Source organism: Lysinibacillus sp. NPDC056959, from assembly GCF_042674095.1.
Lineage (GTDB): Bacteria > Bacillota > Bacilli > Bacillales_A > Planococcaceae > Lysinibacillus > Lysinibacillus zambalensis.
Window position 1 is genome coordinate 57672 of the sequence record NZ_JBHURE010000013.1, and the last position, 57671, is coordinate 115342.

Here is a 57671-nt window from a genome sequence, read left to right on the forward strand (position 1 = left end):
TAGAATAGAGCAACGTAGAGAATAAAGGGGATGTGGCTGGTTGTCGAATTACTTACAGCATGCGATGTTTGAACATAGGTTTTGGCTAAGGATATTAAAAGACCATTCTCAATTTATTCATGATTCATTGTATCCATCGGAAACAGAGGATATAAAAAGAGCAAATTCATTTATTCAAAAATTTTCTCAGCTTCTTGCCTATGTAAATTCGATCGATGCCAATAATGCGGTTTCATTTTCACTTACTGTTGATGAAGCTGTAACGCAATTAAAGCAATTTAAATTTTATATCCTTCGAAAGCAATTATCGGGAAATATTAATATCCATTTATCACCTACCTTTATTAATCACATGGTGAATGAACTAGAGGAATATCAAAATGTACTTAGCTATCTGAAGAAGGGAGAAGTCCCACCAATATTTCATGAGCTACATCATCACTTACTCTGGCTTTTAGATGCTTCAGGACATGCAGGTATTATTCATGACGATTTGGATAGCGTAGAAAGAAGATTGAGACAAAAAAGTACTACCTTTGCCCAACATTTTGAACAGTTTTATTTAAAAGCAGTTGAGCTTACAGGATATTTACGTTCAAATATAGACTCTTTCCCTGCATTAAGTCGCTTTAATCAGGATGTAGATCTAGAAATGAAATTATTCAAAACGTTTTTACGCGAGTTAGAGGAAATGGAGTTAAGTGCAGAAGTATTAGGAACGTTTACAGCTCTAATGGCGGATCATATGCTAAGAGAGGAGCAATACTATTTATCGAAGCTTGCGCAATCTAGAGGTGAAGGTAATTTGCACTAAAAAAAGTGATGGCAATCTGAGGTTAGGTTTGATTTCAGGTTGCTTTTTTATTCCGATAAATCAGCATATTGTACCGATAAACTTGGAAAACATTCCGATAAATTTACATAATGTTCCGATAAAACTAAAAAACATTCCGATAAAATTTTAGGAATGTTTTTAGTCTGGAGGCTTTTTATGGATGAATAAAAACTCCAGTGCCAATTGGGACAATACTTGCAAGCTCTTCGACATCCTTATTATGCATACGAATACAGCCACGTGAAACAGCATGACCAATAGAGCTAGGATCATTAGTTCCATGAATACCGTAGTGCTCTTTAGATAAACTCATCCACATTGTTCCAAAAGGTCCACCGGGATTCGGAGCCTTATTAATGATTATAAAATCGCCAGTAGGTGTATCATGTAACATCCTTCCAACCGCAATTGGGTATTGCTTTTGAAGAACATTATCCTTATATAACCGTAGCCATCGATTTTCAGTAGAAATATCTATTCTATAAGGGATCGTATTTGGGTTAGGAAATCCAGGAATAACAATTTGTTGTCCTATATAAAGTACATTCGGATCTATCCCTGGATTAGCAGCAATTATGGACGATAACGGTGTACGATAATTTCTAGCTATTTGGGACAAGGTTTCTCCTACTTTAACTGTATGGATCAAAATCATCACCTCCTATAAAGTGGTTACTTTACTACAGGTTATGCCGTAGATATAGAAAATACCTTTATATTTTTTCATGAGAATAGCAATTGTAGTTAGTTGGATAGGATAAGCAGTAAACAACCATATCCAGTAATCGAGGAGTTATTATGAAAGAATTTAAAATTACTTATTTTTTTGATGAAATGCATTATGTACGGAGATTTATCCATATAGAATCACAAGAAAAAGCAGAGGCATTAGTTCGAAGTGAACGAGATCAATATATATCTTTTACCGATAGTAGAGGGATGTATCATGAGCTGCATGCAAGACATGTTCGGGTCATTCAAATATCAGAATATCATCGCATCGATAAAAGCTCGAAAACGAAAGGTACATGATTTGTTCAACACTGCACATTCTATAAGTAAAGGAGTGAGCAATGATGGACATAGAAAAAAACATACCACATGAAAAAAAGATGTTTATGAACTTAGCAAGTAAGGATAAACCAGACATGGTGGAATCTGATAATATAAGTATTTTTGATTTACACGAAGATATGCAAACGGTTGATGCTATACCGGTTAGAGAGCTCAATAAAAGAGTAGAACGAGAAGGCGATGAATTGATTGAATTGCAGCCAGATGAATTATAGAAGGTAGGGATTTTCTTGACTGATCATAACGAAGCTCAGTTTACTTCTGCTGGAACGGATATTAATGAAGTAAAAAGACAAAATGCGGAAAGTGGTTTATCTTATAATGAAGTGAAAAAACTGCTAGCTCAAAGCGGTGGAGTTGGTACGGGAAATTATAGTGATACAGATGTTGAAGAAGTAAAGCGAGAGATTCATGGGAAAAACCAATAAATTATTGTGGGGGAGTATGAAATGAAGTACTCCTCTCTTTTTTGTGCCGTAAAGCTCTCGATTGATATGAAGAAAATCCCTGATTAACGTCTCACTTTATTATAAAATATAAGCACATGTAAGGAGGTGGACGAATGAATGAAAACCGTTGTCCGTTATGTGCGCAAGAAAATCATTGTGGAATAGTAAAGGGACAAAAGGATTGCTGGTGTATGACAGAAAGTTTTCCTAAAGAAATTTTTGAAGCGGTACCTAAAGAGCAATGTATTTGTCAAAAATGCTTGGATACATATAAAAAAGATGAATCATTTAAAACTTAAAAATAACTTCAACTGCTGTTACGAAACAATAAAGCTCATTTGGTACAATTGTCTACCGCACAACAACCTATCGGACATATATTACTCTGAAAGGAGTGTGTCTAATGACTAAACCAATTGTACTTAGTAATGTAACAAAGGCATATTTAGAGGAATACGAAAGGATCCTCAATAAAATGATGCAGGGCATGACCTATGTGACAATTACCTGCAGTATTTCAGAAAATTTTATTAAGCAAATATTACCGCATCAAGTAGCTGCTATTAAAATGTCGGAAAATATTTTACGATATACCACTAATATATTTGTGCAAAATCTCGCATTAGAAATAATAGTGACAAGTACGGAAATTGTTGAATGCCTGGAAGCGATACAAAATAGATGCTGTATCGTACAAAATTCGGAATGTGAATTGTATGAATATATGTGTGCATACAAAGAAATTACCGGGGCTATGTTCCAAGCAATGAGTTTACCACCTGTATCTAATAATATTAATATAAACTTCCTTCGAGAAATGATTGTTCATCATCAGGGAGGCGTTCGACTAGCACAAAATGTTTTAAGGTTCTGTATTTGCCAGGAATTAATACCGATTCTTCACAATATGATTAAAACTATGTGCGATCGTATTTGTGAAATGGAAAAATTACTGGATGCTTTAAAGGATTGCGAAAATTGCTAGTTTTGAACGCGGAGCTAAAAAACGCTAGGGTCGAAGCCGACTTTAGCGTTTTTTGTGAGTGCTATGTATATTAGCGAAACTGCAGAGTGAGGCTTACTTTGGATAAAAATAATCAATCCTTCTCAACAGATGGAGCGCACATAAATGTTACTGTTCGTTTAGAACTATCGTAGAGACACCATTCACGGTGATCGACAACTGATCCAACATTGATGCCATACTGCTTTTCTTGTAATGAGATTGGTTCGCCAAAGCGAATACGAATACGTAACTTTTTATTGCGATGATAAAGACCTGATTCATGACTATGTCCGAAGAAAAGGAGCGATTTTTTGAATGGCGGAAATGTTGGTTGCCAAGTCACACTCCATTGAAATTGATGGCCATGCATAAGCGTACCACCATCAATCTCCATTGTTTCAGGTAGCTCTTTAAAACGTTCGATGCCAGTAACACGCGTAATTCGCTCTTCTTGATTGCCACGAATTGAGGGGAATGTTAGCAAACTTTCAAAATCATTTTCCACAATTGCAGCTTTTTGAAGCGGTAAACCCGACATTGTTTGTGCTTTTTTCTTACTTACAGTACATTCGTATAAATCACCTAATCCCAATACTTTTGCATCTTTCGCAGTGTGCTGAATATGGGATAGAACTGCCTTCGTATCTTCTATGTTAGAATGTAAATCTCCTAAAAGTGCGTACAGCATTTTAATCAGGCCTTTCTTAAAACTTTTTTCAGCGGGTGTTCAAACACCTGTACCTGTCGCTTTGCTATCGGTACATAAAACATTTGTACCTGTCGCTTTGCTATCGGTACATAAAACATTTGTAGCTGACGCTTTGCTTTCGCTACATAAAACATTTGTAGCTGACGCTTTGCTTTCGCTACATAAAACATTGCTGAAAGAAGTTAATCAATATACAAATATCATACACCTAACAGAAATTGATAGAAAAGTAAAATGTTTATGTATATTTAGTTACACATACGTCATATTTTCGTTTATCACTAAAACGTGGAGTTAAATTTAGTTCCAAATTGGGGACTTCAAGGCTTTCGCTCAGTATCTCAACTTTTTTATGGGAAGAAAAATTGCCAACCTTTTCATAGATTGATAAAATATAATTGTAATTTTCTGAATTTTTGCAGTGTTTTTTAGTTTATGGCTATTTTGTACGGTATGAGGGTAATGAATTAAAGATTTGGGGGGCTTATGATGACGATGTTAATGACAGACATATTACAAAACTATGCTATGAAACAACCAAAAAGGATTGCAACGCTATACGAGGGGACAGAGCTATCCTATAGTGAATTTTATAAAAGTGCAGAAAAATTCGCAGCGTACTTACAAGAGCAAGGCTTTGAAAAAGATGATGTAATTGCATTATATACGCTCAATTCAGATTTATTTTTAATTGCTTATATCGGTGTTCAGTTAGCGGGTTACGTTGTCATGCCCATTAATACAAAATTAGCAGCTCCAGAAGTCGAATATATTTTTAATCATTCAGAAGCTAAAGGACTTATTTATGATGAAAGGTTAGAGGATGTACTCACAACGATTGCAAATCCGTTTCAACATATTGTAGGGCTCAATGAAATGAAAGACATTATTAAAAACAATCTAGGTCAAAGAAAAGTTATCAAATTGGAGCCTCATGATACTGCTGTTGTTATGTATACTTCTGGCACGACGGGAAAACCAAAAGGCGTTATGCTAACTCATCAAAATATTGTTTCAACTGCGGATATATGGTCGTCATCAATGGACATGACCAATGAGGATCGCATGTTTATTTGTACGCCTTTATTTCATTGTGCAGGTCTTCATGTATTTGCGATACCGATGTTTTATAAAGGCGGTACGATTGTTATAGAAGAAGCTTTTTCTTCGTCAAATACATTAGAACAGCTTGCCGCTACAGCTGCGACAATTTTCTTTGGTGTTCCATCGATGTATACAATAATTTTAAACACACCTAATTTTAAGGAACATACATTTAAAAATTTACGTTTATTATGTTACGGGGCGGCACCGATGCCTTATGAGCTTGTTAAGCAAGTGAAAGAGACTTTCCCTAATGTGAAAGTACAAAACCTGTATGGACAAACTGAAAATTCGCCTGCGACCTCTTCCCTTTTAGATGCCGATGCATTGACGAAAATTGGATCAGTAGGAAAACCTTTAGCACAAACAGGCGTCCGTGTTGTTGATAGCTTTGGTGAAACTGTACCAACGGGTGAAGTAGGAGAAATATGTGTTAAAGGACCACAGGTAATGAAAGGCTATTTACGTAATCCTGAAGAAACAGCTAGAACAATTAAAGATGGCTGGCTCTATTCAGGAGACTTAGGGCGTTTTGATGAGGAAGGTTATCTCTATATTGTAGATCGTAAAAAGGATATGATCATTCGAGGTGGCGAAAATATTTATCCTATCGAGATAGAAGAGGTGTTATATCAACTGCCGGAAATTTTAGAGGCAGCTGTTGTAGGTTTACCACATGAAGTATATGGCGAAGCTCCGAAAGCGTTTGTCGTATTGAAGGAAGGGGAGCCTACTGATGAAGAGGCGATATTGACGTATTGTCGGACGCAGCTTGCAAAATATAAAGTGCCACATGAAATTGAATTTTTAACTGAACTGCCGCGCAATGCCTCTGGTAAGGTTTTGAAGCATACATTACGACCAAGCGTAAGCAGCACCATAAACTAAGCGTGTAAAGTGAAACTCAAAAGTAGCAAAGCCAATAATACCTTCATTGGGCAATAACCTCATCGGTAAAGTGTGAATGAAGATCAATGATGCCTCGGCCTAATTCCGTAACTTTCGATAGAGGTTTTAGGCCAGTGGCAGTCTTTCGCTATAACAAACACTTATAGCTGAGGCTTCGCTTTCGCTACAAAAAACATTTTATAGCTGACGCTTTGCTTTCGCTACTAAAAACATTTTGCTGAAAGAGGTTAAAATAGGAACGTCTATGAAATTAGCGTATAATAGAGTCTACGACAATTTGAAATAATAGAGTTGAAGTTATTGTCTTCAAACAAGATAGGAGCGGAATTTGTCTTGTGGACGAGGTATAAACGCCTTTTACTAATAGGTATTATGATCATCATGCTACTTTCGAGTTGCAATTCGTTTTCTCAGCAGGGAACGCAAAACAATGGATTAACTGTGTTAACGGTAGAATTTAATAGTGGTGCACCGATACCTAACCTTTATATCACTGCTACAGATGTACAGACAGGTAAGGTAATAGAGGATGCGGTTGGCTCTGAAGAGGGCGAAGCGAAATTTTCGAAACTTAAAGAGGGACAGGAATATACGATCGCTGCAACTACACTTGAAAATAGTACGAAAAACGATGGTTATACGACAATCGAACATTTTACATATGATGCGACAAAGCCGTATTATCGATTGCAAACGCATTTTTCAAGAGACGAGCAGGAGCTGGGTGTACCAGTTGTTATGCAAAATCCGGAACTACCACATGGATGTGAAATAACATCATTAACAGCTGTATTAAATTATTATGGGTTGGATGTTACTAAGCTGGAAATGGCTGATCGCTATTTACCAAAGCAAACAATAAGCAATGTCAACGGACAACGATTTGGTCCAAACCCAGATCAGGCTTTTGCAGGTAACCCTCGTGATAAAACACATGGTATGTATGTCTTTGCAGCTCCAATTGTCAAAGCAGCAGAGGCAGTAATAGCAGATAAACATGCAGACTTACGAGTGTCAAATAAGAGTGGTTCTACGCAGGACGAAATTTTACAGCTTGTTCGAGAGGGAGTCCCTGTTGTGACATGGGTTACATTGGATTTATCAAAGCCAAAGGAAAAGTCAGATAAGGGCTGGGTATATGAAGGTGAAACAGTGCCGCATAAAGCGTATATGAACTTGCATGCTGTTGTTTTAACTGGGCATTTAGGCGATAAAGTAGTGGTCATGGACCCATTACAAGGCTTTGTCACTTATAATGTGGATCAGTTTTTTAAAAGCTATAAAGAGTTAGGCAAACGAGCTGTAGCCGTTCATAAATGATTCAAAGAAGAGGTATAAGGAGTACAAGGAAAGTATGTTACACTTATAAAAAAGACTCATCACCAAGTAAGGATGACATTCGATAAAAAGTCCATTTATATAAGTTGATTGGAGTGGAGGCTGGTAGCCGGAACGGAAATCAACCCCACGTTATGGTGATAAGCCTAAAAAAAGCTAAAGTGAGTTGAGCAGAATGGTCATTGAGCACGCTTTTTTACCGGTTTTATTAGGAGATGAAATGAATGCTTATGGCATGGCAAGAGCATTTTACGAGTCCTATGGCGTTAAACCACTTGCATTAAATCATACGAATACGGAGAAAATACAGCACAGTGATTTATTAACATTTCGTGAAGTTCCAAGACTCCATATTGAAGATCGTTTTGTCGTGGCGTTAAAGGCAATTGCAGAGGAATTCTCTGGTAAAAAGTTACTTTTATTAGCATGCGATGAATTTTACGTAAAAAAAATTGTGCAACATAAAGTGGAACTAGCAGAGTATTTTGAAGTTCCTTATGTAAATGCAAACCTTGCTCAAGAGTTATTAACACGCGAGAACATGTATGAACTTTGTGCAAAGTTCGGCTTTCACTATCCGGCAATGCATGTTTGCACCGTCAATGACTATGAGGAACTTGACATCCCTTTTGAATATCCAGTAGTCATTAAACCGCTGAATATGACAAAGTATGCTGCATGTATTTTTCCAGGTAAGAAAAAAGTATATATTGCACAAGATAACGACGAAAAGGATGCTATTTTCCACGCCATTTATAAGGAATCTGCATACCGAGATGACATAATGGTACAGCAATATATTCCAGGCGAAGATGCTCATATGTGCGTCGTCAATGCTTATGTTGGGCAAGATAATAAAGTAAAGCTGCTTTCTGTAGGTAACCCGATTTTAGAAGAGCATTCTCCAGAGGGGATTGGTCGCTATGTAGCCATAATGACAGCATATGATCAAGACTTAATGAATCGTGTCAAATTGTTTCTAGAGGAGATTCGATTCCAAGGGTTTGCCACGTTTGATATGAAGTATGATGAACGCGACGGTCAATATAAGTTATTAAGTATTGAGTTACATAATGAACTTTCCAATTATTATGTGACAGCAAGTGGCTATAATTTAATGCAATATGTTGCGGATGATTTTATTCGAGGAAGTAAGCAACAGCTAACTTATGTTCAGAATAAGCATCTTTGGACGATTGTGCCAAATGGTGTACTCTTTAAATATGTACAAAATGAACAGCTAGTAATTGAAGCGAAGAGCCTTATTCGCCAAGGAATGGCTACGGATTCCATCTTTAATTATAAGGATATGAATGCGAAGCGTTGGTTGAATATAACGTTAGATAATTTAAGCTTTTATCGCCAATATAAGAAATATTTTAACAACAAAGGTCTGTCAAACTAATGAAAAAACAAACTTTAGGTATAATAGGTGGCGTAGGTCCACTAGCAACGATGTTTATCGGTGAAATGATTGTAAGACGTACGAAGGCATCGAAGGATCAGGAGCATTTACATACAATCATTGATAATGATACGAATATCCCTGATCGTACTGCCTTTATTTTAGATAATACAAAAGAAAATCCTGTACCAGTAATAGTCGCAGATGCTAAAAAGCTTGCTTCTGTTGGGGCAAATATGATTGCTATTCCTTGTAATACAGCACATACCTTTTACGATGAGATTGTTGAAGGCTCTCCAGTCCCTGTATTACATATGATAAGGGAAACAGCAAAGCGTGCCTCTGATTTAGGGGCTGAGCGAGTAGGTATTTTAGCGACAACAGGTACATTGACTTCACGGATGTATCAGGATGCGTTAGAGGAATTTGGTATAACACCAGTTGTCCCAGACGATGGGATGAAAGAAAAAGTCATGTCTATTATTTATGATTATGTAAAGGCTGGGAAAGATGTCACTCAAGAGGATTGGCAACCGATAGAAGAGGCAATGCTTGCGCTTAATTGTGATCGTATCGTATTAGGATGTACAGAATTATCTATCGTCAATCGAGATTTAAAATTAAGTGACACTTATATCGACTCATTAATTGTTTTAGCAGAGCGTGCTATAGAAGCATGCGGCTATGAAATAGTAGATTAACAATTAAATAAAACAAATAAAAATCTGCTCACTCTTCGCGGGTAAGCTGTAAACCTTCAAAGAAGCTCCAGTGTCTATGAGGGCTTGAAGGCTTACAATTCCCGTGCATGAATCGGGCAGATTTTTTTCACATTATTGTGCAAGAAGACGCCCATTTCAAAATTCGTTAGGTGAGATTATAAAATGGTTTATGTACATATGAAGTAGGAAAATGATTAGTGTGTTAAACTAGTGTCAAGTAGATAGAAGGTGGGAAATTACATGTCAGTAATAAATTTATTAAATGAAGATTTACAAGCAAAATGGAAATTTGAAGAACCGATGAAAATTCAAGAAGAAATGATTCCAGCAATGCTTGAGGGCAAGGATATTGTAGCTGAATCGCCGACAGGATCGGGGAAGACGCTAGCATATGTACTTCCTTTACTAAATAAAGTAAACGGTTCAAAAAAACAAACACAAGGACTTATCGTAGCCCCATCACAGGAGCTAGCAATGCAAATTGTAGAGGTTATCCGTGAATGGACAGCAGGTTCTGATATTTCGGTTCAGCAACTAATTGGTGGTGCAAACTCTGCACGTCAAATCGAAAAGTTAAAGAAAAAACCGACGATCGTTGTAGGAACACCAGGCCGATTAAATGAATTAGCACGTGCTGGAAAATTAAAGCTAAAAGAAATTGAAACAGTTATTTTAGATGAATGTGATCAATTACTTAGTCGTGAATATCGCGTTGTCGTAAAATCCTTTATCGAAGGTTCAGCATATGGGCGACAAATAGTTGTTGTTTCAGCAACAATTACCGAGGAAATTGAATTAGTAGCTAGTCGCATGATGTTCGAGCCAGTACGCTTCAAAATTAAACCTGAAGATATGTTAAAGGTTGGTAAAGTTGTACACTCTTTCGTGAAAGTAGAGGAGCGAGATAAAACTGATTTCCTACGTCGACTATCACATACTGAAGGATTACGTGCACTAGCTTTCGTTAACAATATAGATCAATTGCTGATGAAGGAAACGAAATTACAATACCGTGCTGCACCGATTGTGACATTACACTCTGACATGAAAAAAGAAGAACGTAAAAAGACATTAGATGCATTCCGTAAAGGAGATGCGCGTATTTTAATTGCTACAGATATTGCTGCACGTGGTTTAGATATTGCAGGTTTAACACATGTTATTCATGTCGATGTTCCAAGAACAATTGAGCAGTATTTGCATCGTTCTGGCCGTACAGGTCGTGCTGGAGCAGATGGCGAAGTATTAACGTTATTATCATATCATGATGAAAAAACATATAAAAAATGGACTAGAGAAATTCCTGGGAAACCTGTACAGAAAGTCTGGCATGAAGGCAAGATAGTGGAGGGCAATTCAAAAACAATTGGACAAAAGCGAGGTAAATAATATGACTTTTGAAGAAAAATTACAAGCATATGCAGAACTTGCGGTAAAAGTCGGTGTTAATATTCAACAAGGGCAATACTTATTAGTTAATACATCAGTAGAAGCTTTAGATTTCGTCCGTTTAGTCGTGAAAGAGGCTTATAAGGCTGGTGCAGGACGTGTTCATGTTAATTTTTCGGATGATGAAATGGATCGTGCTTATTTTGAGCATGCCTCAGATGAAGAATTTAATCGTTTCCCAGAATGGGTAGTTAAAATGCGTGATGAGGTAATCGAACGTAAAGGAGCACTATTATGGATTGATGCTGCAGACCCTGATAAATTAGCAGGAATTTCAGCAGATCGTCTAGCTACCCATCAAAAAGTATCCGGAGCTGCTCTGAAAAATTATCGCAACGCCGTAATGAAAGACTTAATAGCTTGGTCAATAGTTGCTGTCCCTTCACCAAAGTGGGCATCAAAGGTATTCCCGAATTTAGCGGCTGAGGAACAAGTACCAGCATTATGGGAAGCTATTTTTAAAACTGTTCGTATCGGTGAAGGCAATGCTGTTGAAAACTGGCATGAACACGTAGTAAATTTAGAATCTCGTGCGGCCCTACTGAACAATAAAAAATATGCGAAGCTTCACTATACATCGCCAGGTACTGATTTAACAATTGCATTAGCTCCACAACATAAATGGCTTACTGGAGGTAGTAGAACGCCAGAGGATACGATCTTTATTGCTAATATGCCGACAGAAGAGGTTTATACATTACCGATGAAACAAGGTGTTAATGGCTATGTCAGCAATACAAAACCATTAGCTTATCAAGGGAATATTATCGATGGCTTTAAACTGACATTCGAAGAAGGAAAAATTGTTCAGGCTGAAGCACAGGTAGGCAATGATTTATTACAGGAGCTTATTAATGTGGATGAAGGCTCTTGCTATTTAGGTGAGGTAGCACTTGTACCGCATGAATCACCAATTTCAGCATCGGGAATTTTATATTTTAATACATTATTTGATGAAAATGCATCCAACCACTTAGCGATTGGCGAAGCTTATCCAACTTGCTTAGAAGGTGGAAGAGATTTAGAAAAAGGTCAGCTTGAAGCATTAGGTGCAAATATTTCAGTAACACATGAGGACTTTATGATTGGCAGCGGTGAGATGGACATCGACGGTATTTTACCAGACGGAACTGTAGAGCCAATTTTCCGCAAAGGTAGCTGGGCATTTTAAGTACTTGATGGAAAGAAAGGAGTTGGGCAGATGAAACGATACCTATGCTTAATGGGTACAGTTATACTTACGATGGTATTTAGTGTTTCATCTGCTTTAGCTCAGACTGAAAACTACCTGTCAATTGGAGATTCCTTGGCGGCTGGTCAAACACCTTATCAACAGATTGATGCAGGCTACAGTGATTTAATCGCCATGAAATTAAGAATGACTGGGCAATTGAGCTTCTATACGAAGGAGCTTACTTTCCCAGGCTATACAACAGCCGACGTTTTGAAACGAGTAAAATCTGAGGAAGCAAGTGACTTATTAGCTAATGCAACACTTATTACTGTTTCGGCAGGCGCCAACGATTTACTGCGGCTAGTGCAAGCAAATCCAACTGCCGGTACATTAGCCTTTTCACAGCTACAAACCGATTATGCATTAAACATTGCCAGAAAAAATATGGAGAAGATTTTAGAAGCGTTAAAAAAGCGAGCACCTAATGCAAAGATTTATGTAATGGGCTATTATTTTGCTTATCCAAATGTTCACCCTTCGCAAAAGGAAGGAACAAATGCACAGCTCGTTAAGCTAAATACGATTTTACAGCAACAGGCAGAGTATGCTGGAGCAGCTTATGTAGACGTATATAATGCTTTTAGGTTAAACGCTAGAAACTTTTTACCCAATCTCTCTGATGTACATCCTAATTTTGAAGGCTATCGCCAAATGGCAAATGCATTTTTACATGAATATAGTGGAAGTAAAGCTCTAGCCATTTCTTCAAACGAATTGCCGAAGCCCAACCCTATTTCATTTGACCAGATTTTAGAACAACTAGTGAAGGCAGAGCAGAAACAAGAGGACAGAGAAAAAGAAAAAACAACTCCTACGGCGCGTGCCCTCCCAAGTTTTAAAGGATATGCTGCTTTTATGGAGAAGGTAAGAGCTAAAGAAATTTTTTAATGTAACAGGGCATTCGACAAGGATGCTCTTTTTTATGTTGAGATCTATCAAAATATAGGCGATGGAAAGAACCGTCGAAGCGACGGAAGGAATCGCCAGAGCGACGGAAAGAATCGCCGACACGACGGATACACCCTGACACGTCGGCTCCCAAATTATGATGGGGAGCCCTATTATAATTTTCAAACTAATAAAAGGAAAAACAAACAATCCAACAGCCATGATAAAATGAAATAGACAGGAGGCGCACAAAATGAAAATATTTCATACAGCAGATTGGCATTTAGGGAAGCTTGTACAAGGCGTCTACATGACCGAGGATCAACATTATATTTTACAGCAATTTAAGCTAGCTATAGATGAAGAGAAACCGGATGTTATCGTTATAGCCGGTGATTTATATGACCGTTCGATGCCCCCGATTGAGGCAGTGAATTTACTAAATGATATTTTGGCGGAAATTGTGCTTGATAAGAAAATTCCTGTGTTAGCAGTTGCCGGGAACCACGATAGTGCAGGTCGATTAAACTTTGGCAGTAGTTTAATGAGTGATAGTGGATTACATATTAAAGGCCAGTTTACGAAAGATCATGCACCAATCGTTTTACATGATGAATATGGTGAAGTACATTTTCATCTCGTACCTTATGCAGAGCCAGCGTCAGTACGGACGATTTTAGAGGATGATTCCATTCGTTCTCATCAAGAGGCGATGGAAAAAATTATTGAATATATTGGGCAAAGTATAGATTCTTCAAAACGTAATGTTTTTGTTGGACATGCCTTTGTGACGAAGTATGGAGAAGAAGAAGCAAATACGAGTGAATCAGAGCGACCTTTATCAATAGGAGGCTCGGATTGCATAAATGCGGCATTGTTTAAGCCTTTTCATTACACTGCACTTGGACATTTGCATAAAGCGCATTTTGTGTTGAATGAAACGATTCGATATGCGGGTTCTCCATTGAAGTATTCATTATCAGAGCACCTACATGAGAAGGGCTTTTTAATAGTTGAGCTAGATGCACAGGGAGAAACAACTGTCACAAAGCGAAAGCTTATACCGAGACGAGATTTACGAGTGGTAGAGGGGATACTGGATGATTTATTGCAATTACCACCAAGTGATGATTATATATTTGTACGTTTAACAGATACTACGCCAGTAACTTCGCCGATGGAACGTATTCGTACAGTGTTTCCTCATGCGATGCATGTTGAGCGTAAAACAATACGCCAAGAAGTAGCACAAGAAATTCAAGCGGTTGAGACAGAGAAGATAGAAGACATCGATTTATTCCGATCATTTTTTACGGATATAATAGGTATACAGCCAGATCAAGATACAGAGCGTCTATTTACAGAGATGCTGCAAGAATTATTAGATGAGGAGCGAGAGACAGTAAAATGAAGCCTTTAAAGTTAACGATTACTGCATTCGGTCCATATAAAAATACAGAGGTTATTGATTTTCAACAGCTAGGTGAACATCGTCTATTTGCGATTTCTGGAAAAACAGGTGCAGGGAAAACGACGATTTTTGATGCTATATGCTATGCACTTTACGGATCGGGTAGCGGTGAAGATCGTCAAGATACGGCAATTTTGCGAAGCGGGTTTGCTGATGATGATGTGTATACTGCTGTGGAACTTGTTTTTGAAATGCATGATAGAGTGTATCAAATATTACGTCAGCCAGGTCATATTAAAGAAAAGAACAAAAGTGTTACTGGTAAGAAAATAGAACTGGCTGAAATCAAAGGAGACACACTTGATTACAGTATTGTAGAAAAGCAGCAAACACTTGAGGTAGATAAAAAGCTACAAGAAATAATAGGCCTCACAAAGGATCAGTTTAGTCAAATTGTTATGCTGCCACAAGGTGAATTTCGCAAGTTATTAACTTCAGATTCTACGAATAAAGAAGTTATTTTGCGCAAGATTTTTAAAACAGACCGTTTTGGTGCTATGACAAAAAGACTTGATGCGAAACGCAAAGACGCAGAAAGTGATTTACTGCGCGCGAAGCAATTAAAGGAGCATCTCCTTGGCCAAATTGCGGGGGCTTTGCCACAGCGTTCGTCATCTTTATTTACTTGTATTACTAATAATACCGAGAATATGCATCAGCTAAAGAAGGCTCTGGAAGAAGAGCAGACCTACTATACTGAATGTATACAATTGGAACAGCAGCGTTATAAAGAAGCTTATGCGTATCATCAAAAAGAGCAAGAGTTTTATAGTATGGCGAAAACATTGAATGAGCAATTTGATGAGCAAACGAATCGTCAGAACCGTCTGCAAGCATTGCTACAAGAGCAAGATGTATATAGCGCAAAAGAACGTGAAATTGCATTAGCAGAGAAAGCAGAACGTCTTGTTATACTCGAGCAACAATGTGTCGATTTACGTGCCGAGCAAAATCGTAAAGAACAATCCTGTCAGCAAGCAGTGACAGAGCAACAAAACGCAGAAGCTCAGTTAAAACTAGCACAGGAAAAATTTAATGTTGAAGAGGCGAAGGAACCTGAACGCCAACATGTTCTACAACAGGAGTTGCAGCTACAAGCATTATTACCAACTTTCGAGGCGTATGAGAATAATCTTCAGCAACTGCAAATAGCTGAACAATATGTTACAACAGCCAAGCGAGCTGTAGACGATAATAGTAAAATTGTAGAAACAGGACAAATGCAAGTTCAGCATTTAGCAACAACAGTTGAACAATATGAAAAACAACTTGAGCCATATGAAGGTTTTTTAGAACAGTTACCTAAGCTAAAAGAACAAGTATCATACTTAGCGCAAGTTGAAAAATACACTCGAGCAGTTGAAGTGGCAGAGCAGGATGTAGCCACGACTAATGTCCACTATCAAGAAAGTAAGAAAGCTCTTCAAAAGTTGGAGCAACAATGGATTGCGAGTCAGGCAAGTATTTTAGCACAGCAGCTTAAGGATGGAGAGGCTTGCCCAGTGTGCGGTAGTACAACACATCTCGAAACACAACGTGAGCAATTAGAGATGATCGAATTAGCACAGGTGGAAGCTTTGCGAGTAAAGACTACTAATGATGAGCGCAAGTTTTTAGAGAAAGAAGCTTTATTGAATTCTACAAAGCATCTTCTGCAAGAGGCATTAGAACATTTAGAAACGAATGAGATTGATCAATCGAACCAAGCACAAATTGTAGCTTCCTTACAAAATATAGAGCAACAAATTACAATCTTAAAAGTAGTGAGCAATCAATTGTCTGATGTACGTATGCAACAAAAGGATCATCGTGCACGAATGGAGCAGCTACAAGAAAAGCAATTAAAGCTAGAGCAATATTTAGCTGAAAAGACGAAGGAATTGACTAAACAACAAGCAGTTGTAGAAGAACAGCAAAAATATATTCCAGAAAATCTTACGACGCTACATGCATTGAAGCAGGCAATTGCTCATATAGGTTCTCAAAAGGTTGCCTTACACACTGCGTGGACTATCAGCCAACAAAGTTTGCAAACTGCCAAGGAAGCAGCAAATAATGCTAGAATGACCGTCGAAATATCGAAACAGGCTTTTGAGGAGTTAAAGCTGAAAATGGATGAAAAGCGCGAGCAATTTTCAGTAAGTATGAAGGAAGCCGGCTTTGAAAGCTATGAAGAATTTGCTACTGGAAAGCGTAGCGTGTCGCAAATAGAAGCTTTACGGAAGGCTTGCAGTGATTATGCTATGCAAATCCACACATTACAGGTACAAATTACTGAGGGAGCGAAGCACCTTAAAGGACAAGAGAAACAAGATTTAACGGCAATGGAAGAAAAATTAGAGGTGCTTCGTGTAACCTATGAGGAAGCCTTTAAAGTATTGCAGCAGATGGAAGGATTTGCGAAAGCTTGCGCAGACTTTATCGAAAAAGTAGAGGAAGCAGAGCTGGAAATACGCTTACTTGAAAAAGAGGCGGGACGAGTAAAGGAACTTTATGCAATGTTAAATGGGCAAAATGCGAAAAAGCTGTCCTTTGAGCGTTATATTCAAATCAATTATTTAGATAAAATTACAGAGGCAGCAAATGTCCGGCTTTATCATTTATCCAACGGTCAATTTGAGCTACGACGTTCAGATCGTTTAGAAAAGCATGCTAAGCAAAGTGGACTTGGGCTAGATGTGTATGATGCCTATACAGACCAATTACGTGATGTAAAAACATTATCAGGGGGAGAAAAGTTTAATGCTTCTTTAAGTCTTGCCCTTGGGATGGCAGATGTCATTCAAAGCTTTCAAGGTAATATCCGTATTGAAACAATGTTTATTGATGAGGGCTTTGGTTCTCTTGATGAAGAGGCATTAAATAAGGCGATTGATACTCTTATTGATTTACAAGATTCTGGACGCATGATTGGCGTCATTTCACACGTTGCAGAGTTAAAAGCTACAATGCCTGCAGTGTTGCATGTTGAAAAAACAATGAACGGACATAGTCAAACATATTTTGAAGTGAAATAAAAAAGAGGCGTATTTCCGATGTGTGGAAATACGCCTTTTTATTACTTTTTAGTTACGGTAGGATTTGTTCCTTTTTTTGCAGCGATTACTTTTTTAACAATTGGAATAACGATCGGTGCTAATTTTACGGCGGTTTTGACAACTTTAGATACTTTCAAAAAATAACAGCTCCTTTTAGTACTCTCTGTTCAAGGTTGAAATGAAACTTATCGGATAACGCGAACTGCTTGAATAATATTCCAAATGACAATTCCGATTGAAGCAAGAATGTAAATCACAAATGAAACTAACCAAATGATAAGAAAAGAACTACTACCTGAATCTGGTTCAAAAGTGTTGAATGATAAAGTTGAGAAAATAAAGACTGCAAAAAATATTATTCCAAATGCGACTGGGATTAAATGTGATATTAGTGCTCGAAGAGAATGACTCTTTACGTCGTTATCTTTTGAAACAAAGTAAACGACTAATGGCACAATAAAGGGTGCAAAAAAGATACTTAGATAACTAAAGGCAGATAAAATTTTTTTGTTCTCCATAGTTGTACCTCCTTTTTAAATATTTACGCATGAAAAACAGTAAAGTTTCAAAAAAATTAATGTGGAAGAGGTTGTAATCGTTACAGTGTTTGCGTACAATGAGGTTGTTAAACTAAATTAAGATGTAACGACCACAAGGGGAGCTGATGATGTCAGCTGAGACTGGGCACGTAATGCCTTAACTCTTTGAACCTGTAAGTTAACGCTTGCGTAGGGATGTGGATAGAAACCGACACTTTTACGATGTGAGGCTCTGTCCTGGCATCGTTTTTTTATCTTTATTGATGCTAGATAGGGACATATTTGCCAACTGATTTCTATTCCTGCTCTTGTATCCTACATCGGAACAAAGGAGAGAATAATTATGGACAATAAAAAACTATTAATGCTTGTGGAAATTGCGATATTCGCAGCGATTGGCCTTGTGCTCGATCAGGTTTCCTTTAAAGTATGGGCACAAGGAGGCTCTGTTAGTCTCGTAATGGTGCCAATAATGTTAATAGCATTTCGCTGGGGTCTTATTCCAGGCATGGTAACGGGTTTACTTATTGGTATTATGCAAACAATGTTTGGCGCCTATATTATACATTGGCTTCAAGGAACACTTGATTATGGTGTTGCCTTTACAGTAGTTGGCTTAGCGGCCGTTGTACGTGGACCAGTGCTTGAGGCTGCAAAAGATTTAAACAAAAAGAAAATGGCTCTTTATATTATTTTAGGAACGGTATTAGCGGGCTTTTTACGTTATGCAGCGCATACCATTGGGGGCGCTGTATTTTTCGCAGAGTATGCTGGCGATCAAAATGCATGGGTTTATTCAATCATCTATAATGGAACATATATGCTACCAGCAACGATTTTAACAGCGATTGTCGGTGTTCTGTTATTTACGGCAGCACCTCAATTAATGCAACGAAAATCATAATTATTATGCCCTTCACATGAGTGAAGGGTTTTATTTTTAGACTGTTAAAGATTGTTGCTATTAAAACATAAAGGCAGATTAAATCAAGAAACTGTGCAGTAATTAAATTTCCCTTCCTAAGCAATTTCTACACAGCTTTCAATTATTCCAAAAATTACTTTATTGAATAATCAATGGTAAAAATAGTTGGAGGATGGTATATTATATAAATCTTTTGCCGATTTTACGAAAGGGAGTGCGTTAATGGATAAAACACTTGAAAATTTACAAAAAGAAATTATATTTGAAGCAAAAAAAGATACCCCATTTTGCTTTCTGGCGCCGTTGTCTTTTTAATTTTCACCCTAATGCCCTTAGTTTTCCCAATAGAAGCTGTACGGTTGATTTGGATATTTGGCTTAGGTGTCATTTTTCCTATTGGGATGGTCATTAGTAAAATTCTGGGGGTTAATTTACTCTCTACTGACAACCCTTTAGGTACTTTAAGTGGGATAGTAGCAGCTCCTCAAGCTTTTTATATACCTGTATTTATAATTGTGTATATGAAAATACCTGAATACCTGCCCTTCACAATTGGCTTACTAGCAGGCTCTCATTTTCTGCCTTACATATGGATTTATAAAAGCAAAGCTTATTTATTTGTTACTTTAGGAATCTGTCTTTCTGCTCTAATTTTAGGTGGCTTCTTTGTTGGTCAAGCTTTCACCCTAGTACCTTTAGCGATGTCTATTGTTTATGGAATTGGTGTTCTTTTAATTCTTAGAGAACTCAAAGTCAGTCATGTTTAAGCGCCTATTGTCAGTTGAATAACAGTAAACCACTGAATCTTTTTAAAAAGCATCGATAAAGGTGCTTTTTGTTAATGCTTCAACTGTGAAATAGTTAGATTCAGCCTTTAGGAAAAAAGGGTGAGCGTAGTTAGAAGTGGCTTTAGTTAAAGATTCGGTTAGCGGAAAATAAAAAAGCAGAGTTAAGCGAAGCGTCAGCGGCAAATGTTTTATCTGTGCGAAAGCGTAGCGACAGCAACAATAAAGGGCCCAGCCGGAACGGAAATCAATCTCACGTTATGGAGATAAGCCTGTTTCCGGCACTTTATAATTTATGATGGCATATAATATTTAAAGCGTTTAGCGTTTTAAGCATAGAAAGTTATGTTATATTAAATAGTAGATATTAGATGAAAGGGACGTTAAAAATGATTGTAAAAACGCAAGAAGAGATTGAAGCCTTTAAAAAAATCGGCCGTATTTGTGCTGAAATTCGTGAAGCAATGAAGGCTGCTACAAAACCAGGTGTAACAACACTAGAACTAGATGAAATTGCAGGTCGTATGTTTGCTGAGGCTGGAGCAGTTTCTGGACCTAAAGGGGAGTATGATTTCCCAGGATACACATGTATTAGTGTTAATGAGGAAGTCGCACATGGTATTCCAAGTGAACGTGTGATTAAAGAGGGAGATATCGTCAATATAGATGTATCTGGTTCATTAAACGGCTATTTTGCTGATACAGGCATTTCATTTGTAGTTGGTGAAGGCTATGAGGATAAAGAAAAGTTGTGTCGCGTAGCCAAAAGTGCTTTTGATCGTGCGATGACAAAAGTAAAAGCTGGATCAAAATTAAACCAAATCGGAAAAGCTGTTGAGCGTGAAGCATATGCTAATGATTTAACAGTGATTATGAACCTAACGGGACATGGTTTAGGTCGTTCTTTACATGATGAGCCAAACCATATTTTGAACTATTATGATGCATGGGATTCTACAATTATGAAAGAAGGCATGGTTCTTGCAGTTGAGCCGTTTATCTCAGCGAAAGCAGAGCATATTGTGGAGTCTGGTGATGGCTGGACATTCGTTACGCCAGACAAATCATTAGTTGCTCAAATCGAGCATTCAATTATCGTTACAAAAGACAAACCAATTATTTTAACTTCACTTGATGAACAATAAAAAAAACTAAAATCCTGCTACCAATTTATTTTTGGTAGGCAGGATTTTTTTTAATAAATAATATACCGACAAGTAGCACTCCACATAAAAACAAGGCTGCCGTTGACACAAGTAGCTCATCAAAACCATTATGTAATACGACCCCTATATAGGACCAGATAAATACACTTGGATAGATAATATCAAAATAATGGAATCGAATATGTAGTGCTATTGCTACCCCAAGTGTCAGTAAAATAACTGCCCACAGTGGATCACTAAGTCCAAAACCATTCCATTGATAAGATGTTAGCGTGAAGCTTACATTTGTCATCAGGCTGAATGTAACCCATGCGAAGTAAATCGAGAAGGGTAAACGACCTGTAAGTGAGTTATTGCTGAGAGGGTACGTTTTGTACAACTTAGATAAATACAGTACTAAAATAAACGTACTGACGATTGACACGATAAATAATTCGTGGTGCCAAACAACTATTGCTAGCGCCTGCATGATACATATGCTACTAAAGAGAACAGTCTGTTTAATAGATGTCTTTTTTAGATTCATGACTAACCAATAACCAAGTAACATGTAAACCACAATCCAAATCACATAACTAACGTTAAAAGGTGCAAATATTACTGGAAAACGATTTGAGATCTCTAAGGAAGATTGACCGTTTATTTTCATGAAATAGGATGAAAAGGTTAGGATAAGTGAGACAACGTAAGTGATTGTCATCAAAAAAAATCGAGGCATGTTTTCCTCTCCCTTCGTGTTAAATTGTATAGGGAAAAGACAAATAAGTATAGGACTGTAACATTATATTTTCATTATAACGGAAATTTCCAACAATGTATCGTGTTGTTTCGCTAAAATTATCTACAATTTACCATTTGGATGGGCATCTATATATTTCTTTAGTACAATGGAAGTATACAAATGTAAGGAGTGAAGTTTTAATGACTCAAAATTTAAATGATCTAGATCTATCAGTTAATCTAGATAAGAAAATGTATAAAAAGAAATTAAAAGTACTCCAGTATGAAATGTTAAATGCTCAACAGTTTTTATTAAACAATAAAATAGGGTTAATTTTAGTATTTGAAGGTATGGATGCTGCTGGTAAGGGGGGCGCTATTAAGCGTCTAATTGAACGTGTTGATCCACGTGGTTATGTCGTACACCCGATTTCAGCGCCTCAGCCCCATGAACTTCGCTACAATTATTTACAACGCTTTTGGAGAAAGCTGCCACAGCATGGACAAATCGCAATTTTTGATCGCTCTTGGTATGGTCGTGTATTAGTTGAGCGTATTGAAGGATTTGCAACAAATGAAGAGTGGTCTCGTGCATACGAAGAAATGAATAATTTTGAAAAGATTTTAACGGCAGGAGATTATATTGTCATTAAGTTTTGGCTTCAAGTATCAGATGAGGAGCAACTTAAACGTTTTAAAGAACGTGAGCAGGATCCGTATAAGTCTTGGAAGCTAACAGATGAAGACTGGCGAAATCGTGAAAAAACGCCACTGTATGTAGAAGCTGCAAATGAAATGTTTGAGAAGACTGATAAGAAAAATGCTCCATGGGTTCTAATACCGGGAGACGATAAAAAGTATGCTCGTGTACAGGTACTGCAAGAAACACTAGCACATATCGAACGTGAAGCAAAAAAACGTGGCCTTCATTTAACGAATGTCTTAGACAAAGCGCATTTAGAAGATGCTGAATCGTCTAGCCTTGAATTGCTAGAAGAGAAGCCTAAAAAACAAAAAGTGAAATAATGTTATTGATGCTGTAACAACAAGACGAGATGTTTTAGTTGTAGCAGCATCTTTTTTTACATACAATAAAGTAAAACTTCAATTCCGTGGGTGTTTACCCACAAATTGGTCTTATTACTAAAAGTTGAGGACGATATTTGTTGCAATTTATACCATATATAAGTTGATCTTCGTTACGAGCAGTCGGAACGGAAATCAACCACACGTTAGGGTGAAGATTTACAAATTGTTTTTTAACCATTGATAAAATGAACGCAGGCATTAAAAACGTATTGACAATTATCGGAAGGTAAGTGTGGAGAAATGGTGCTTAAAATTTGGAGACTATTGAGGAAAAAGGGTGAAAATGTGGTATCAATTCAGGGGGATAAATGCTACATTCGCACATTTTACGAAAAAGATGCACAAAGTTTAACTGATCTCGTAAGCCGCAATAAATATTTTTGGTCCACATACGAACCGTTACAACGACCTGAATATTATACAATTAATGCTCAATATAAAAAAATTCAAGAAAGCTTATACTTAATGGACTCAAAGAGGGAGTTTACTTTCGGTATTTTTGAGCCGGATACAAATAATCTAATAGGACATATTGCTCTTTATGCAGTAAAACGTTTACCGTATTCCAGTGCATTTGTTGGCTATGCGATGGATGAAATTTATGTGGGGAAAGGGATCGTAACAGAAGCGGTTAATATGGTCGTGCAATTTGCGTTCGAGCAAGTAGGCTTACATCGTGTAGAGGCTTATGTTTCAACACAAAATAATCCTTCTATCCGTGTTTTAGAAAAGTCCGGGTTTCAGCAAGAAGGCCTCTTGAGAAAGCTGCTGTACATTAATGGCCAATGGGTGGATCATTACATGTATGCACGTTTAGAGAACGAATAAAAAGAAGCGTCTAACTTTCAATTAATGAAGGATAGACGCTTCTTTTTTTACTATTGTTTGCTACCGTCTATGATTAAGTCAAGGCGACCTGTATTTGGATCAATTACTAATCCGTGAACAGGCACATCTTTCACCATTAACGGGTGATTGCGAATTGTATCTACGCTTTTCTTAACACTTGTTGATACGTCGCCAAAGCCACGTAAAAACTTTTTTAAATCAAGACCTGAATTTTCTACCGTTTTGATAGTTTCAGGGTTAATTCCTCTAGCAACCATTTTACTTAGCATAGCTTCTGGGTCAACTGCGCTCATGCCGCAGTCGTAATGTCCAATAACATACACTTCATCTGCTTGTAGTTCATAAACAGCTACAAGTAAACTACGCATAATTGCACCGAAAGGGTGACTAACTAATGCCCCAGCACTTTTAACGATTTTTACATCACCATTACGTAAATTCATAGCTTTAGGTAACAGCTCTACAAGGCGAGTATCCATACAAGATAACACAACGATGCGTTTATCAGGATACTTTGTTGTAATAAAAGGCTCATATTTTTTTTCTTGAACGAAATCTTCATTAAATTTAAGAATATCTTGTAACATTGTCATGAAAGATTGCTCCCTTCCCTACAGAAATATTTTAGAGCAAAATGATCAATATGCAAATAATAATGACAATATTCACGCAATTTTTTTACGAAAAAAAAGAAGTTTAGTAATCTTTTAGCGAAAAGAAATAATTAAAAAAATAAAAAACAGCTACGTTATGTAGCTGTTTTTTATAGATAGATTAGAATTTTTCACTTGGTTTTGGATCTACAGTTACTGAAGACTTAGTATCTAAACCAACTTGTAAGTAGTGGATGAAGAATGCCGTAGCAATTAGTAAAACAACCGAAAAACCTAGTACAGTCGTAATGAACATAATGAAAGCTCCTCTCTACTGAAATAATCTACAATAATATCTAAAGTAATTATACAATAGGTTACTAGGAAAATCTAAGGAGAATTTATGACATCCATAAGATACCTAGTCTGGACTAAGATTAGTAGGTATAAAATACTTGAAATACCTAGTTTTTATTACAAAGAACAGATTCTTTTTTACCTACCCGCAGTAATGTTATTTATACTCATTTATCTCAAAACTAATCGTAAAGTCATGTGACAAGCTTTGATTAAGCTAATTCTTCAATAGCTCTCACATTCTCTTCCTACCTTCTATACGAAAATAATAGGCAGCATTCTCAATAACGAATTGATTAGAGGCATTTTCATCAAAAATAATAAACAAGAATGCGAAATAGGTATTTCCGTGTCTATAGATAGTGAAAGAAGTTTTTTGCCCAAGTACAAAGCCGAATCCGTACGCAAATATACCGAGGTATATTTGATTAAATAGAGGAAAAAAATAAATGATTCTTTAGGAGTACTTTAATTGTGAGAGTGAAAAAAAGTATCGTATGACACATCGATAAACAGCTGTTTTACACTATTTTTCTATAAAATTTTAGTAATTATCTGAAGAAGGTTTTGATTATCGGTCAAATAGCTTATATAGTGATATTGATATTTTTAGGTATTTACTCCTTCTTTTACGACCCGTTCAGTATGTTTTGATAATTTTATGTTGAAGGATAATAACAAATTCTTAAGTAATTTCAAATAAAGACAATTTAATGTATTATTCTTAATTCAATATAATCAAATATGGTCGAAAAGTGAATAAAAAGTATTTATTACATCGAAAAAAATGTGAAATACATTTATACTATATTAAAATTATGGAAAAAAGGACGAAATAAAGTTTAATAGGAGATTTGGAGGTTCTAGAATGGATATATCGTCGATTGTAGGGTTAATACTTGCGCTAGTAGCGCTATTAACGGGAATGGTGCTAAAGGGTGTAAGTTTAAGTGCGTTTTATAACCCAGCTGCCATTCTAATTATCATCTTCGGTACAATTTCCGCAGTAACAATTGCCTTCCCAATGAAGGAGTTAAAGCGTGTACCAAAGCTATTTAAAATTCTTTTTAAAGAAACAAAATTAGCAGATGATATTGAGATTATTAAGATGTTTTCACAATGGGCTGATTTAGCTCGCCGTGAAGGTCTATTAGCGCTTGAGAGTAAAGCTTCAGAGATAGAAGACCCATTTTTGAAAAATGGACTTACATTAGCAATTGATGGTCAAAATGCCGACTATATTCGTGACGTCCTAACAGAAGAAGTCGAAGCAATGGAAGAACGTCATGCTAGTGGTTCTGCAATCTTTACACAAGCTGGTACATATGCCCCGACTTTAGGGGTACTCGGTGCGGTAGTAGGTTTAATCGCCGCGTTAGCAGATATGAATGACATAGAAAAGCTAGGACATGCTATTTCAGCTGCTTTTATGGCTACATTACTAGGTATTTTTACAGGTTATGTTTTATGGCATCCATTTGCGAATAAATTAAAACGTAAATCTGCTATCGAAGTTAAACAAAAAAGAATGATGATTGAAGGCATCCTTTCTGTCTTAGAAGGAGAGGCGCCACGTGTTATCGAACAAAAATTATCTTCTTACTTAACAATGGAAGAACGTCGTCAAATTTCTGATGAAAGCGGGGCGGGCGGCCTTGGCAAAGAAAGCTAAGAAAAAAAAGCATGATGAGCATATCGATGAGTCTTGGTTAGTTCCGTATGCAGATATTTTAACGCTGCTATTAGCCGTATTTATCATATTATTTGCATCAAGTTCAGTAGACCAAGAAAAGCTAGAGAGAATGTCAGCTGTGTTTAATCAAGTATTTGATGGTGGTACAGGGTTTTTAGAGCAGCCTGCACCGATAGAAAGTCCAAATGCAGAAAGTGACAAAACACCACAACAAGCGCAAAACTCCGCGTATTTAAAGGATCAGAAGGAGTTAGCTGAAATTAAAGATAGTGTTGATAATTTTATCGCAGTTAATGAGATGGAAGGTCAATTTGCAACAGCAATGACGGATGAGGGTTTACTTGTAACGATTCGTGATAGTATCTTGTTTGATCCAGGGAAAGCAGAGATTAAACCAGAATATAATGCGATAGCTAAAGAGCTTTCAGATGTATTAGTATCTAATCCACCACGTAGTATTGTGATTACAGGTCATACGGATAATGTTCCAGCTGGTCCTAACTTCACTTCTAACTTACAACTCTCAGGATTGCGTGCAGTGAACTTCGCAGAAATTTTAATAAACAGTAACTCGGAGTTAGATCGTCGAAACTTTAGTATACAAGGTTTCGGTGAAAACCGTGCTATTGCACCAAATGATTCTGCAGAAGGACGTTCTAAAAACCGTCGTGTAGAAGTGTTAATACAACCACTTGTCACTGAAGATGGTACTGCTGCAAAACAAGCAAAATAGAAAAAAGCTATTAGTAACAGGCTTTGATGCCATATTGCTAATAGCTTTTTATTTACAAAATCCTATTTATTTGCGTAAAGCGCCTAATTCAGCAACGATAGCCTGCATTTCGCTCGGACTAAATGTATCACGCTTCATGACCATTTCGTATAAATAAACAAGATCTTCGTAATCAGCTTCATTGAAATTTTCCGATTTCATTGCATCGACATTCACCATACGAAGCTTTTCTTTCATTTGATCAACCATATAAATAACGTTCTCTTTTGACGGTACTGATAAATCCATTATTTAAACCTACCTTTCATAATCCTCGGAAATATCATTTCATTGAATAAAAAAAATGTCAACACTGATTTGGGCATTGCTTTAAAAATAGACTGTTATTGGGTAGAATAAGGGCAGTGATAGTTTAATTATGGTTCATTACCATAACATAGGGTTGCTTTCTGTTCCGACTGGGGACGCTTCGCTTTCGCGCAGAGCAAAGTTTCATGGGGACGTCCGGTCGCCACTCCAATCAACTTGTATACAAAATCATCCCTAACTTTTGATGATGAGTCTTAATTGTTCTAAGGAATATACATTTACCAAGCAGGGGGTATTTAATATGGGACGAAGTAAATTATTAGCATCTATCGTAGTTGGTGCTGCAGTTGGTGCTGCATTAAGCATGTTGGACCGTACAACGCGTGAAAAGACAATAGCTACAACAAAACAGATGAAAGAAGCAATCACGTATTATGCAGCCAATCGAGAGGAATTACAAGTGCTAGTTGAGGAAAAAGTATTGGCCGCTAAAGTGCTATGTGAAGGTGTGTCAGAAAATGTAAATGCGATTGCTGAAAAAGTGGATGAATTTAAAGAATTACCTTCCACAATCGAAAGCATGATTAATGATACAAAAGCAGCCTTTGCTTTACCTGATAAAGAATAGTTGTTCGTACAGGAGGAAATTTGTATGAAAAAGAAAAAAGCATCAATACGTACAGCTGTTGGAGTGGTGAAGTCATTTGTCTCACCAGACGAAGACACTGTAAATGTGATGACATCAAGAGGCTTTATGCAAGATTTAATTCTCCGCTTTCAGCGAGTGGAAATATCAGCTCTTGCCGCAGAATTGGCTTATTTCTTTTTACTATCTTTTTTCCCACTATTAATTTTTTTAGTTACATTACTACCGTATTTGAATTTAGAGACGACGCAAGTGTATTCCTTTCTAGTGAATGTTATGCCGGACGAGGTATATAGGCTTATTGAAAATACATTAAATGAAATTTTAACAAGCCGTAATAGTAGTCTATTATCCATCGGGGTACTAGGAACAATTTGGTCTGCTTCTAAAGGGATTAATGCGTTGATTAGAGCCTTGAATAAGGCCTACGATACAGAAAACAGGGGAAGTATATTGGAACGAGGGTTATCCCTTGTTTTCACTATAGCGTTTGTCGTTATTTTTGCTGTTGCACTACTTTTACCGGTTTTTGGGCAACAAGTGGGGCATTTCTTATTTTCGATTGTTGGCATTGAGGAGCAATTTGAAATTATCTGGCATAGAATGCGCTGGTGGATACCCCCTCTACTTATTTTCATCGTATTAATTGGGGTCTATAGATTTATTCCGAATACGAATCCACGTTTGAAATTAATGAGTGTTTGGCCGGGTGCGTTATTTTCGACGTTGGGCTGGCTGGCAGTTACGTTTGTTTTCTCCTTTTATATTAATAATTTTGCGAATTATTCCGCTACATATGGCAGTATTGGGGGCGTTATTATTTTAATGCTTTGGCTATATTTCACGGGGATTATTGTAATTTCTGGTGGCGTTTTAAATGCGACGATGCAGAAAAAAGCATTGCAAAAAGAACTTGTGATGCAGGAGACTTTAGCAAATAGTTAGGAATATTAAAAAGGACAGCCTCGAGATCACGTTTTGTGATACGAGGCTGTTTGTTTTATACGTTTTTATTCAGCATACGTAAGCCGTTTAAAATAACTAAAATGGTGCTTCCTTCATGACCGATTACACCTAGTGGTAAATCGACGACTTGTAAAAAGTTTGAGGCAATTAATAAAACGATAACGCCGATTGAGAAGAAGATGTTTTGTTTAACGATGCGTTGCATTTTACGTGATAAGCGTACGGCATAGGCGATTTTTGATAAGTCATTTTTCATTAAAACGACATCGGCTGTTTCTAAAGCAACATCTGTTCCTTCTCCCATAGCAATTCCAGTAGTGGCAGTTGCTAATGCGGGTGCATCATTAATGCCGTCACCGACCATCCCCACAAATTTATGTTCAGAAAGAAGTCGTTTCATCTCAGTCACTTTTGTTTCGGGGAGACATTCTGCGACGTATTCTGTCACACCTGCTTCCTTGGCAATTACCTTTGCTGTCTTTTCATTGTCACCCGTTAGCATGACAACATTAATACCTAGTTCTTTTAGTAATGAAACTGCTTTTTTTGCTTCATTTCGCACGGTATCCTTTAAGGCTGCCAATGCAACGATGCCATCCTTGTCACGAATGAAAATAACTGTTTTTCCTTCTGAAGCGAGTTTTTCTGCCACGCCATTTGCAAATTTATTTGCCTCATCTGTACCAACAAAATCTGGTTTACCAACAAGGTACTCGACCTCATTAACGTAACCTTTAATACCCCAACCTGGGATATCTTTAATAGTGGTCTGAGGAAATTGTGTGATCCCTTCTTTTCTTGCGAATAAAGTAATTGCTTGAGCAAGTGGGTGGTTCGATTGAGCTTCAATACCCGCAAGGATGGCCATTGCGTTTTTGCGGTCTAATCCTTCGCGAACAATGAAATCAGTAACGGTTGGTTTACCTTGTGTTAAAGTACCTGTTTTATCTACTGCAAGTGCACGCAATGCACCTAGATGCTCTAAGTGTAAGCCTCCTTTGAATAACACACCATGTTTTGCACCATTTGAAATGGCAGCAAGTGTCGCTGGCATAATAGATGCAACAAGTGCGCACGGAGAAGCGACTACTAGGAGTACCATTGCTCGGTAGAATGTTGTCGTCCAGTCCCAACCTAGTACAAAGTGAGGTAGAAACATCATGAGGGCAACGGCAAGTAGCACGAATTTCACATACGTACCTTCGAATTTTTCTATAAACTGTTGTGATGGAGATTTTTCACTCTGAGCATTTTGTACAAGTTGGATAATTTTTTGGAATAGTGTTTCAGAATTTGGTTTTGTCATTTCCATCGTAATGGCACCATTTAAGTTCACTGTTCCTGCAAATAACTCGTCGCCTTCTTGTTTTGCTACTGGAAGTGGTTCGCCGCTAATGGCGGATTCATCGATAGAAGACTGCCCTTTAAAGATTACACCGTCTGCTGGAACACGTTCACCGGGCTTAATAAGTAGATGATCACCAATTTGTAGAGTTGATACAGCAACTTTCATTGGTTCAAAACCACCACGAACAAGCCAAGCCTCTTCAGGTTGTAAATTCATGAGTGCAGAAATTTCACGGTGACTTTTGTTCATTGCGTATGTTTCGAGAGCGCCACTCACAGCGAAGATGAAAATAAGAATAGCACCCTCCGTCCAATAACCGATAGCTGCTGAACCGATCGCGGCTAATACCATCAATAGTTCAACGTTAAGCGCCTTATTCTCAATGGTTTCTTCAATACCTTCTTTTGCTTTAGCAAATCCACCGACGCAAAATGCAATAATATATAAAAGAATAGAAGCTGTTGTTTGCCCGCTAGTATCTAAACGCCATGCAAGCAAAATAAACAAACCTGCTATAAGGGCGGCGATTAATTCAGCGTGTTCTTTTATTTTCTCAATTAAACTAATGTTTTCTCGATTAGTGTGTTTCACTTTTATCCCTCCTGATAATGAAAATCAATATCAAAGTCTATGTAAATCAATAATTATAAACTTTTTCTAATTGAAAATAGATTTCAGTTAACATCTTTCTAATTTAGAATTATTATAACAAAAGAATTTGGAAAAAGAAAGTGAGAAATTAGAAGGGATTTTAACTTCTTTCAGCAGTCCTAAGCACGAAGCCGATTTTGAACGCATTGTTTATCTGTAGCGAAAGCAAAGCGGCAGCTACAATTATGCTGAGGCATAATTGATAGAAAGTGGAATAAAAGTGGCATTAGATTGAGTTTGGGGTAATTATGAGGCTTTTTGAAATGTTTTTGAACATGTGAAAAGCACAGATATTCATAGGAATATTCTGTGCTTTTCAAATTTGTGTAGTAAAAATGGCATAACTTCAGAAAGAAATTGCTTCTTTATTAGAATACTCGTTCTGCGTGAAGAGCAAGTTTTTCTAGAGATGATTTATCTACATCTGCGTGTAGTGAGTTACCGTGAGAGTCCATTGTTACAACAGCTGTGAACTTCTCAACGTTTAAGTGCCACATCGCTTCTGGAATACCGAATTCCATTAGGTCAACACCATCAACACCTTTAATACAGTCTGCGTAGTATTGTGCAGCACCACCGATTGCATTTAAGTAAACGCCACCGTGTTCTTCTAATGCAGCAAGTGTTTTTGGTCCCATACCGCCTTTACCGATTACAGCGCGGATACCGAATTTTTTCATGATGTCACCTTGGTATGGCTCCTCACGAATAGAAGTAGTTGGACCAGCTGCTTTTACTGTCCAGTTACCTTCTTCGTCTTTTGCCATTACAGGGCCACAGTGATAAATAACTTGTCCATTAAGATCAACTGGAGCATCGTGGCTCATTAAATGATGGTGAATTGCGTCACGGCCAGTATACATACGACCAGTAATTGATACAACATCACCAACTTTTAGAGAGCGAATTTGTTCTTCAGTAATTGGTGCAGTAAGTTCTACTACATCTGTAGTAGTATCTTCTGTTGTTGCTGCAACTTCATCTTCTTTAAATGTAATTTTTTCGCCTTCTTGGTAATGCCAGTTAATGATTTCACCAGTTTCAGGATTGATGTCTACAGCCATACGACGGTATGCCCAGCAGTTATAAGCTACTGATACGTAGAATGATGCAGGGATACGGTGCATGACACCAATTTTACAGCCAAGTAATGTTGCTTCACCACCGAAGCCCATTGTACCGATTCCAAATGTATTAGCAGTTTTCACTACATACTCTTCTAATTTTGCAAGATCAGCATTTGGATTTGTATCTTCCACATGACGGAATAATTGTTCTTTCGCTAAGTCGTAACCAGAAGAGCGATCGCCACCGATACCTACACCGATGAAACCAGCTGAACAGCCTTGACCTTGAGCTTGGTATACTGAGTGAAGGATACATTTACGGATACCATCTAAATCACGACCAGCGCGGCCAAGACCTTCAATCTCACAAGGTAGGCTATACTGAATGTTTTTATTTTCACAGCCGCCACCTTTAAGGATTAATTTAATTGTAATATAGTCTTTTTCCCATTGTTCGAATTTCATAACAGGTAGACCGTCACCTAGGTTATTACCGCTGTTAGCACCTGTTAATGAATCAACCGCATTTGGACGCAATTTTGCATCTGCAGAAGTATCAACAATAGCTTTTTTAATTGCTGCCTTAATTTCTAATTGGTTTACACCAACAGGAGCATAAATTTTGAATGTTGGTAGACCAGTATCTTGACAGATTGGTGATACATTATCTTCTGCCATAATAATATTATTTGAGATTGTGTCTAAGCTCATTGCAGCGCGAGTACCTGAATTCTCAGCTTCTTTAGCTTTCTTAATAGCACGACGTACGTCTTTTGGTAGATTTGTAGACGTTTCAGTAATTAAATCATAAAGACTTTTCTCCAAAGTTTGGATATTCATTTAGTATTGCCCCCCATAAAAATTTGATTATTTCCACGTAATATTATACTCTTTTCAACTAATGAAAAAAAGAGTTCAACTCATTGTGGTAGGAATTAAAGGCCTATTCTCAAAAATAGGGAATTTATTTGTAAAATTATATTAATCAATTTATTGTTAAGGTTGTAATAAGATAATTGCAGCAGGGTAATAAATAATATCTTTAAACGAATATAGTAGGAATCGAAGACGTTTTCTAGAGAAGCATTTGATTTATGCACTTATTTGATTATACCTACCGGTGAACAGAAGTTTCTTGCCTAATTCATAAGCTGTAGTTTCATCATAATTAAGATTGTTAAAACGGAACGTTTGTTCTATAATTAATTTAAATTTACTTTAGGAGGTAATAGAATGAAGTTACTTAATTTACCTGAAGCATTTGAACAAAATAGGACTGTAATAGAGGATACGATACAGCCGACTGTATTGATTGAAACGGAAGTACGAAAAACTTCTTTATTTGAAAGTAAGTTTGCTGGTGATCCGTATTTTCCACTGTCAATGGAGTATCCGAAAAGTCCAGAAGGGCAACCATTAAAATTACTAGCTCAAATTAATTTTGCAGATGTTCCGAAGCATTTACCAAACTTCCCCAAAGAGGGAATCTTGCAGTTCTATATTGATGGCTACGATGATGTACTAGGGATGGATTTTGACAATGGTCAAAATCATGAGGGCTTCCGCGTTGTTTTCCACGAACATATTGTTAGTGATGAGTCACAGTTAGTACAAGACTTCTCGTTTGTTGAAGTGAACGAAGAAGAAATATACTTTCCTGTGGAAAAGGAAATGGCATTGTCCTTTGGAGCAGGCTATGAACCATTATCAGCAAATGACTTTAGAAGTGAAAAAACATATGCGGAAATCCTTGCTACTATAGAAGACGATGATCAATTAGTAGACTCATTTTATGAAACATTAAATAGTACAGGTCATAAAATCGGAGGATACCCATTCTTTACACAAGAAGATCCAAGAGCTTATGGTGACTATACAGATTCAACAATTTTGTTGCTTCAAATTGACAGTGTAGGTGATCATATTCTATGGGGGGATGTCGGAGTCGGCAACTTTTTCATCACAGAGGATGAGCTAAAACGTAAAGATTTTAGTAAAGTTCTATATAATTGGGATTGTTATTAATTTAAATAAAAAGCAAGTGGATGCGTTTCCACTTGCTTTTTATCTTCATTTTATTCTAGGTAGTGAGATGGATGTTGATAGGATCCTTTTTAAAACCTACTGAAATAGAAGAACTCAGAATAAGAACGCCACGTCCTGTGGCAACGATTGAGTGACCAACATCACGTTGGATTAAAGCCTCCGGCGGATGTCACGGATTTTGTAAGGAATGAATTGTGCTGTGCACAATTCAAAATCCGGACGTAATGTTTATCTGTAGCGAAAGCAAAGCGGCAGCTACAATTCAGCCAAGGAGAAATTGATTAGTATTTATTGTTCACGAGCATTAAATTGCTCCATTTTGTCCTCTAAATCATCCATCATTTGAATTAAACGATCAATATCCTCTAATTCAGTTGTTTCAGGATCAATAGCATCTAAAACTTCTAAAAACATTTCAAGACGCTCTTTTAAGTAATTCATTTGTTGTTTTTTATCAGTGATTGGATTTGACATACATACACCTCATTTCGTCCCCTCCATCTTAGCTGATTTGGGACTAAATTTCAATGTTTAGGTAAACACCTAGGACTTAGCGATTATTTTTTTAAAAAAGTAGACAGAATATTTACAATATTGAAGGTGTATGTTAAATTAATATTAAGAAAAAGCAAAGGAGCTGATTTAAAAAATCTAAAAAGACTCTAACTCGAAAAGGAGGGAGTTTAAACAAGTACTCGGCCAATATAAAAGCCGAAATTCGTGTTTATACAATTAAATGGAGATAAGTGTTAGTTAGGCCTTAGCGTAAAATCACATGTGGTGAGCGCTAAGGCTTTTTGGTATGCTGTTCTTTGGAAGAATGATTGGGTGTTGGAGGAAAAGATGACGTACTTCTCAGATTACAGCAAAAAAAGGTTTGCCATTCTAGTGTTGATTGTATCTATTTCAGGCTTTTCACAAGGGATGCTTTTACCGCTAATTTCAATTATTTTCGAACGTGATGGGGTATCCTCCGCGTTGAACGGATTGAATGCAACGGGTCTATACATAGGAACTTTATTAATCTCACCATTTATCGAGCAGCCATTACGAAAATGGGGCTATAAACCGATTATATTAATTGGCGGTGCATTTGTGTTTGTTTCACTGCTAATATTTCCTTTATGGAAAAGTGTGACTTTTTGGTTTGTACTGCGCTTACTCATTGGAGTAGGAGACCATGCATTACACTTTGCAACACAAACGTGGATTACAAGCACCACAGATCATAAAAGTTTAGGAAAGGGTATGGCCATTTACGGCCTGTCCTTTAGTACAGGCTTCGCAGTTGGACCTTTAATGGTGAAACTTATACAAGTTGCAGAAGCATTACCGTTTATTGTGTCCTCTGCTTTGTGTTTATTTGCATGGGCTTTTGTATTCCTTTTACAAAATGAAAAACCAGAACGTTTAACGGGAGACTTACATGCAAGAGGCTGGCATCGTTATAAAATAGCCATTGCATTTGGATGGATTGCATTTTTAGGGCCATTCGCTTATGGATCTTTAGAATCTGCTTTAAATGCTTTGTTCCCGGTCTATGCTTTACGTAAAGATTTTGACGTGAATATGATTCCTATTATGTTATCAGTCTTTACATTTGGCGGAATATTAACGCAGGTGCCGCTTGGTGCAGTAGCGGATAAAATAGGACGACGTTATGTCCTGATGATTGGCTCATTTGGAGGGGCTATTATTTTTGGGGTTGCCAGTTTTTTAGAGCATTCTCAAATGGCGGTAGCCGTAGCATTTTTCTTTACAGGTACATTAGTCGGTTCGATGTTTTCATTAGGTATTACCTATATGGCAGATTTAACACCAAAAGAGCTACTGCCAACAGGAAATCTGCTTTGTGGCATTGCCCTTAGTATCGGTAGCTTAACAGGGCCATTTTTAGGGGGCATTTATTTAGAATATGTAAATTACAGCTTCCTTTTATTAGTAGCGATGCTTTTGCTAGCTATAGCAATTATTTTGCTAGTATTTGGACGAAATAAAAATAAGCGACCAGTGTCGGTGTAAGGGGAATTGTCTTTTGGAAATTATCCTTGAAGACGCTCGGGGAATCAGAAGAATTACTCAGCTCGGAGACTTTTTTAGAGAAAATAAAAAGAGCGGGGCTCATCTCCCGCTCATAAAACAAAAAAACGCCCAGCAAATCCGTGCTGTTATGGCGTTCTTTGCGTGACAAGGATGTTCCATCCAAGTCACATAGGTTTGGCACCTAGAATGATATTATACAGACAAGCAAACATAAAATCAAATAAAATTTGCAGACAAGTAATATTTAGACTTTGTATTTTTATCTCTATATAATAGAAGAACACTAGCTAAGATGACTAATTATAGGGAGATTAAAACATGACTGGATATAAAAAAATATCAATTCACCGTGCATTAACAGAATTAAAGATGCTAAATCATCGCATCGAAGCAGCAACGAATGAGGTTAGTTCAGTGTTAGCTAATCGTAAAAGCAATAGCAAAATTAATGGTGTAGAGATTCAAGAATATGAAAAGCAAATGCAAGCCTCATACGATAAAGTAGTTAGCTTAATTTACTATCGCAACCGAATTAAGGCATTAGTTGTAGAGTCCAATGCTATAACAAAAGTAATAGTAGGAAAAGAAGAAATGACTGTAGCGGAAGCAATTGAACGGAAACAGTCCATTCAATATGAAAAGGAACTGTTAGAAGTCATGCAACAGCAATATCGTTCAGCGATAAATATGGTTGCTAAAGAAAATGATGCGTTGCCAGCGAAGCTAGAAACGTATTTAGTTAATATATTGGGGAATAAAGATAAACAATCTCCTGAGGAAGTTAAATTACATACGGACACATTTATGAAAAGAAACGAGTTCGAATTAATAGATCCGATGAATATTAAAAAGAAAATGGAAGCATTAAATAGTCGAATTGAAGAATTCGAATCAGAGGTCGACGCGGTATTATCGGAATCAAACGCAACGACATTTATTGAAGTGCAAGCCTAACTAAATTTGCATGGCCTAGCGAAAATGGAAAACGAAAAGTCACTCGCGCTTCAAGACATGTGTGCGAGTTAAAACCTGAAACATGTCTTACTACAAAGGATACTTTAATTAATCTGAGTTGAAAGCTCAAAGGTTAAAGGTAAAAGTCCAAAGTTTACGTGTCAAAGTTCTTTCGTATTAAAGTTAAAAACTTAAAGTATAAAAATCTTTTAAATCCTGGGTTATTGGTTAAGGTGTTGATTTTTCTGGACCGTCCATCATCCACCAGGCAGCTTGAGCTGTGCAGTACATACAAAGATAATATATAAAACAATGAGGGCGTTTCTTAAATCTAAGAGACTCCTTTTTTGCTTCTGTTTAATTTCCTTCGTAAAATATATTTTTCATCCTACCTTCATATACGGATACAAGCTCTATAACTTTATCGCCCTATACAAAATGCCTTAAGTAATATTCTGATAAGTTTATATTGAAATTTAAGAAAATAATATATTTTTATTGATAATTGATAAAAATATAGAGTCTTATCAAAAGTTGTTCAATTTTTAGAAAAAACTGATTTTTAAAATATTATAGCTAATGCTATGGTACTTATATAACCATAAAAAAGTATTAGAGGTAGTAATTATGTTAAAGAGATTAACAATGCTTTTATTAACTGTTGCAATTCTATTCTCATTTGTAATTCCTAGTTCGGCAAGCGGTAATAATTATGACGAACCATTAAAAATGATTAAAGAGCAAATCCAACAGTTTGGTAAAGTTTACAGAAAATTGGAAATATTACCGAAGAATATATTATATAAATAAAATTGATATAAAAAATGAGCACTTTGACTATTTTAATGCCAAACTATATAGAGTTAATAATACTTCCCTAAAGGCATATATCATTCCAATAAAAGGTTTCAATCAAAAATTACATGAAATTAGTAATTTAACCGTATTTTACAATAGTGAATATAATGTAGATACTTATACAGAATTACATGTAAAAGAATCCAATTTAGGTACTTTTCAAGTAAGTTACTATTCAAATGGACAAGAAATAGCTAATGAAATAACAAAAGATACATTTATAACGGCAAAAGAATACCAGGAACAGGAAGATTCAGATTCTGTATTATCTTCATATCCAATTTTTCAAACAAAGGGAGTTAATTGGGGAGGTATAGCAAAATGTTTAGGTATAAGCTGGAGTGTCGGTGCAGTATTGGCTGCTGTATGCGGAACAGCCTGTGTTCTATCAGCAGGAACGGCTTGTGTTATTTGTATAGGTGCATATTTGGGGTTTGACATTGCTTCAATAACAGGATGTATAGCAGGCAATACGGTTTAAAAAAGAGGGGTTGTATGTACTGGTATAATTTCGTCTCGATGTTTTGGTTTTTAATAGGGCTAATTCTGTTAATTAGCATTACTTTATATAATAAGCGATATAAAAAAGGTGAAAGAGGAGTAGCTGTAGCATTTTTGCTCTTTGCTAATATGTCTACCTTTGTTGCAATTGGTATTAGAAATAAAGTAGCTTTAATATTCTATTTACTATCATTTATTTTAATATGTATCGCATTAATATTGATTTAAAAAAACTATAAAATGGACAAATATGGAACATGAGAGTTATCTACTATACTAATTTCTGTATTAATGGCTCAACAATTGCAAAGGACGTCTCAAATATTAGGAGACGTCCTTTTTCATCACTATTTATTCTTCAACACAAGCTTCGCTACGCACTCCACTTGAGCTGTTTGTGCAAACATATCCACCGCCTGAATATATTCAACATCATAAAACTTCGTTAATTCGTTTAAATCCTTCGCCAAAGTTGATGGATTACACGATGTATAGACAAAGCGCTTCGGTTTTAGCTTCAATACAGTGCGGATGAATTCTGGTGCTAGACCTGTGCGTGGTGGATCAACTGTAATAACATCTGGTGTAAATCCTTCCTTGCGCCATTTTGCTAGGACACTTTCTGCTGTGCCGACTGCATATTTTGTATGCTTAAAGCCATGGTTTCGGGCGTTTTTACGTGCATCCTGAATGCTTTCTGGAATAACATCCATTCCACGAACTTCTTTTGCTTTATCAGCTAGCCATAAACCGATTGTCCCAACACCGCAGTATGCATCAACAACTGTTTCTTTGCCTGTTAATGCTGCTGCTTTTTTGATTTCATCGTAGAGATGAACGGTTTGTGTTGGATTCAGTTGGAAAAAGGCACGAGCAGATAAATCAAAGGCTAATTCACCAAGCTCCTCATGAATCGTTTCTTTACCATCGAGGACAATCGTTTCATCACCAAAGATTAACGATGTTTTCTCACGGTTAATATTTTGGGCAATCGATACGATACTTGGGTCGATTTTTTTAATACGTGCAATGAGCTCAGCTAGATGTGGAATTTCTTTACGTGTTGTTACGAGCACGACTTGCGTTTCACCAGTACGAATTCCTGTACGTACAACAATCGTACGCACTAATCCATCAAGCGTACGACCATCGTAAATAGTAATATTCAGTTTTTGCAAAATTTTACGTGCTGCCACTGTAATTTTTGATGTAATCGGATGTTGAACAAGGCAGTCATTGATGTTCAGTAACTTGTTGCTACCTTCTGCAAATAGCCCTGCATAGACACGCTTGCCTTCTTTACGTACTTGATATTGGCTTTTGTTACGATAATTCCATGGATTATCCATCCCTAGAGTTTTGCGAACTTCAACTGAAGTAGCTAATGGTTTAGCATAACGTTCTAATGCTTGAACGACGATATCACGTTTTTCAATTAGCTGTTTTTCATATGTCATATGTTGAAGCTGACAGCCGCCACATTCGTTGTAAACTGGGCATGGTGCTTCTTGGCGATGTTTTGAAGCTTTGCGAATCGTTACTATTTCTGCTTCGGCAAAATTACGCTGTGTTTTAGTCACTTGTGCTGTAATTTCTTCACCAGGAATGGCACCCTTTACAAATACGACATTACGCTTATAAAAGCCTACGCCTTCACCATTAATACCTAGTCTTTTTATTATTAGAGGAAATTTTTGTCCTACTTCCATTGTTGTTTGTTGCGTCAAGCGTTCCACGTCCCTGTTCTTTTAATATCATCTCCCCATTATAACTAAGGAGTAGACGATTGCAAAGCGACAGGGAAATCTTCGTGTTCTAAAACTAAATCGTTAAGGGATAAAAATGTATAGCCTTGTTTTTTCGCATCGGCAATAAACCTAGGAAGAGCCTCAGCGTTATCCTGCGCAACAGTATGCATTAATATTACGGCACCAGGATGAAGCTGTTCCATTAATGCATTATACGCATAATCTGCGCCACGTCGTACATCCCTTTCCCAATCTTTAAAGGCAACAGACCAGAAAATGTGACGATAGCCTTCAGCATTTCCTACTTCTAATAATTTCGCATTAAATGTACCTTCAGGTGGGCGAGCATATGTTGTACGTTCAATACCCGTCAATTCACGTAGTTTATCGTCAAGCTTTTTCCATTCTTTACGCATACCATCGGGCGTTAGTCTCGCCATATTTGGGTGGCCATATGAATGGTTGCCGATCATATGGCCCTCTTTAACCATGCGTTTTACTAAATCAGGGGCACTTTCTAAATAATGACCAGTTAAAAAGAAGGTAGCTGGTGCGTTTTCTTTCTTTAACGTATCCAAAATGCTTTCCGTAAACCCATTTTCATATCCGTTATCAAAAGTTAAATAAGCAACTTTATTATCAGGCTTCCCTTTATAAATGGCGTCATATTTCTCAACTATCTGATCAAGCTGTGCTCCAGCCTCTGCTTGTTCACCGTTCTTCGCTCGCTTAAAGCCCCAGTTGTATTCATCAGATCCAGAGGCCGAAAATGGATTAAAGCTAATTGCCGCGGCAATAATAAAAGTAGCAATTACCGATCCCACTATATGCTGTTTCCACATAAAAACGCATCCTTTCTTTTTTTTAGAATGTGTTATTTTTTAAAAAATTATCCTACTTGATTTCATTAAAAAAGTCCCTTTTAAATGGATAAATTTAATTTTTTAGCAGAAGTCTCCCGCTTCTATAGGCAGTGAGATGAATGCAGATTTAAGCTGCTTTTCCGCGGGTGTCCAAACATTCGTGGAAGAGAAATGAATACCCGCGGAAGAGGAGAGAATGCCCGCGGAAGAGGAGCGAATACCCGCGGAAGAGGAGCGAATACCCGCGGAAGAGAAGCGGATACCCGCGGAAGAGAAGAGAATACCGGCGGAAGAGAAGCGAATACCCGCGGAAGAGGAGAGAATACCCGCGGAAGAGGAGAGAATACCGGCGGAAGAGAAGCGAATACCCGCGGAAGCAAGGCGAATACCGGCGGAAGAGAAGCGAATACCCGCGGAAGAGAAGCGAATACCCGCGGAAGAGGAGAGAATACCCGCGGAAGAGAAGGGAATACCCGCGGAAGCAAGGCGAATACCGGCGGAAGAGAAGCGAATACCCGCGGAAGCAAGGCGAATACCCGCGGAAGAGGAGAGAATACCCGCGGAAGCCAAGGGAATACCCGCGGAAGCGAGGCGAATACCCGCGGAAGGAGAGAATACCCGCGGAAGAGAAGCGAATACCGGCGGAAGAGAAGGGAATACCCGCGGAAGCAAGGCGAATACCCGCGGAAGGAGGGAATACCCGCGGAAGAGGAGGGAATACCCGCGGAAGAGGAGAGAATACCCGCGGAAGAGAAGGGAATACCCGCGGAAAAGAAGTAAATCCCGCGAATCGAACGAAAACCGCAAAACGAGAAAATACCTCAAAAGCAATACTTACGAAAAATGTTATAATGGTTATAGTGAGGTGTTACGAATGCGTGTTATTACGAAGATTGCACGTCAAAAAAACAATCCAGAACGTTATAATATATATTTGAACGAAGAATATGCTTTTCCTGTAGATGAGGCAATTCTCATTCAATTTGGGTTAACAAAGGGCAAAGTGCTTGAGGAATTTGATATTCAGGAAATTGCCTATGAGGATGAGATTCGAAAAGCTTTTAATAAAGGGTTAAATTTTTTATCTTATCAAATGCGCAGTGAGCATGAGGTTAAGAAAAAGCTGCTCTCGTTAGAATTTGGGGAAGCGGTTATTTTAGAGGCTATACAAAAGCTTAAATCGTATGGCTTTTTAAATGATGAAACTTACTCCAAGGCGTTGCTTGATACGAAAAAGGCTACGATGAAAAAGGGACCCAAAGCAATTAGGCAGGACCTTATGAAAAAAGGGATTGATAAAAGCTTACAGGATGAGGTATTGGCTACATATAGTCATGGGGAGCAGGTAAAGCTTGCGACGCAATTGGCTGAAAAGGTCATTCGATCGGAAAAAAAGAAAACGCCAACTCAAATAAAAGCTAAAATTCAAGATTTTTTAATGAGAAAAGGTTATTCTTTTAGTGTTGTTGATGAGGTGCTTAGTCAAATAGAGATTGAGCAAGAGGAAGATGAATGGCAACAGCTACTTGATGTACAAGGCGAAAAAGTTTGGAAAAAGTATTCATCAAAGTATACTGGTTTTGAATTGAAAATGAAAATAAAGCAGGCGCTCTATCAAAAGGGTTTTCCTATAGAAGTTATAGATCGTTTTATAGAAGAGAAGGAGAATGAGGAATGAACGAAAAAAATTATGCTGCGATGTCAGAGCATGAACTACGTGAAGAAATAGCTAGAATAAAGGAAAAAGCACGTAAGGCGGAACAGCTAGGCATCATTAATGAATTCGCAGTATACGAGCGCAAGGCTTTAATGGCTGCAGCTTATTTAGTGGATTTAGATACAATAATTCCTGGAGAAATGTATCGTATTGACGGTTCTGAAAATGAATTTTTCCAAGTGGATTATTTAAAAGGACGTTTCGCATGGGGCCATCGCTTAGGGGGCGAAAAATACCAAGAGGCTTTACCTGTTTCAATGCTATCTCCTGTAAAGGTGGGCAAATAAATGGATGAAAAAATTGAAAAGCTAACAGCTGAGTTACTTGCAAAAAATCCGGAAATGTCAGTAGGTCGTGCACGAGTATGGATTGAGCTTTTATGGAGTGATTTCGAATCGACTTCTGCGAAAGCTGGTTACGCTTATCGTGGTACGGAATACACTGAAAATTTGGTGCGTCAATTAATTGCCAGCTATGGTGATAAACTGCATGCATTTGCGGGACGTAACCCCAAATACGCACATTTACTTGATGCTAGTGATGATATGGTACAATAACAAAACCCTGGCCAAATTATGGCCAGGGTTTACTGATGTTTAATTACTTGCGCCAACTTGTAATTTTTTCTGGAGTTTATCTTCTGTAAAAATCCAGCCTGTGTATGAAGTGATAATCTCATTGTCCTCGTTTAAATGAGCGACAGCCACGAAAGGATAGCGATTATCACTACGGTAACGCAGATCAATTAATCTTACTTCTGTTAAGCCATTTTCGAGTTCAGAAATTTCCCAACGATACAATGGTGAGAATGACACGAATGCAGCGAGATTGGGATCTTTCAATGCTATTTCAATAAGAGGCGTTTTCGGCAAAGGTTTTATTTCGAATTTATCGTAAATATTAACAGCTCGCCCATAAGCACGGCCAACATAATAATGCGTTTTGGATTTTGCTGCAATACGCCAGTGGAAGAATCGCATTGTAGGGGCTACAATAACATACTCTTCATCCTGAATCGTATTATGTACAGCTTTCTTTACAGCCTTTTGGACCGCAAATCGTAAAATATAGTAAACGATAATTATGAGATACATGATACTAAATGTCCAAACAGGATTAACCCCAAATGCCCAAAGCAAAATGCCGATGCAATGTAGTGTGAAAATAATAGGATCAAATGTATTAATGACACCAAGTGCAACCCATCTTCTAGAAAACGGTCGAAGTGCTTGTGTACCATAAGCGTTGAAAATATCAACAAAGACGTGAAGTGCTACAGCTAAAAATGTCCAAAGCCATAAATGAAACACATTTGCGTCTTGAATAATAAGTGCTAAAACCGCTGTAATTAAGATCGGCCAAATAGCTACTGCTGGAAGTGAATGTGTAATTCCACGATGATGTCGAATATAAATTGCGTTGTTGCGCAGCTTTAAAACTGTATCGACATCAGGTGCCTGTGAGCCAATAATTGTACCTGCCATTACTGCGGTAAAGGTCATTGAATGACTTGCTACAACGGGATCAGCTAATGCAAGACCACCGAGGGCTATACCCATAACGAAATGTGTACCTGAATCCAAAAATATCCACTCCTTGTATGCATCTAAATAGAGTACAATTTGCATACATGTATATTTCAATAATCCGTAATACTTGATATTTCTCTATTAAGACTGTTGTGCTAAAATCTTGAAGCTAGAAAATAATGGCGCTTTTTGTCGTTTTAGACAGATGATCTTTTCTTAATTGTATACTCTTTTTATCATAAATAAAATCGTAAAAACACTGGAGGTCACTGTGAATTATCCATATGTAACAGAATTCCGACAATCTTTAGTCGAATGGTTTAATGTTGAGAAACGTGATTTACCTTGGAGGCATACGACGGACCCTTATAAAATTTGGGTATCGGAAGTGATGCTACAGCAAACACGTGTCGACACAGTTATTCCTTATTACAATCGTTTTATGGAAAGTTTTCCAACATTAGAATTACTCGCGGAAGCTCCACAAGAATACTTATTAAAGCATTGGGAAGGCCTCGGCTATTATTCCCGTGCACGCAACTTACAAGCGGGTGTTCGCGAGGTATTAGAAAACTACGGTGGGGTAGTACCCGATAATCGCCATGAGATTTCAAAATTAAAAGGCGTAGGTCCGTATACTGCTGGAGCTATATTAAGTATTGCCTATAATAAGCCCGAACATGCAGTGGACGGCAATGTTATGCGTGTTTTAAGTCGAGTGCTTACTATTCATGATGATATCGCTATTCCAAAGACTAAAAAGATTTTTGAAGAGGCTGTTGAAGAACTAATTGATCCTGAAAATGCATCGTCCTTCAATCAAGGCTTAATGGAGCTGGGTGCACTTATTTGTACGCCAACTTCACCAAAGTGTTTATTATGTCCGGTTCGGGAATACTGTACCGCTTTTAATGAAGGCGAGCCTGAAAAATTACCTATCAAATCTAAAAAAGTGAAGATGAAGCATCTCACATACGATGTGCTTGTATGCCAAGATGACAAAGGACGAATTTTATTAGAACAGCGTCCAGCAGAGGGTTTACTAGCTAATCTATGGCAGTTCCCAATGCTTGAGCACGGTAAAGATTCAATAGATACTTTTATTAATGATTATGCTATGAATGTTCAATCGCAACAGGATTTGCTAACATTTAAACATGTTTTTTCACATTTAACATGGCATATAAATAGTTATTTTATGAAATGTAATTCAGCAGAAAAGGGCGAATGGCTGACTCCCGAACAAATAGAATTGTTACCAATGTCCGTTCCAATGCTGAAAATTTGGCAGGAAATAAAGGATTAATCTAGAAAATTATTTATATAAAATTTTTAGGCATAAAAGCATTCACCTCGGTACACAATAATGAGCGTGGAGGTGAATGAAAATGAAAAAGCAAAACAACCAGAATTTCCAACCGAATAAAAACATGCAACGTCAAAGTCAAGAATTTGGTTATGAAACAGACGTTAATGAAGTGCAAAAGCAAAATGCTAAAGCTGAGCAGAAAAAATCTCAAGCTTCAGGTAACTTCAATAAAACTAACCAAGATCTTGGTGAATAACACTTTGTAATTGCATAATTGCATTTACCTCTGAGGAGCTGTCTACAATCGAAAAGATTAAAAAGGGCAGCTCCTTTTGAATTTTTATATAGCAAGATAAGAAAATGGTTTAGGTGATAGGGAACTGCTCGGGTAGCTGATTAAACCATGCTCCGATACATGAATTTAAACAAAAAATTCCAATTGGGTTAGTGATATGATAAAATTTGCTTTTAGTTAACGAAATTTTGTACAAATTTAAAAGAGCGCAGGGAAATTTGTGGTTTTCTAACTACACCTTTCGCCTACACATTGCTATAATATACTAGAGACTGCTAGATTAAGGTAGCATAGACGAAAAGGTGGGCTTCAAAGATGGCAATACCGGTAGAAGGAGAAACGATACAAATACATAGTTATAAACACAATGGCCGTATCCACCGTGTTTGGCAAGAAACAACGGTTTTAAAAGGAACAAAAAATATCATTATCGGTGCGAATGAGCGGACACTTGTGACAGAATCCGATGGTCGAACGTGGCTAACGAGAGAGCCTTCTATTTGTTATTTCCATGCGGAGTACTGGTTTAATATCATTTGCATGCTACGTGAAGATGGTGTGTATTATTATTGTAATCTAAGCTCACCATTTGTTTTCGATAATAATGCCATTAAATATATTGACTATGATTTAGATATTAAAGTTTTCCCCGATATGTCTTATTCACTCTTAGATGAGGATGAATATGAGCTGCATCGTAAGGAAATGTCTTATCCAGATGTCATAGATAAAATTTTAAAGCGCAATGTCGATAAATTAATTAGCTGGATTCAACAAAAAAGAGGCCCCTTTGCACCTGATTTTATCGATGCCTGGACAAGTCGATATAAGTTTCAGCTCGATATGCAAGCAGATGATTATTAGTTGCACCTATTAGTTTTACTAATGGGTGTTTTTTTATGTTTTGAACAATCGGATTGTAAAATAGTTAGTGATAAAGCTAAATTAACTGTACTTAAAACAAAATATTGCTATAATACGTTTGGGCATTCAATTTGTGGATGTCTGTTTCTTTTTATGTATTACATAAGAGCGAGGCTTTTAAAATAAGGATGTGATAATAAATTGGGTAGTATAAAGCGTTATATGAGATTTGTAAAACCATATACATGGGAAATAATTTTAACGATTTTAATTGGTATAGTGAAGTTTGCGATTCCGTTATTTATTCCATTACTCATAAAAATTGTGTTAGATGATATTATTGCTGGAGATCATTTAACGGATGCAGAAAAGACAAAAGAATTGTTTTATTGGTTAGGTGGCACGATCATTGTATTCTTTATTATTCGACCACCGATTGAGTATTACCGTCAATATTTTGCTCAAAATGTCAGTAACAAAGTGCTTTTCGATATTCGAAAACAAATATATGCACATTTACAGCGACTAAGTTTAAGATATTATGCCAATACAAGAGCTGGCGATGTGATTTCAAGAGTGATTAATGATGTGGAACAAACAAAAAACTTTATTATGACAGGCTTGATGAACGTTTGGCTGGACCTTGCGACAATTGTTATTGCAATCGGTATTATGTTTGCTATGGATGTTAAGCTAACGCTAGTAGCATTGATTGCTTTCCCATTCTATGCGTTTAGCGTAAAGTTCTTCTTTGGCAAGCTTCGGTCTTTAACACGTAAACGGTCACAAGCACTAGCTGGGGTGCAAAGTTATTTACATGAACGTGTAGCTGGAATGAGTATTATTAAAAGCTTTACGCTAGAAAAACATGAGCAAAAGTTATTCGATGAAGCAAATGGAGAATTTTTAGAGAAAGCGCTGGATCATACGAGATGGAATGCTAAATCGTTTGCAGTGGTGAATACAATCACGGATGTAGCACCACTCCTAGTCATTGCTTATGCAGGCTATCAGGTTATTAATGGACCACTTTCAATTGGGACGATGGTTGCCTTTATTGCCTATATCGAACGACTTTATGGTCCACTTCGTCGCCTTGTAAGTTCATCAACAATGTTAACACAGTCCATTGCATCAATGGATCGAATGTTTGAATTAATAGATGAACCTTATGAGATAAAAAACAAGGCCAATGCGTTAGAGCTACCTCGGGTAAAAGGTGAAGTTCGTTTTGACAATGTGAACTTTCAATATGAAGAAGGGGGCTCACAAATTTTAAACAATATCAATTTTACAATTAATCCTGGAGAGACAGTTGCATTTGTAGGAATGAGTGGTGGAGGAAAATCAACTATCATTAGTTTAATTCCTCGTTTTTATGATACAACGAGTGGCACCGTATGTATTGATGATTATGATGTGCGTGATGTATCTCTACATTCTTTACGCTCACAAATTGGAATAGTCCTACAGGACAATATTCTGTTCAGTGATTCGGTAAAAGAAAATATTTTAATGGGCAAGCCAGATGCTTCTGATGAAGAGGTTATTGCTGCGGCAAAAGCAGCGAATGCACATGATTTTATTATGAGCTTACCAGATGGTTATGACACAAAGGTTGGGGAACGCGGAGTGAAGTTATCAGGTGGACAAAAGCAGCGGGTAGCGATCGCTCGTGTGTTTTTAAAAAATCCTCCTATTTTAATACTAGATGAAGCAACCTCTGCATTGGATTTAGAAAGTGAGGCACTTATTCAAGAATCATTGGATGTACTTGCACATGAACGTACGACAATAATAATTGCTCACCGACTTTCTACGATTACACATGCAGATAAAATCTTTGTTATAGATCATGGACAATTAATTGAAAGTGGTACGCACGAGCAATTAATGCAAAAAGAGGGCACCTACTTTAGTTTATTCCAGGTACAGCATTTAGATTGATGTACCATAAATAGAAAAAATCTGACTCACTATCATAGTGTGGGGTTGATTTCCGTTCCGACTGGGCGCTTTCCTGGGGGCGTCCGATGAGCCGCTTCGCTTCGCTGCAGGGTCTCATCTGTGACGCTGATCCCCAAGGAGTCACCCAGTCTCCACTCCAATCAACTTATTCACATGATATATGTTTGTAACAAAATGTCATCCCAAAATTTAATGATTAACAAAAAATATTGGAAATCCAACCACACAATAACATGGGGTTGATTTCCGTTCCGACTGCGCGCGTCCAAGAAATAAATAGCAAAGCGCCATGTCATCCTCATCTTTGGGTGATGAATAATCTATAAATAGCCTTCTATTTAACATAAATGGAAGGCTATTTTTTTGTCTTATTTATAAAATGTTATTGATTAATAAGACATTATTAATACGAAACTCGAATGATGTAGAAAATCTATGTTAATTGCAGAATAATTATGATTGAAAGAGTAATGTTTTTTGGTTAGAATTATCTGAAAATAGGGAATTTAGTGATAGTTAATGTAATTAAGTAAAAATATGGGTTGGATGGGAGATTGATCATGAGAAAAAAGCTGCTAGAAATAAAAGGCTTAAAGACAACCTTTTTTACAGATGATGGACAAATTCCTGCCGTAGATAATATTGATTTTTCTGTTCATGAGGGAGAAATATTAGGGATAGTAGGGGAATCGGGAAGTGGAAAAAGTGTTACATCCCTGTCCATTATGGGGTTAATACCGTCACCGCCTGGAAAAATAACCGGGGGAGAAATACGGTTAGATGGCAAAGACCTCATAACATTATCTGATAAACAAATGCAGAAAGTTCGTGGGAAAGATGTGGCGATGATTTTCCAAGAACCTATGACATCCTTGAATCCTTTGTTTACAATTGGGGATCAGCTAAAAGAAGCGATTTTAATCCATAATCCAAAATGGTCGAAAAAAGAAGCCTTTGCAAGGGCAGTTGAAATTATGAAGCTTGTAGGTTTACCTCGTGCTAAGGAATTATTAAAAGATTATCCACATCAGCTATCTGGGGGAATGCGACAACGGGTCATGATTGCGATGGCGCTTGTCTGTGATCCGAAGGTGCTGATTGCTGACGAGCCGACTACTGCGCTAGACGTTACGATTCAAGCTCAAATCTTGCAGCTGATGAAAGATTTAAATAAACGTTTAAATACAGCTGTTTTATTAATTACGCATGATTTAGGCGTTGTGGCAGAAACATGCGAGCGAGTGATTGTGATGTATGCAGGTCAGATAGTTGAGGAGGCGCCTATTCAGGAGATATTCGTTAATCCGAAGCACCCTTATACACAAGGACTTATTAAGTCTGTACCAGATATGCGTTATAAGAAGGACAACCTTTACTCTATACCAGGCAGTGTACCAAAACCCGGAAGTATTCAGGTAGGCTGCCGTTTTGCAGCACGTTGCGAATTTGCGATGGAACGCTGTGTACAAGAAACGCCACCTTTATATGAAGCAGGAGAGCAGCATAAATCAAGATGCTTTTTACTAGAGAAACAGGAGGTGGAGCAACATGTCGAAAACTTTATTGAAAGTTGATGGTTTAAAAAAATACTTCCCCATTCGGAAGGGGGTCCTTAATAAACAAGTTGGGGACGTAAAGGCAGTAGATGATGTTTCCTTTGAAGTTTTTGAAGGAGAAACATTAGGTATTGTAGGTGAGTCCGGGTGTGGTAAATCAACGACTGGTCGACTTTTAATGCGATTGCTTGAGCCAACTGAGGGCAAAATTGAATTCGCAGGAAAGGTGATTTCTGAATTATCGAATAATGAAATGCGCAAAGCCCGTAGAGATATTCAAATGATTTTCCAAGATCCTTATGCCTCTCTTAATCCTAGACATAATATTGGGAAGATATTGGAGGAGCCTCTTATTGTTCATGGGATGGGCAATGCAAAAGAACGGAAGAAGAAAGTGTTAGAGCTTCTCGAAATTGTTGGGTTAAATGAATATCATGTGAAACGGTATCCACACCAATTTAGTGGTGGTCAAAGGCAGCGTATCGGCATTGCCCGTGCACTGATGACGAATCCGCGCTTGATTATTGCGGACGAGCCTGTCTCTGCTCTTGATGTATCTATACAGGCTCAAGTATTGAATTTATTGCAAAACCTACAAAAGGATTTAAAGCTAACTTATATTTTTATCTCCCATGATTTAGGGGTTGTACGCCATATTAGTAATCGTGTAGGTGTGATGTATTTAGGGAAATTAGTGGAGATGACAGCAAGCGAAGATTTATATGCTGAGCCACTTCACCCGTATACACAGGCGTTGCTATCCTCGGTACCTGTTCCAGATCCTACGTTTGAACGTGAACAGGTTGTTATTTCTGGAGATATTCCGAGTGCTTCGAATCCACCAAGTGGTTGCACTTTCCATACGAGATGTCCATTTAAAAAAGAAGAATGTTCTCAAGTAGTTCCGAAAATGCAAGAGGTGAAACCGGGTCATTATGTTGCTTGTCATCTTTACGATGCAAACCAACATTCAATGATATAAAAAAACTTAGGGGGAAATCGAATGAAGAAAAAAAAGCTTTGGACTTTGGGTGTAATGCTTATCCTTGTTCTCTCGACAATCTTAGCTGCTTGTGGCGGTTCAGATTCTAAGGATACGGGTAGTAAAGATACATCAAGTGGTGGTGACTCAACTAGCAGTAGTGAACCAAAAACATTAGTATATGGTCGTGGTGGCGATTCTACTGCACTTGATCCAGCGACAGTAACAGAAGGTGAATCGTTTAAAGTTACCGTTAATATCTATGAGACTCTAATTAACTTTGGAGAGAACGATGTAACGCTGCACCCAGGGCTAGCAAAATCTTGGGAATCTTCAGAAGATGGGTTAACGTATACTATGCAACTTGAAGAAGGGGTTAAGTTCCATGACGGTACTGACTTTAATGCTGAAGCAGTCGTGAAAAATTTTGAGCGCTGGAAAGCTGGTGGTGCTGATAAATTCCCATATTACGCTTCTCAATTTACGGTAAATGAAAAGTCAGTAATTGAGTCGATCACTGCTGATGGGGATTATAAAGTTATATTTAAACTAGCTCAGCCACAAGCACCATTCTTGAAAAACTTAGCGATGTCACCATTTGCTATTGCTTCACCAACAGCATTTGAAAAGGATGATGAGGCACTTAAAGATCATCCAGTAGGTACTGGTCCATTTAAATTTGTAGAGTGGAAACGAAATGATTCTATCACTATTGAGAAAAACCCTGATTACCGTATTGCAGATTTGCCGAAATTAGATAAAGTTATTTTCCGTTCTATTCCAGATAACTCCGCACGATTCAATGCATTAACTAACGCTGAGGTTGATGTAGTTGATGGCTTAAGTCCATCTGATAAAGCTTCAATCGAATCAAATGCAGATTTACAATTAATCGAACGTCCGTCTATGAATGTTGGTTATCTTGGATTAACAGTAACTCGTCCACCGTTCGATAATGTAAAGGTTCGTCAAGCAGTAAATCATGCAATCGATAAGCAAGCATTAGTAGATGCATTTTATGAAGGCTTAGGCGAGACAGCAAAAAATCCGATGCCTTCAATAATTGCAGGCTACAACGATGAGGTTGAAGGCTATGACTATGATCCAGAAAAAGCAAAAGCATTATTAGCTGAAGCTGGCTATGATGGTAAAGAAATCGAGCTATGGGCAATGCCTGTACCACGTCCGTACATGCCTGACGGTCAAAAAATTGCAGAAGCTATTCAGAAGAATTTAGCAGATGTTGGTATGAAATCTAAGATTGTAACGTTTGAATGGGCTACGTATTTAGAAAAGGCGGAAAATGGAGAGGCAGATGCGTTCTTACTTGGTTGGACAGGTGATAACGGGGATGCAGATAACTTCCTTTACACTTTATTAGACGGAGATAATATTCATTCTAACAACTATACATTCTATGACAACAAAGAAGTTCACGAATTATTTGTTGCAGCACAAACTGAAATGGATGAGGACAAGCGTAATGACCTTTACAAGCAAGCGCAAGTGATTATCTCTAAAGATGCACCATGGGTTCCGCTTGCTCACTCTACGCCAATTTTAGCTGCTAATACTAAAGTTACAAACTATGTTGCACATCCGACAGGTTCTGACCGCTTAGATACAGTAGATGTGAAGTAGGTTTAAACGGCTATCCCAACAGGTTTTAATTTAAGAAGAGAAGAAATTTTAAAGAATCTGCTTGCTTTCTGCGGGTAAGCCGTAGAAATCTAGCGGATTCTTTTGTTGGTGAAAGCTGACCCTTTCTACAGTATGTGTAAAGACCTCAATGCTTTTCGTGCAAAAGTATATTATGAAAATAACAGAGGGGTGAAAAAAATGCTTCACTATATGGGGAAACGATTATCTCAACTAATCCCAGTTTTGCTTGGAATGACTTTCATCGTCTTCATGTTAATTCGTGCAATTCCTGGTAATCCAGCACAAGTAATTTTAGGGCAGCAGGCAACGAAAGAAGCGGTCGAAGCGTTAAACGCAAGTTTAGGATTAAATAAGCCGTGGTATACACAATATTTTAGTTATTTAGGTGGCATTTTTCAGGGGGATCTAGGAGTATCATTACGTACTAAATTACCCGTATCAGAGGAAATTTTCCCGTATTTAGCGGCAACAGCTGAGCTAGCGCTGTTTGCCATGATTATTGCAGTGATTGTTGGTGTGAATGCAGGCATTATTTCTGCGTGGTTCCAAAATTCTTGGTTCGATTATGTGGCAATGGTAGTTGCTTTAGTCGGGGTGTCTGTACCGGTTTTCTGGCTCGGTTTAATGGAACAATGGGCTTTCAGTAATCAGCTTGGCTGGTTCCCGACATCTGGGCGAGAAGATGTGCGAGATCCAATAACCGCCATTACTCATTTTTATTTACTAGATACGCTCATACAAGGCCGCTTTGATCAATTTACTGAAGTAGTAAAACGATTAGTATTACCAGGCATGGCTCTTGCGACAATTCCGATGGCAATTATTGCAAGAATGACTAGGTCGTCTATGCTTGAAGTAATGCGCTCTGACTATGTACGCACCGCTAGAGCAAAAGGGCAAAAAATGTTTATTGTTGTTTATAAGCATGCATTGAAAAATGCAGTTATCCCAGTGTTAACTGTCATAGGGTTGCAAACAGGATTGCTACTAGGTGGTGCTATTTTAACAGAGACAATTTTCAGCTGGCCTGGAATTGGTCGTTATATATATGATGCCATTGGCTTCCGTGACTATCCTGTTATTCAATCAGGTATTTTAGTAATTGCTTTTATTTTTATCATGATTAACTTAATTGTGGATTTACTGTATACAGTGATTGATCCGCGGATTAAATACAAATAGGGGGAGAAGCAATAATGACTGGAGCCATGGATGTAAAAACAGAAGCAGCACCAAGACGTGAACGAGCGGCAGGTCCTTGGAGAGAAGGCTGGCGTAGCTTTAAAAAGAGTAAAATCTCCCTGGTAGGTGCAGGTATTGTACTATTTTTTATTTTTCTTGCTATATTTGGTCCACAGATTGCTCCTGAAGGAATGAATGAACAAAACCTTTCGATGCGTTTATTAGCACCATCAAGTGAGCATTGGTTTGGAACGGATGACTTCGGACGGGATATTTTCTCTAGAGTTATTCATGGAGCCCAAATTTCTTTGAAAGTAGGCTTTTTATCGGTTATTCTTTCTGTTATTGTAGGTAGTTTCCTTGGCATTATTGCGGGGTATTATGGAAGATGGGTTGATACGATAATCTCGCGTATTTTCGATATTTTGTTAGCATTCCCTAGTATTTTACTAGCGATTGCGGTAGTAGCAGTACTTGGACCATCATTACAAAATGCACTGATTGCCATTGCTATTATTAACGTACCGAATTTTGGGCGCTTAATTCGATCGAAAGTATTGAGTGTTAAAGAAGAGGAGTATATCGTAGCAGCAAAGGCGATTGGAATGCGTGACTCGCGAATTTTGTTCTCGCATATTTTGCCAAACTCGATGACGCCAATCATCGTACAAGGAACGCTAGCGATAGCGACAGCGATAATTGAAGCGGCGGCATTAGGCTTCCTTGGATTAGGAGCTCAAGCACCAGCGCCAGAATGGGGTAAAATGCTAGCGGATTCCCGTATCTATTTATTAAAGGCGCCGTGGACGATGATTTTCCCAGGTTTAGCTATTATGTTAACGGTTCTCGGTTTTAATCTCATGGGTGATGGCCTACGTGATGCGCTTGATCCGAAAATGAAAAGCTAATAAAAAAGGGCGAAGAGATGGACATCATGCCAACTCTTCGCTTATTTTAGCTAATCAATTATGCCTCGGCATAATTGTGTCCGGAATTGACTTTGTGCTTAGGCCTGCACGAGGGCCGACACGATGTCGGTCATTTCGGTAATGCCACAGGACGTGGCGCTTTTACCGATGCAGGTCAGTTAGCCGTTATCGCATGGATGCGATGGTTCTAGGCTAACATCCCCTGAGAAATCATTTCCGATTCCGTGACATCCGCCGGAGGCTTTAACTTCTGTAGCTGACGCTTCCTTTCCCTACAAAAACACTTGTACCTGTCGCTTTGCTTTCGGTCAAAAGACATCTGCTGAAAGAAGTTAAACAAATTCCTCTTCAAATTCCACATTGATTTCATGACCATGATGAGTTTGATACGACACAATGAGCGTATCCAAATGCTCTAGGTTTTCTTCGTAATCTAAAATACGCGATAAAATATAAAGCAAGTGATAGCTCGAAAATTCTGTATCGCCTTCGTCATGCGCATAACTGATCTGCTTGATGAATATTTCCATTAACTCGTTTCGTTGAACATAATCGATGTTTTTACTCCACTCCGAATGTTCGGGCTTTAATTTCCCTGTGTATTTTAACAGTAGCTGCTCATGGTAAGTTAGCAGAAAATCAAGCCGCTCTTGAATCATTAAATGGAATTGTGTCGGGAGCTGTGCTAATTCGTTTTCATGATTATGAAGACGATGAAGAAGCTCTAAACTTTTCTTCGACGTTGTGATCATTTGACGATACACAACTAATTTACGTCCTTTTACAAATTTTTTATTTTTAAAGTAATTACGCTCTTCCTTATAAAAATCATACAGTGTATCAACACGTTGCATACGAGACTTAAATTTGCTTAATGCTTCTTTAGTAGAAGTATGCTCAGATGCTTGACGAACAGCAAGTCGCGTCCATCGAATAATATCATCTTGTAAAAAGTAAATCTTACGGAATAGCTTTACTTCATATTTGGGTGGTAGGAAGAACAAATTGACAACAAATGCTGCTAATACCCCAACTAATATGGTAAGAAAGCGAATAAGACCAAATGTAAGAAAGTCATCTCCTTGAATCTCCATAATAGCTACAACAGTAACAAGTGCTAGAGATAACGACTTTTCAAGTTTGAATTTCAACATAATACCGATAGCAACAATGACTGCAATGCCGATTGCTACTACATGGTGACTAAAAAGTAGGCCAAAAATGACCGCGATGGTAGCTCCTATAATATTGGCTTGTACTTGCTCCACAATTGTTTGATAGGAGCGATAAATAGATGGCTGAATCGCAAAGATTGCTGCAATTCCTGCAAAAACAGGTGAAGGAAGCTCTAGTAACTCAGCGATAAATAGTGCAAACACGATGGCAACACCAGTTTTAAATACACGGGCACCTAATTTCATAGAAAATGGATGTCCTTTCTGTCTAAAATTTTAACTACTTGAAGTCTCCCACCTCAATAGGTGGATAGATAAATAAAGACTTAGTTGCTTTTCAGCAGGTGTTCAAACATCTGTACCTGTCGCTACGCTTTCGGTACAAAAGACATCCGCTGAAATAGAGGGACTTAGGCTGCATAATTAATGCTTCTTTACATTATAGAAGGAAGTGCTCATAAAATACATAGATTTGTATGTCCATTTAAAGAAAAAGACGACTCGCATGGGAGTCGTCTTTAAAAGTTAGATAATCTAGATGCTATTATAAATTGCGTTACTCACTAGGCGTTTAGCCTTTACAATTACAATTGTGAAAATGCAATATCTACAGCTTTGATTGTTTCAACAATATCAGCTTCTGTATGCTCTGTTGTTAAGAACCATGCTTCATATTTTGATGGTGCTAAATTAATGCCTTGTTCAAGCATTAATTTAAAGAAGCGTCCAAAGATTTCACCGTTTGAGTTTTCAGCCTGCTCATAGTTTTCTACTTTCACATCTGTAAAGTAAATAGTAAGAGCACCTTTAAGGCGATTAACAGTAATTGTTACATCGTGTTTTTTTGCTGCAGTCAGGATACCTTCCTCTAAAATAGCTCCAAGACGATCCATTTCATCATAAATACCTGGAGTTTGTAATACTTCTAGACAGGCAATACCAGCTTGCATAGAGGCAGGGTTTCCTGCCATTGTACCCGCTTGATAGGCTGGTCCAAGTGGAGCAACTGTATCCATAATTTCTTTGCGGCCGCCGTATGCACCGATTGGTAAACCACCGCCGATTACTTTGCCTAGCGCTGTTAAGTCAGGTGTTAAGCCTAACAAGTTTTGGGCACCGCCGTAGTGGAAGCGGAAAGCAGTAATAACTTCATCGTAAATAGTTAAGGCACCTTTTTCCTTCGCTGTAGCATGCACTAATTCTAAGAAGCCAGGGTTAGGCTCTACAATACCGAAGTTCCCAACGATAGGCTCTATTAAAATGGCTGCGATTTGATCGCCCCATTTATCCATTGCTTCTGTAAATGCTTCAGGATTGTTAAATGGTACTGTAATTACTTCTTCGGCTGTTGAAGTTGTAACACCTGCTGAGTCTGGAGTACCTAATGTCGCAGGACCAGAACCAGCAGCTACTAATACTAAGT

General features: G+C 37.6%; 58 protein-coding genes and 1 riboswitch (1 of these 59 only partly in view). Of the genes, 42 read left to right on the forward strand and 16 right to left on the reverse strand.

All coding sequences use genetic code 11. The features are described from left to right. The first annotated feature begins 40 nt into the window (after window positions 1-40). The gene (locus ACFTQ7_RS15280) at window positions 41-814 is read left to right on the forward strand and encodes a DUF2935 domain-containing protein (protein ID WP_386829809.1); all 774 of its coding nucleotides are present in this window, start codon (window positions 41-43) and stop codon (window positions 812-814) included. A gap of 175 nt (window positions 815-989) precedes the next feature. Here the strand turns inward: ACFTQ7_RS15280 and ACFTQ7_RS15285 are convergent, their stop codons facing one another. Further along, window positions 990-1484: a L,D-transpeptidase family protein gene (locus ACFTQ7_RS15285; RefSeq protein ID WP_079562688.1), complete on the reverse strand. Its 495-nt coding sequence runs from the start codon at window positions 1482-1484 to the stop codon at window positions 990-992. A 149-nt stretch (window positions 1485-1633) separates the two neighbouring features. Between ACFTQ7_RS15285 and ACFTQ7_RS15290 the strand changes: the two genes are divergently transcribed. From ACFTQ7_RS15290 to ACFTQ7_RS15310, 5 genes are all read left to right on the forward strand, one after another. After that, complete coding sequence (locus ACFTQ7_RS15290; protein ID WP_349661061.1) at window positions 1634-1867, forward strand: hypothetical protein; 234 nt, start codon at window positions 1634-1636, stop codon at window positions 1865-1867. 44 nt (window positions 1868-1911) lie between these two features. Further along, complete coding sequence (locus ACFTQ7_RS15295) at window positions 1912-2124, forward strand: hypothetical protein (protein ID WP_197143618.1); 213 nt, start codon at window positions 1912-1914, stop codon at window positions 2122-2124. A gap of 15 nt (window positions 2125-2139) precedes the next feature. Further along, window positions 2140-2337 carry a gamma-type small acid-soluble spore protein gene (locus ACFTQ7_RS15300; protein WP_349661062.1) on the forward strand — a complete coding sequence of 66 codons (198 nt, stop codon included), beginning with the start codon at window positions 2140-2142 and terminating at the stop codon, window positions 2335-2337. 134 nt (window positions 2338-2471) lie between these two features. Continuing rightward, window positions 2472-2657, forward strand: coding sequence for a cysteine-rich CWC family protein (locus ACFTQ7_RS15305; protein WP_349661063.1), 186 nt, complete (start codon window positions 2472-2474; stop codon window positions 2655-2657). A 104-nt stretch (window positions 2658-2761) separates the two neighbouring features. Then, the gene (locus ACFTQ7_RS15310; RefSeq protein WP_386829813.1) at window positions 2762-3343 is read left to right on the forward strand and encodes a DUF305 domain-containing protein; all 582 of its coding nucleotides are present in this window, start codon (window positions 2762-2764) and stop codon (window positions 3341-3343) included. 112 nt (window positions 3344-3455) lie between these two features. Here ACFTQ7_RS15310 and ACFTQ7_RS15315 read toward each other — a convergent pair whose 3' ends face one another. Continuing rightward, window positions 3456-4052: a metallophosphoesterase family protein gene (locus ACFTQ7_RS15315; RefSeq protein ID WP_349661065.1), complete on the reverse strand. Its 597-nt coding sequence runs from the start codon at window positions 4050-4052 to the stop codon at window positions 3456-3458. A 510-nt stretch (window positions 4053-4562) separates the two neighbouring features. On the opposite strand from ACFTQ7_RS15315, the gene ACFTQ7_RS15320 reads away from it, so the two are divergent. The 9 genes from ACFTQ7_RS15320 (at window position 4563) to ACFTQ7_RS15360 (ending at window position 17610) form a co-directional block, all read left to right on the forward strand. Next, complete coding sequence (locus ACFTQ7_RS15320; RefSeq protein WP_386829848.1) at window positions 4563-6065, forward strand: class I adenylate-forming enzyme family protein; 1503 nt, start codon at window positions 4563-4565, stop codon at window positions 6063-6065. A gap of 354 nt (window positions 6066-6419) precedes the next feature. Further along, window positions 6420-7406 carry a C39 family peptidase gene (locus ACFTQ7_RS15325; RefSeq protein WP_386829814.1) on the forward strand — a complete coding sequence of 329 codons (987 nt, stop codon included), beginning with the start codon at window positions 6420-6422 and terminating at the stop codon, window positions 7404-7406. A 193-nt stretch (window positions 7407-7599) separates the two neighbouring features. Continuing rightward, the gene (locus ACFTQ7_RS15330; protein WP_386829815.1) at window positions 7600-8829 is read left to right on the forward strand and encodes a carboxylate--amine ligase; all 1230 of its coding nucleotides are present in this window, start codon (window positions 7600-7602) and stop codon (window positions 8827-8829) included. Beyond that, window positions 8829-9530 carry a cysteate racemase gene (gene cuyB, locus ACFTQ7_RS15335; RefSeq protein ID WP_349661068.1) on the forward strand — a complete coding sequence of 234 codons (702 nt, stop codon included), beginning with the start codon at window positions 8829-8831 and terminating at the stop codon, window positions 9528-9530. Before ACFTQ7_RS15330 ends, cuyB begins: the two co-directional genes overlap by 1 nt. A 261-nt stretch (window positions 9531-9791) precedes the next feature. Further along, a complete protein-coding gene (locus ACFTQ7_RS15340; RefSeq protein WP_386829816.1) occupies window positions 9792-10940 on the forward strand; it encodes a DEAD/DEAH box helicase in 1149 nt (382 codons plus the stop codon). 1 nt (window position 10941) lies between these two features. Next, window positions 10942-12171, forward strand: a complete 1230-nt coding sequence (locus ACFTQ7_RS15345; RefSeq protein WP_386829817.1) for an aminopeptidase — start codon at window positions 10942-10944, stop codon at window positions 12169-12171. A gap of 30 nt (window positions 12172-12201) precedes the next feature. Beyond that, window positions 12202-13122 carry an SGNH/GDSL hydrolase family protein gene (locus tag ACFTQ7_RS15350; RefSeq protein ID WP_386829818.1) on the forward strand — a complete coding sequence of 307 codons (921 nt, stop codon included), beginning with the start codon at window positions 12202-12204 and terminating at the stop codon, window positions 13120-13122. A gap of 253 nt (window positions 13123-13375) precedes the next feature. Then, on the forward strand, window positions 13376-14533 hold the full coding sequence (locus tag ACFTQ7_RS15355; RefSeq protein ID WP_386829819.1) for an exonuclease SbcCD subunit D: 1158 nt from the start codon (window positions 13376-13378) through the stop codon (window positions 14531-14533). Then, window positions 14530-17610: an AAA family ATPase gene (locus tag ACFTQ7_RS15360; protein WP_386829820.1), complete on the forward strand. Its 3081-nt coding sequence runs from the start codon at window positions 14530-14532 to the stop codon at window positions 17608-17610. Before ACFTQ7_RS15355 ends, ACFTQ7_RS15360 begins: the two co-directional genes overlap by 4 nt. A gap of 206 nt (window positions 17611-17816) precedes the next feature. Here ACFTQ7_RS15360 and ACFTQ7_RS15365 read toward each other — a convergent pair whose 3' ends face one another. After that, window positions 17817-18149 (reverse strand): magnetosome magnetite crystal formation protein family, encoded by a 333-nt coding sequence (locus tag ACFTQ7_RS15365; protein WP_386829821.1) that lies wholly within the window; start codon window positions 18147-18149, stop codon window positions 17817-17819. 126 nt (window positions 18150-18275) lie between these two features. Next, window positions 18276-18383, forward strand: a riboswitch (TPP riboswitch). 130 nt (window positions 18384-18513) lie between these two features. Here ACFTQ7_RS15365 and thiT point away from each other — a divergent pair. The 3 genes from thiT (at window position 18514) to map (ending at window position 21025) form a co-directional block, all read left to right on the forward strand. Then, window positions 18514-19074, forward strand: coding sequence for an energy-coupled thiamine transporter ThiT (gene thiT, locus ACFTQ7_RS15370; RefSeq protein ID WP_349661076.1), 561 nt, complete (start codon window positions 18514-18516; stop codon window positions 19072-19074). Window positions 19075-19421: 347 nt separating this feature from the next. After that, window positions 19422-19862: a DUF7010 family protein gene (locus ACFTQ7_RS15375; RefSeq protein ID WP_386829849.1), complete on the forward strand. Its 441-nt coding sequence runs from the start codon at window positions 19422-19424 to the stop codon at window positions 19860-19862. A gap of 407 nt (window positions 19863-20269) precedes the next feature. After that, on the forward strand, window positions 20270-21025 hold the full coding sequence (gene map / locus ACFTQ7_RS15380) for a type I methionyl aminopeptidase (protein WP_386829822.1): 756 nt from the start codon (window positions 20270-20272) through the stop codon (window positions 21023-21025). 25 nt (window positions 21026-21050) lie between these two features. Here the strand turns inward: map and ACFTQ7_RS15385 are convergent, their stop codons facing one another. Further along, window positions 21051-21764: a hypothetical protein gene (locus ACFTQ7_RS15385; protein WP_349661078.1), complete on the reverse strand. Its 714-nt coding sequence runs from the start codon at window positions 21762-21764 to the stop codon at window positions 21051-21053. Between the two features lie 203 nt (window positions 21765-21967). On the opposite strand from ACFTQ7_RS15385, the gene ACFTQ7_RS15390 reads away from it, so the two are divergent. Both ACFTQ7_RS15390 and ACFTQ7_RS15395 read left to right on the forward strand, forming a co-directional pair. After that, window positions 21968-22792 carry a polyphosphate kinase 2 family protein gene (locus tag ACFTQ7_RS15390; protein ID WP_349661079.1) on the forward strand — a complete coding sequence of 275 codons (825 nt, stop codon included), beginning with the start codon at window positions 21968-21970 and terminating at the stop codon, window positions 22790-22792. Window positions 22793-23095: 303 nt separating this feature from the next. Next, window positions 23096-23683 carry a GNAT family N-acetyltransferase gene (locus ACFTQ7_RS15395; RefSeq protein WP_386829823.1) on the forward strand — a complete coding sequence of 196 codons (588 nt, stop codon included), beginning with the start codon at window positions 23096-23098 and terminating at the stop codon, window positions 23681-23683. Window positions 23684-23733: 50 nt separating this feature from the next. On the opposite strand, the gene ACFTQ7_RS15400 is transcribed toward ACFTQ7_RS15395, so the two are convergent. After that, on the reverse strand, window positions 23734-24297 hold the full coding sequence (locus ACFTQ7_RS15400) for a beta-class carbonic anhydrase (protein ID WP_349661081.1): 564 nt from the start codon (window positions 24295-24297) through the stop codon (window positions 23734-23736). A gap of 181 nt (window positions 24298-24478) precedes the next feature. After that, window positions 24479-24613 carry a hypothetical protein gene (locus ACFTQ7_RS15405; protein WP_276569504.1) on the reverse strand — a complete coding sequence of 45 codons (135 nt, stop codon included), beginning with the start codon at window positions 24611-24613 and terminating at the stop codon, window positions 24479-24481. 909 nt (window positions 24614-25522) lie between these two features. Between ACFTQ7_RS15405 and motA the strand changes: the two genes are divergently transcribed. Next, window positions 25523-26326 (forward strand): flagellar motor stator protein MotA, encoded by an 804-nt coding sequence (gene motA, locus ACFTQ7_RS15410; protein WP_079562711.1) that lies wholly within the window; start codon window positions 25523-25525, stop codon window positions 26324-26326. Beyond that, entirely contained in the window at window positions 26310-27080 is a 771-nt protein-coding gene (motB, locus tag ACFTQ7_RS15415; RefSeq protein WP_386829824.1) for a flagellar motor protein MotB, read from the forward strand. The genes motA and motB overlap by 17 nt, the downstream gene beginning before the upstream one ends. Before the next feature lie 66 nt (window positions 27081-27146). On the opposite strand, the gene ACFTQ7_RS15420 is transcribed toward motB, so the two are convergent. Further along, window positions 27147-27368 (reverse strand): DUF1128 domain-containing protein, encoded by a 222-nt coding sequence (locus ACFTQ7_RS15420; RefSeq protein ID WP_079562713.1) that lies wholly within the window; start codon window positions 27366-27368, stop codon window positions 27147-27149. A gap of 322 nt (window positions 27369-27690) precedes the next feature. On the opposite strand from ACFTQ7_RS15420, the gene ACFTQ7_RS15425 reads away from it, so the two are divergent. Next, complete coding sequence (locus ACFTQ7_RS15425) at window positions 27691-28017, forward strand: YtxH domain-containing protein (protein WP_197143553.1); 327 nt, start codon at window positions 27691-27693, stop codon at window positions 28015-28017. 24 nt (window positions 28018-28041) lie between these two features. Beyond that, window positions 28042-28980: a YihY/virulence factor BrkB family protein gene (locus ACFTQ7_RS15430; protein ID WP_386829825.1), complete on the forward strand. Its 939-nt coding sequence runs from the start codon at window positions 28042-28044 to the stop codon at window positions 28978-28980. A 55-nt stretch (window positions 28981-29035) separates the two neighbouring features. Here ACFTQ7_RS15430 and ACFTQ7_RS15435 read toward each other — a convergent pair whose 3' ends face one another. Then, complete coding sequence (locus ACFTQ7_RS15435; RefSeq protein WP_386829826.1) at window positions 29036-30940, reverse strand: heavy metal translocating P-type ATPase; 1905 nt, start codon at window positions 30938-30940, stop codon at window positions 29036-29038. A 428-nt stretch (window positions 30941-31368) separates the two neighbouring features. Then, window positions 31369-32907 (reverse strand): fumarate hydratase, encoded by a 1539-nt coding sequence (locus ACFTQ7_RS15440; RefSeq protein ID WP_386829827.1) that lies wholly within the window; start codon window positions 32905-32907, stop codon window positions 31369-31371. 393 nt (window positions 32908-33300) lie between these two features. Between ACFTQ7_RS15440 and ACFTQ7_RS15445 the strand changes: the two genes are divergently transcribed. Beyond that, complete coding sequence (locus ACFTQ7_RS15445) at window positions 33301-34092, forward strand: YwqG family protein (protein WP_386829828.1); 792 nt, start codon at window positions 33301-33303, stop codon at window positions 34090-34092. Between the two features lie 309 nt (window positions 34093-34401). Here ACFTQ7_RS15445 and ACFTQ7_RS15450 read toward each other — a convergent pair whose 3' ends face one another. Continuing rightward, window positions 34402-34587 (reverse strand): SE1561 family protein, encoded by a 186-nt coding sequence (locus ACFTQ7_RS15450; RefSeq protein WP_049668848.1) that lies wholly within the window; start codon window positions 34585-34587, stop codon window positions 34402-34404. Window positions 34588-34956: 369 nt separating this feature from the next. On the opposite strand from ACFTQ7_RS15450, the gene ACFTQ7_RS15455 reads away from it, so the two are divergent. The 5 genes from ACFTQ7_RS15455 (at window position 34957) to ACFTQ7_RS15475 (ending at window position 38697) form a co-directional block, all read left to right on the forward strand. Further along, on the forward strand, window positions 34957-36135 hold the full coding sequence (locus ACFTQ7_RS15455; RefSeq protein WP_386829829.1) for an MFS transporter: 1179 nt from the start codon (window positions 34957-34959) through the stop codon (window positions 36133-36135). 13 nt (window positions 36136-36148) lie between these two features. Beyond that, on the forward strand, window positions 36149-36301 hold the full coding sequence (locus ACFTQ7_RS15460) for a hypothetical protein (RefSeq protein WP_386829830.1): 153 nt from the start codon (window positions 36149-36151) through the stop codon (window positions 36299-36301). A gap of 173 nt (window positions 36302-36474) precedes the next feature. Beyond that, window positions 36475-37110: a hypothetical protein gene (locus tag ACFTQ7_RS15465; protein WP_386829831.1), complete on the forward strand. Its 636-nt coding sequence runs from the start codon at window positions 36475-36477 to the stop codon at window positions 37108-37110. Window positions 37111-37864: 754 nt separating this feature from the next. Continuing rightward, window positions 37865-38449, forward strand: a complete 585-nt coding sequence (locus tag ACFTQ7_RS15470) for a hypothetical protein (RefSeq protein ID WP_386829832.1) — start codon at window positions 37865-37867, stop codon at window positions 38447-38449. A 14-nt stretch (window positions 38450-38463) separates the two neighbouring features. Continuing rightward, window positions 38464-38697 (forward strand): hypothetical protein, encoded by a 234-nt coding sequence (locus ACFTQ7_RS15475; protein ID WP_386829833.1) that lies wholly within the window; start codon window positions 38464-38466, stop codon window positions 38695-38697. A 119-nt stretch (window positions 38698-38816) separates the two neighbouring features. Here ACFTQ7_RS15475 and rlmD read toward each other — a convergent pair whose 3' ends face one another. The 3 genes from rlmD to ACFTQ7_RS15490 form a co-directional block, all read right to left on the reverse strand. Then, complete coding sequence (rlmD, locus tag ACFTQ7_RS15480; RefSeq protein WP_386829834.1) at window positions 38817-40196, reverse strand: 23S rRNA (uracil(1939)-C(5))-methyltransferase RlmD; 1380 nt, start codon at window positions 40194-40196, stop codon at window positions 38817-38819. 44 nt (window positions 40197-40240) lie between these two features. Then, window positions 40241-41059: a delta-lactam-biosynthetic de-N-acetylase gene (locus tag ACFTQ7_RS15485; protein ID WP_386829835.1), complete on the reverse strand. Its 819-nt coding sequence runs from the start codon at window positions 41057-41059 to the stop codon at window positions 40241-40243. Between the two features lie 102 nt (window positions 41060-41161). Then, window positions 41162-41752, reverse strand: coding sequence for a hypothetical protein (locus ACFTQ7_RS15490; protein ID WP_386829836.1), 591 nt, complete (start codon window positions 41750-41752; stop codon window positions 41162-41164). Between the two features lie 202 nt (window positions 41753-41954). Here ACFTQ7_RS15490 and recX point away from each other — a divergent pair, with 202 nt between their 5' ends. Genes recX through ACFTQ7_RS15505 form a run of 3 tightly spaced genes read left to right on the forward strand, consistent with a single transcriptional unit; the run spans window position 41955 to window position 43354 of the window. Next, complete coding sequence (gene recX, locus ACFTQ7_RS15495; RefSeq protein WP_349661092.1) at window positions 41955-42758, forward strand: recombination regulator RecX; 804 nt, start codon at window positions 41955-41957, stop codon at window positions 42756-42758. Further along, window positions 42755-43084, forward strand: a complete 330-nt coding sequence (locus tag ACFTQ7_RS15500; RefSeq protein WP_079562722.1) for a YfhH family protein — start codon at window positions 42755-42757, stop codon at window positions 43082-43084. Before recX ends, ACFTQ7_RS15500 begins: the two co-directional genes overlap by 4 nt. Further along, entirely contained in the window at window positions 43085-43354 is a 270-nt protein-coding gene (locus ACFTQ7_RS15505) for a YfhJ family protein (RefSeq protein WP_079562723.1), read from the forward strand. A gap of 39 nt (window positions 43355-43393) precedes the next feature. Here the strand turns inward: ACFTQ7_RS15505 and ACFTQ7_RS15510 are convergent, their stop codons facing one another. Continuing rightward, window positions 43394-44380, reverse strand: a complete 987-nt coding sequence (locus ACFTQ7_RS15510; RefSeq protein WP_349661094.1) for a metal-dependent hydrolase — start codon at window positions 44378-44380, stop codon at window positions 43394-43396. Window positions 44381-44597: 217 nt separating this feature from the next. On the opposite strand from ACFTQ7_RS15510, the gene mutY reads away from it, so the two are divergent. The 9 genes from mutY (at window position 44598) to nikC (ending at window position 55052) form a co-directional block, all read left to right on the forward strand. Further along, window positions 44598-45632 (forward strand): A/G-specific adenine glycosylase, encoded by a 1035-nt coding sequence (gene mutY, locus ACFTQ7_RS15515; protein ID WP_386829837.1) that lies wholly within the window; start codon window positions 44598-44600, stop codon window positions 45630-45632. A gap of 82 nt (window positions 45633-45714) precedes the next feature. Continuing rightward, window positions 45715-45891, forward strand: coding sequence for a gamma-type small acid-soluble spore protein (locus ACFTQ7_RS15520; protein ID WP_349661096.1), 177 nt, complete (start codon window positions 45715-45717; stop codon window positions 45889-45891). 354 nt (window positions 45892-46245) lie between these two features. Further along, the gene (gene ntdP / locus ACFTQ7_RS15525) at window positions 46246-46794 is read left to right on the forward strand and encodes a nucleoside tri-diphosphate phosphatase (protein WP_349661097.1); all 549 of its coding nucleotides are present in this window, start codon (window positions 46246-46248) and stop codon (window positions 46792-46794) included. A gap of 201 nt (window positions 46795-46995) precedes the next feature. Next, window positions 46996-48741 (forward strand): ABC transporter ATP-binding protein, encoded by a 1746-nt coding sequence (locus ACFTQ7_RS15530; protein WP_386829838.1) that lies wholly within the window; start codon window positions 46996-46998, stop codon window positions 48739-48741. A gap of 581 nt (window positions 48742-49322) precedes the next feature. Continuing rightward, on the forward strand, window positions 49323-50336 hold the full coding sequence (locus tag ACFTQ7_RS15535) for an ABC transporter ATP-binding protein (protein ID WP_386829839.1): 1014 nt from the start codon (window positions 49323-49325) through the stop codon (window positions 50334-50336). Continuing rightward, entirely contained in the window at window positions 50311-51300 is a 990-nt protein-coding gene (locus tag ACFTQ7_RS15540) for an ABC transporter ATP-binding protein (RefSeq protein ID WP_349661100.1), read from the forward strand. Before ACFTQ7_RS15535 ends, ACFTQ7_RS15540 begins: the two co-directional genes overlap by 26 nt. A gap of 21 nt (window positions 51301-51321) precedes the next feature. Further along, complete coding sequence (locus ACFTQ7_RS15545) at window positions 51322-52941, forward strand: ABC transporter substrate-binding protein (protein ID WP_386829840.1); 1620 nt, start codon at window positions 51322-51324, stop codon at window positions 52939-52941. 198 nt (window positions 52942-53139) lie between these two features. Further along, a complete protein-coding gene (locus ACFTQ7_RS15550; RefSeq protein WP_349661102.1) occupies window positions 53140-54144 on the forward strand; it encodes an ABC transporter permease in 1005 nt (334 codons plus the stop codon). 14 nt (window positions 54145-54158) lie between these two features. Then, complete coding sequence (nikC, locus tag ACFTQ7_RS15555) at window positions 54159-55052, forward strand: nickel transporter permease (protein WP_386829841.1); 894 nt, start codon at window positions 54159-54161, stop codon at window positions 55050-55052. Between the two features lie 353 nt (window positions 55053-55405). Here nikC and ACFTQ7_RS15560 read toward each other — a convergent pair whose 3' ends face one another. Together ACFTQ7_RS15560 and ACFTQ7_RS15565 are read right to left on the reverse strand one after the other, a co-directional pair. Further along, window positions 55406-56494, reverse strand: a complete 1089-nt coding sequence (locus ACFTQ7_RS15560; RefSeq protein WP_197143532.1) for an FUSC family protein — start codon at window positions 56492-56494, stop codon at window positions 55406-55408. A 338-nt stretch (window positions 56495-56832) separates the two neighbouring features. Next, window positions 56833-57671: the 3' portion of a glutamate-1-semialdehyde 2,1-aminomutase gene (locus ACFTQ7_RS15565; protein WP_386829842.1), read on the reverse strand. Its footprint extends 448 nt past the window's final position; only the last 839 of its 1287 coding nucleotides appear in the window; its start codon lies off the right edge, out of view — the gene reads right to left on this strand; it ends in the stop codon at window positions 56833-56835.

Bases quoted from the DNA above. Each gene is read 5' to 3' on its own strand.
- ACFTQ7_RS15290 (WP_349661061.1), top strand. From the start codon at position 1,634: ATGAAAGAATTTAAAATTACTTATTTTTTTGATGAAATGCATTATGTA.
- ACFTQ7_RS15295 (WP_197143618.1), top strand. From the start codon at position 1,912: ATGGACATAGAAAAAAACATACCACATGAAAAAAAGATGTTTATGAAC.
- ACFTQ7_RS15305 (WP_349661063.1), top strand. From the start codon at position 2,472: ATGAATGAAAACCGTTGTCCGTTATGTGCGCAAGAAAATCATTGTGGA.
- ACFTQ7_RS15310 (WP_386829813.1), top strand. From the start codon at position 2,762: ATGACTAAACCAATTGTACTTAGTAATGTAACAAAGGCATATTTAGAG.
- ACFTQ7_RS15315 (WP_349661065.1), bottom strand. From the start codon at position 4,052: ATGCTGTACGCACTTTTAGGAGATTTACATTCTAACATAGAAGATACG.
- ACFTQ7_RS15320 (WP_386829848.1), top strand. From the start codon at position 4,563: ATGACGATGTTAATGACAGACATATTACAAAACTATGCTATGAAACAA.
- ACFTQ7_RS15330 (WP_386829815.1), top strand. From the start codon at position 7,600: ATGGTCATTGAGCACGCTTTTTTACCGGTTTTATTAGGAGATGAAATG.
- cuyB (WP_349661068.1), top strand. From the start codon at position 8,829: ATGAAAAAACAAACTTTAGGTATAATAGGTGGCGTAGGTCCACTAGCA.
- ACFTQ7_RS15340 (WP_386829816.1), top strand. From the start codon at position 9,792: ATGTCAGTAATAAATTTATTAAATGAAGATTTACAAGCAAAATGGAAA.
- ACFTQ7_RS15345 (WP_386829817.1), top strand. From the start codon at position 10,942: ATGACTTTTGAAGAAAAATTACAAGCATATGCAGAACTTGCGGTAAAA.
- ACFTQ7_RS15350 (WP_386829818.1), top strand. From the start codon at position 12,202: ATGAAACGATACCTATGCTTAATGGGTACAGTTATACTTACGATGGTA.
- ACFTQ7_RS15355 (WP_386829819.1), top strand. From the start codon at position 13,376: ATGAAAATATTTCATACAGCAGATTGGCATTTAGGGAAGCTTGTACAA.
- ACFTQ7_RS15360 (WP_386829820.1), top strand. From the start codon at position 14,530: ATGAAGCCTTTAAAGTTAACGATTACTGCATTCGGTCCATATAAAAAT.
- ACFTQ7_RS15365 (WP_386829821.1), bottom strand. From the start codon at position 18,149: ATGGAGAACAAAAAAATTTTATCTGCCTTTAGTTATCTAAGTATCTTT.
- thiT (WP_349661076.1), top strand. From the start codon at position 18,514: ATGGACAATAAAAAACTATTAATGCTTGTGGAAATTGCGATATTCGCA.
- ACFTQ7_RS15375 (WP_386829849.1), top strand. From the start codon at position 19,422: ATGCCCTTAGTTTTCCCAATAGAAGCTGTACGGTTGATTTGGATATTT.
- map (WP_386829822.1), top strand. From the start codon at position 20,270: ATGATTGTAAAAACGCAAGAAGAGATTGAAGCCTTTAAAAAAATCGGC.
- ACFTQ7_RS15385 (WP_349661078.1), bottom strand. From the start codon at position 21,764: ATGCCTCGATTTTTTTTGATGACAATCACTTACGTTGTCTCACTTATC.
- ACFTQ7_RS15390 (WP_349661079.1), top strand. From the start codon at position 21,968: ATGACTCAAAATTTAAATGATCTAGATCTATCAGTTAATCTAGATAAG.
- ACFTQ7_RS15395 (WP_386829823.1), top strand. From the start codon at position 23,096: ATGGTGCTTAAAATTTGGAGACTATTGAGGAAAAAGGGTGAAAATGTG.
- ACFTQ7_RS15400 (WP_349661081.1), bottom strand. From the start codon at position 24,297: ATGACAATGTTACAAGATATTCTTAAATTTAATGAAGATTTCGTTCAA.
- ACFTQ7_RS15405 (WP_276569504.1), bottom strand. From the start codon at position 24,613: ATGTTCATTACGACTGTACTAGGTTTTTCGGTTGTTTTACTAATTGCT.
- motA (WP_079562711.1), top strand. From the start codon at position 25,523: ATGGATATATCGTCGATTGTAGGGTTAATACTTGCGCTAGTAGCGCTA.
- ACFTQ7_RS15420 (WP_079562713.1), bottom strand. From the start codon at position 27,368: ATGGATTTATCAGTACCGTCAAAAGAGAACGTTATTTATATGGTTGAT.
- ACFTQ7_RS15425 (WP_197143553.1), top strand. From the start codon at position 27,691: ATGGGACGAAGTAAATTATTAGCATCTATCGTAGTTGGTGCTGCAGTT.
- ACFTQ7_RS15430 (WP_386829825.1), top strand. From the start codon at position 28,042: ATGAAAAAGAAAAAAGCATCAATACGTACAGCTGTTGGAGTGGTGAAG.
- ACFTQ7_RS15440 (WP_386829827.1), bottom strand. From the start codon at position 32,907: ATGAATATCCAAACTTTGGAGAAAAGTCTTTATGATTTAATTACTGAA.
- ACFTQ7_RS15445 (WP_386829828.1), top strand. From the start codon at position 33,301: ATGAAGTTACTTAATTTACCTGAAGCATTTGAACAAAATAGGACTGTA.
- ACFTQ7_RS15450 (WP_049668848.1), bottom strand. From the start codon at position 34,587: ATGTCAAATCCAATCACTGATAAAAAACAACAAATGAATTACTTAAAA.
- ACFTQ7_RS15455 (WP_386829829.1), top strand. From the start codon at position 34,957: ATGACGTACTTCTCAGATTACAGCAAAAAAAGGTTTGCCATTCTAGTG.
- ACFTQ7_RS15465 (WP_386829831.1), top strand. From the start codon at position 36,475: ATGACTGGATATAAAAAAATATCAATTCACCGTGCATTAACAGAATTA.
- ACFTQ7_RS15475 (WP_386829833.1), top strand. From the start codon at position 38,464: ATGTACTGGTATAATTTCGTCTCGATGTTTTGGTTTTTAATAGGGCTA.
- ACFTQ7_RS15485 (WP_386829835.1), bottom strand. From the start codon at position 41,059: ATGTGGAAACAGCATATAGTGGGATCGGTAATTGCTACTTTTATTATT.
- recX (WP_349661092.1), top strand. From the start codon at position 41,955: ATGCGTGTTATTACGAAGATTGCACGTCAAAAAAACAATCCAGAACGT.
- ACFTQ7_RS15500 (WP_079562722.1), top strand. From the start codon at position 42,755: ATGAACGAAAAAAATTATGCTGCGATGTCAGAGCATGAACTACGTGAA.
- ACFTQ7_RS15505 (WP_079562723.1), top strand. From the start codon at position 43,085: ATGGATGAAAAAATTGAAAAGCTAACAGCTGAGTTACTTGCAAAAAAT.
- ACFTQ7_RS15520 (WP_349661096.1), top strand. From the start codon at position 45,715: ATGAAAAAGCAAAACAACCAGAATTTCCAACCGAATAAAAACATGCAA.
- ntdP (WP_349661097.1), top strand. From the start codon at position 46,246: ATGGCAATACCGGTAGAAGGAGAAACGATACAAATACATAGTTATAAA.
- ACFTQ7_RS15535 (WP_386829839.1), top strand. From the start codon at position 49,323: ATGAGAAAAAAGCTGCTAGAAATAAAAGGCTTAAAGACAACCTTTTTT.
- ACFTQ7_RS15540 (WP_349661100.1), top strand. From the start codon at position 50,311: ATGTCGAAAACTTTATTGAAAGTTGATGGTTTAAAAAAATACTTCCCC.
- ACFTQ7_RS15545 (WP_386829840.1), top strand. From the start codon at position 51,322: ATGAAGAAAAAAAAGCTTTGGACTTTGGGTGTAATGCTTATCCTTGTT.
- ACFTQ7_RS15550 (WP_349661102.1), top strand. From the start codon at position 53,140: ATGCTTCACTATATGGGGAAACGATTATCTCAACTAATCCCAGTTTTG.
- nikC (WP_386829841.1), top strand. From the start codon at position 54,159: ATGACTGGAGCCATGGATGTAAAAACAGAAGCAGCACCAAGACGTGAA.
- ACFTQ7_RS15560 (WP_197143532.1), bottom strand. From the start codon at position 56,494: ATGAAATTAGGTGCCCGTGTATTTAAAACTGGTGTTGCCATCGTGTTT.